The organism is Betaproteobacteria bacterium (assembly GCA_016720925.1).
Lineage (GTDB): Bacteria > Pseudomonadota > Gammaproteobacteria > Burkholderiales > Usitatibacteraceae > UKL13-2.
The window spans coordinates 230,685-288,355 of the sequence record JADKJR010000005.1 but is presented as its reverse complement, the minus strand read 5'-3'; the positions used below and the strand labels follow the sequence as shown (position 1 = coordinate 288,355).

At 56.2% G+C, this 57,671-nt stretch carries 49 protein-coding genes and 4 pseudogenes (2 of these 53 cut by a window edge); 26 read left to right on the top strand and 27 right to left on the bottom strand.

Annotation, left to right across the window (positions count from 1 at the left end):
- The 3 genes from IPP88_09420 to IPP88_09410 form a co-directional block, all read left to right on the top strand.
- Window positions 1-354, top strand: the 3' portion of a protein-coding gene (locus tag IPP88_09420) for an OB-fold domain-containing protein (GenBank protein ID MBL0122930.1). 57 nt of this gene lie to the left of the window's left edge; the window shows 354 of its 411 coding nt (coding positions 58-411); the start codon falls outside the window, past its left edge; its stop codon occupies window positions 352-354.
- 79 nt (window positions 355-433) lie between these two features.
- Window positions 434-1,627 carry a transporter gene (locus IPP88_09415; protein MBL0122929.1) on the top strand — a complete coding sequence of 398 codons (1,194 nt, stop codon included), beginning with the start codon at window positions 434-436 and terminating at the stop codon, window positions 1,625-1,627.
- Window positions 1,628-1,662: 35 nt separating this feature from the next.
- Window positions 1,663-3,597: a 4Fe-4S dicluster domain-containing protein gene (locus IPP88_09410; GenBank protein ID MBL0122928.1), complete on the top strand. Its 1,935-nt coding sequence runs from the start codon at window positions 1,663-1,665 to the stop codon at window positions 3,595-3,597.
- Here IPP88_09410 and IPP88_09405 read toward each other — a convergent pair.
- Window positions 3,590-4,525 (bottom strand): enoyl-CoA hydratase/isomerase family protein, encoded by a 936-nt coding sequence (locus IPP88_09405; protein MBL0122927.1) that lies wholly within the window; start codon window positions 4,523-4,525, stop codon window positions 3,590-3,592. The two genes, IPP88_09410 and IPP88_09405, sit on opposite strands and share 8 nt — an antisense overlap.
- An 86-nt stretch (window positions 4,526-4,611) precedes the next feature.
- Window positions 4,612-6,179 (bottom strand): annotated as a pseudogene (locus IPP88_09400) (AMP-binding protein).
- Between the two features lie 464 nt (window positions 6,180-6,643).
- Between IPP88_09400 and IPP88_09395 the strand changes: the two are divergent.
- Together IPP88_09395 and IPP88_09390 are read left to right on the top strand one after the other, a co-directional pair.
- On the top strand, window positions 6,644-8,407 hold the full coding sequence (locus tag IPP88_09395; GenBank protein ID MBL0122926.1) for an electron transfer flavoprotein-ubiquinone oxidoreductase: 1,764 nt from the start codon (window positions 6,644-6,646) through the stop codon (window positions 8,405-8,407).
- A 217-nt stretch (window positions 8,408-8,624) separates the two neighbouring features.
- Window positions 8,625-8,999, top strand: coding sequence for an aspartate 1-decarboxylase (locus IPP88_09390; GenBank protein ID MBL0122925.1), 375 nt, complete (start codon window positions 8,625-8,627; stop codon window positions 8,997-8,999).
- Window positions 9,000-9,186: 187 nt separating this feature from the next.
- Here IPP88_09390 and IPP88_09385 read toward each other — a convergent pair whose 3' ends face one another.
- Window positions 9,187-9,864 (bottom strand): hypothetical protein, encoded by a 678-nt coding sequence (locus tag IPP88_09385; protein MBL0122924.1) that lies wholly within the window; start codon window positions 9,862-9,864, stop codon window positions 9,187-9,189.
- A 266-nt stretch (window positions 9,865-10,130) separates the two neighbouring features.
- On the bottom strand, window positions 10,131-10,847 hold the full coding sequence (locus tag IPP88_09380; protein ID MBL0122923.1) for a hypothetical protein: 717 nt from the start codon (window positions 10,845-10,847) through the stop codon (window positions 10,131-10,133).
- A 1,474-nt stretch (window positions 10,848-12,321) separates the two neighbouring features.
- Here IPP88_09380 and IPP88_09375 point away from each other — a divergent pair.
- The 5 genes from IPP88_09375 to IPP88_09355 all read left to right on the top strand — a co-directional run bounded on the left by IPP88_09375 (window position 12,322) and on the right by IPP88_09355 (window position 16,647).
- Window positions 12,322-12,636, top strand: coding sequence for a hypothetical protein (locus IPP88_09375; protein ID MBL0122922.1), 315 nt, complete (start codon window positions 12,322-12,324; stop codon window positions 12,634-12,636).
- A 145-nt stretch (window positions 12,637-12,781) separates the two neighbouring features.
- Window positions 12,782-12,973, top strand: a complete 192-nt coding sequence (locus IPP88_09370) for a hypothetical protein (GenBank protein ID MBL0122921.1) — start codon at window positions 12,782-12,784, stop codon at window positions 12,971-12,973.
- On the top strand, window positions 12,973-14,211 hold the full coding sequence (locus IPP88_09365; protein ID MBL0122920.1) for a type IV secretion system DNA-binding domain-containing protein: 1,239 nt from the start codon (window positions 12,973-12,975) through the stop codon (window positions 14,209-14,211). Before IPP88_09370 ends, IPP88_09365 begins: the two co-directional genes overlap by 1 nt.
- A gap of 5 nt (window positions 14,212-14,216) precedes the next feature.
- Window positions 14,217-16,325, top strand: coding sequence for a relaxase domain-containing protein (locus IPP88_09360; GenBank protein MBL0122919.1), 2,109 nt, complete (start codon window positions 14,217-14,219; stop codon window positions 16,323-16,325).
- Window positions 16,249-16,647 carry an ATP-binding domain-containing protein gene (locus tag IPP88_09355; GenBank protein ID MBL0122918.1) on the top strand — a complete coding sequence of 133 codons (399 nt, stop codon included), beginning with the start codon at window positions 16,249-16,251 and terminating at the stop codon, window positions 16,645-16,647. The genes IPP88_09360 and IPP88_09355 overlap by 77 nt, the downstream gene beginning before the upstream one ends.
- 170 nt (window positions 16,648-16,817) lie before the next feature.
- On the opposite strand, the gene IPP88_09350 is transcribed toward IPP88_09355, so the two are convergent.
- The 9 genes and pseudogenes from IPP88_09350 to IPP88_09310 all read right to left on the bottom strand — a co-directional run bounded on the left by IPP88_09350 (window position 16,818) and on the right by IPP88_09310 (window position 28,199).
- Complete coding sequence (locus IPP88_09350; GenBank protein ID MBL0122917.1) at window positions 16,818-17,177, bottom strand: AAA family ATPase; 360 nt, start codon at window positions 17,175-17,177, stop codon at window positions 16,818-16,820.
- Window positions 17,178-17,388: 211 nt separating this feature from the next.
- The gene (locus IPP88_09345; protein ID MBL0122916.1) at window positions 17,389-17,679 is read right to left on the bottom strand and encodes a hypothetical protein; all 291 of its coding nucleotides are present in this window, start codon (window positions 17,677-17,679) and stop codon (window positions 17,389-17,391) included.
- A 115-nt stretch (window positions 17,680-17,794) separates the two neighbouring features.
- Window positions 17,795-18,745, bottom strand: a complete 951-nt coding sequence (locus IPP88_09340) for a hypothetical protein (GenBank protein ID MBL0122915.1) — start codon at window positions 18,743-18,745, stop codon at window positions 17,795-17,797.
- Entirely contained in the window at window positions 18,742-19,020 is a 279-nt protein-coding gene (locus IPP88_09335) for a hypothetical protein (protein ID MBL0122914.1), read from the bottom strand. The genes IPP88_09340 and IPP88_09335 overlap by 4 nt, the downstream gene beginning before the upstream one ends.
- Window positions 19,021-19,276: 256 nt before the next feature.
- Window positions 19,277-22,092: pseudogene (locus IPP88_09330) on the bottom strand (site-specific DNA-methyltransferase).
- A gap of 5 nt (window positions 22,093-22,097) precedes the next feature.
- Window positions 22,098-23,182: pseudogene (locus tag IPP88_09325) on the bottom strand (Fic family protein).
- A gap of 166 nt (window positions 23,183-23,348) precedes the next feature.
- Window positions 23,349-26,437: pseudogene (locus tag IPP88_09320) on the bottom strand (DEAD/DEAH box helicase family protein).
- A 403-nt stretch (window positions 26,438-26,840) separates the two neighbouring features.
- On the bottom strand, window positions 26,841-27,749 hold the full coding sequence (locus tag IPP88_09315) for a hypothetical protein (protein ID MBL0122913.1): 909 nt from the start codon (window positions 27,747-27,749) through the stop codon (window positions 26,841-26,843).
- A gap of 69 nt (window positions 27,750-27,818) precedes the next feature.
- Entirely contained in the window at window positions 27,819-28,199 is a 381-nt protein-coding gene (locus tag IPP88_09310) for a hypothetical protein (protein ID MBL0122912.1), read from the bottom strand.
- 1,121 nt (window positions 28,200-29,320) lie between these two features.
- Here IPP88_09310 and IPP88_09305 point away from each other — a divergent pair.
- The 3 genes from IPP88_09305 to IPP88_09295 all read left to right on the top strand — a co-directional run bounded on the left by IPP88_09305 (window position 29,321) and on the right by IPP88_09295 (window position 33,135).
- Entirely contained in the window at window positions 29,321-29,782 is a 462-nt protein-coding gene (locus IPP88_09305; GenBank protein ID MBL0122911.1) for a hypothetical protein, read from the top strand.
- A gap of 192 nt (window positions 29,783-29,974) precedes the next feature.
- Window positions 29,975-30,238, top strand: coding sequence for a hypothetical protein (locus IPP88_09300; GenBank protein ID MBL0122910.1), 264 nt, complete (start codon window positions 29,975-29,977; stop codon window positions 30,236-30,238).
- A gap of 2 nt (window positions 30,239-30,240) precedes the next feature.
- Complete coding sequence (locus tag IPP88_09295; protein MBL0122909.1) at window positions 30,241-33,135, top strand: hypothetical protein; 2,895 nt, start codon at window positions 30,241-30,243, stop codon at window positions 33,133-33,135.
- Window positions 33,136-33,560: 425 nt separating this feature from the next.
- On the opposite strand, the gene IPP88_09290 is transcribed toward IPP88_09295, so the two are convergent.
- The 3 genes from IPP88_09290 to IPP88_09280 all read right to left on the bottom strand — a co-directional run bounded on the left by IPP88_09290 (window position 33,561) and on the right by IPP88_09280 (window position 34,888).
- On the bottom strand, window positions 33,561-33,749 hold the full coding sequence (locus IPP88_09290; GenBank protein MBL0122908.1) for a helix-turn-helix domain-containing protein: 189 nt from the start codon (window positions 33,747-33,749) through the stop codon (window positions 33,561-33,563).
- Between the two features lie 339 nt (window positions 33,750-34,088).
- The gene (locus tag IPP88_09285; protein ID MBL0122907.1) at window positions 34,089-34,628 is read right to left on the bottom strand and encodes a hypothetical protein; all 540 of its coding nucleotides are present in this window, start codon (window positions 34,626-34,628) and stop codon (window positions 34,089-34,091) included.
- Entirely contained in the window at window positions 34,625-34,888 is a 264-nt protein-coding gene (locus tag IPP88_09280; protein ID MBL0122906.1) for a hypothetical protein, read from the bottom strand. Before IPP88_09280 ends, IPP88_09285 begins: the two co-directional genes overlap by 4 nt.
- Before the next feature lie 297 nt (window positions 34,889-35,185).
- Here IPP88_09280 and IPP88_09275 point away from each other — a divergent pair, with 297 nt between their 5' ends.
- The gene (locus IPP88_09275) at window positions 35,186-37,882 is read left to right on the top strand and encodes a bifunctional acetate--CoA ligase family protein/GNAT family N-acetyltransferase (protein MBL0122905.1); all 2,697 of its coding nucleotides are present in this window, start codon (window positions 35,186-35,188) and stop codon (window positions 37,880-37,882) included.
- A gap of 82 nt (window positions 37,883-37,964) precedes the next feature.
- Here the strand turns inward: IPP88_09275 and IPP88_09270 are convergent, their stop codons facing one another.
- From IPP88_09270 to IPP88_09250, 5 genes are all read right to left on the bottom strand, one after another.
- Window positions 37,965-38,408 carry a universal stress protein gene (locus IPP88_09270; GenBank protein MBL0122904.1) on the bottom strand — a complete coding sequence of 148 codons (444 nt, stop codon included), beginning with the start codon at window positions 38,406-38,408 and terminating at the stop codon, window positions 37,965-37,967.
- 131 nt (window positions 38,409-38,539) lie between these two features.
- Complete coding sequence (gene rpoD, locus IPP88_09265) at window positions 38,540-40,465, bottom strand: RNA polymerase sigma factor RpoD (protein MBL0122903.1); 1,926 nt, start codon at window positions 40,463-40,465, stop codon at window positions 38,540-38,542.
- Between the two features lie 249 nt (window positions 40,466-40,714).
- On the bottom strand, window positions 40,715-42,523 hold the full coding sequence (locus IPP88_09260; GenBank protein MBL0122902.1) for a DNA primase: 1,809 nt from the start codon (window positions 42,521-42,523) through the stop codon (window positions 40,715-40,717).
- 76 nt (window positions 42,524-42,599) lie between these two features.
- A complete protein-coding gene (locus tag IPP88_09255; GenBank protein MBL0122901.1) occupies window positions 42,600-43,043 on the bottom strand; it encodes a GatB/YqeY domain-containing protein in 444 nt (147 codons plus the stop codon).
- A 76-nt stretch (window positions 43,044-43,119) separates the two neighbouring features.
- Complete coding sequence (locus IPP88_09250; protein MBL0122900.1) at window positions 43,120-43,329, bottom strand: 30S ribosomal protein S21; 210 nt, start codon at window positions 43,327-43,329, stop codon at window positions 43,120-43,122.
- Between the two features lie 159 nt (window positions 43,330-43,488).
- Between IPP88_09250 and tsaD the strand changes: the two genes are divergently transcribed.
- Window positions 43,489-44,532: a tRNA (adenosine(37)-N6)-threonylcarbamoyltransferase complex transferase subunit TsaD gene (gene tsaD / locus IPP88_09245; GenBank protein MBL0122899.1), complete on the top strand. Its 1,044-nt coding sequence runs from the start codon at window positions 43,489-43,491 to the stop codon at window positions 44,530-44,532.
- 5 nt (window positions 44,533-44,537) lie between these two features.
- On the opposite strand, the gene IPP88_09240 is transcribed toward tsaD, so the two are convergent.
- From IPP88_09240 to gpmA, 5 genes are read right to left on the bottom strand one after another with little or no spacing between them, the layout of a single operon-like run.
- Window positions 44,538-45,083, bottom strand: coding sequence for a DUF4124 domain-containing protein (locus IPP88_09240; protein ID MBL0122898.1), 546 nt, complete (start codon window positions 45,081-45,083; stop codon window positions 44,538-44,540).
- Entirely contained in the window at window positions 45,064-45,852 is a 789-nt protein-coding gene (locus IPP88_09235; protein ID MBL0122897.1) for a HesA/MoeB/ThiF family protein, read from the bottom strand. Before IPP88_09235 ends, IPP88_09240 begins: the two co-directional genes overlap by 20 nt.
- Window positions 45,853-45,910: 58 nt before the next feature.
- Entirely contained in the window at window positions 45,911-47,512 is a 1,602-nt protein-coding gene (locus IPP88_09230) for a S41 family peptidase (protein ID MBL0122896.1), read from the bottom strand.
- Window positions 47,513-47,562: 50 nt separating this feature from the next.
- On the bottom strand, window positions 47,563-48,807 hold the full coding sequence (locus IPP88_09225) for a peptidoglycan DD-metalloendopeptidase family protein (GenBank protein ID MBL0122895.1): 1,245 nt from the start codon (window positions 48,805-48,807) through the stop codon (window positions 47,563-47,565).
- Window positions 48,808-48,848: 41 nt separating this feature from the next.
- The gene (gene gpmA, locus IPP88_09220; GenBank protein MBL0122894.1) at window positions 48,849-49,613 is read right to left on the bottom strand and encodes a 2,3-diphosphoglycerate-dependent phosphoglycerate mutase; all 765 of its coding nucleotides are present in this window, start codon (window positions 49,611-49,613) and stop codon (window positions 48,849-48,851) included.
- Window positions 49,614-49,800: 187 nt separating this feature from the next.
- On the opposite strand from gpmA, the gene IPP88_09215 reads away from it, so the two are divergent.
- The 11 genes from IPP88_09215 (at window position 49,801) to IPP88_09165 (ending at window position 57,347) form a co-directional block, all read left to right on the top strand.
- Window positions 49,801-50,214 (top strand): rhodanese-like domain-containing protein, encoded by a 414-nt coding sequence (locus tag IPP88_09215; GenBank protein MBL0122893.1) that lies wholly within the window; start codon window positions 49,801-49,803, stop codon window positions 50,212-50,214.
- A gap of 5 nt (window positions 50,215-50,219) precedes the next feature.
- Window positions 50,220-50,477: a glutaredoxin 3 gene (gene grxC / locus IPP88_09210; GenBank protein MBL0122892.1), complete on the top strand. Its 258-nt coding sequence runs from the start codon at window positions 50,220-50,222 to the stop codon at window positions 50,475-50,477.
- 51 nt (window positions 50,478-50,528) lie between these two features.
- Window positions 50,529-51,023: a protein-export chaperone SecB gene (gene secB, locus IPP88_09205; protein MBL0122891.1), complete on the top strand. Its 495-nt coding sequence runs from the start codon at window positions 50,529-50,531 to the stop codon at window positions 51,021-51,023.
- Window positions 51,024-51,094: 71 nt separating this feature from the next.
- Entirely contained in the window at window positions 51,095-51,583 is a 489-nt protein-coding gene (locus IPP88_09200) for a hypothetical protein (GenBank protein ID MBL0122890.1), read from the top strand.
- A gap of 15 nt (window positions 51,584-51,598) precedes the next feature.
- The gene (locus IPP88_09195) at window positions 51,599-52,582 is read left to right on the top strand and encodes an NAD(P)-dependent glycerol-3-phosphate dehydrogenase (GenBank protein MBL0122889.1); all 984 of its coding nucleotides are present in this window, start codon (window positions 51,599-51,601) and stop codon (window positions 52,580-52,582) included.
- Window positions 52,583-52,630: 48 nt separating this feature from the next.
- Window positions 52,631-53,641 (top strand): acetylglutamate kinase, encoded by a 1,011-nt coding sequence (gene argB, locus IPP88_09190; protein MBL0122888.1) that lies wholly within the window; start codon window positions 52,631-52,633, stop codon window positions 53,639-53,641.
- A 190-nt stretch (window positions 53,642-53,831) separates the two neighbouring features.
- Window positions 53,832-54,359 carry a gamma carbonic anhydrase family protein gene (locus IPP88_09185; protein ID MBL0122887.1) on the top strand — a complete coding sequence of 176 codons (528 nt, stop codon included), beginning with the start codon at window positions 53,832-53,834 and terminating at the stop codon, window positions 54,357-54,359.
- An 80-nt stretch (window positions 54,360-54,439) separates the two neighbouring features.
- Window positions 54,440-55,564, top strand: coding sequence for a VanZ family protein (locus IPP88_09180; GenBank protein MBL0122886.1), 1,125 nt, complete (start codon window positions 54,440-54,442; stop codon window positions 55,562-55,564).
- A 32-nt stretch (window positions 55,565-55,596) separates the two neighbouring features.
- Window positions 55,597-55,905: a (2Fe-2S) ferredoxin domain-containing protein gene (locus tag IPP88_09175; protein MBL0122885.1), complete on the top strand. Its 309-nt coding sequence runs from the start codon at window positions 55,597-55,599 to the stop codon at window positions 55,903-55,905.
- Window positions 55,906-55,915: 10 nt separating this feature from the next.
- Window positions 55,916-56,560, top strand: a complete 645-nt coding sequence (locus tag IPP88_09170) for an alpha/beta hydrolase (protein ID MBL0122884.1) — start codon at window positions 55,916-55,918, stop codon at window positions 56,558-56,560.
- Between the two features lie 133 nt (window positions 56,561-56,693).
- Window positions 56,694-57,347, top strand: coding sequence for a Crp/Fnr family transcriptional regulator (locus IPP88_09165; protein MBL0122883.1), 654 nt, complete (start codon window positions 56,694-56,696; stop codon window positions 57,345-57,347).
- A gap of 34 nt (window positions 57,348-57,381) precedes the next feature.
- On the opposite strand, the gene IPP88_09160 is transcribed toward IPP88_09165, so the two are convergent.
- A protein-coding gene (locus tag IPP88_09160; GenBank protein MBL0122882.1) for a thioredoxin family protein crosses the window boundary here: on the bottom strand, window positions 57,382-57,671 show its 3' portion. The gene runs 319 nt beyond the window's last position; only the last 290 of its 609 coding nucleotides appear in the window; its start codon lies off the right edge, out of view — the gene reads right to left on this strand; its stop codon occupies window positions 57,382-57,384.

Sequence of the window (57,671 nt, the reverse complement as noted above, 5' to 3'; positions counted from 1 at the left end):
TTCGTCCCGGACCAGCGCCTGCCGACTGTCCCGGGGCTGTTTACCGAGGAGGGTGGTGCCCACGTCATCGGTTCGCGCTGCAGGAGCTGCAACACGCCTTATTTTCCACGCGCGGCGGTTTGCCGCAATCCCGACTGCGCCGGTACCGATATGGCCGAATGCAATTATGGCGGCAGCGGCGTGCTTTGGAGCTACTCAACCGCCGACTTCGCGCCGCCTCCGCCGCACAAATTCGACCTGCCCTTCAAGCCTTACCTCATCGGCGTTGTGGACCTGGACAACGGCCTGCGTCTAGTTGGGCAGATCTGCGGACCAACCGAGGCATCAAGGTCGGCGCCAAGGTTGTGCTGGTGATCGAGGAGCTCTACCGCGAAGGTGAGTCCGCGCGTACTACCTGGAAGTTCAAACTGGTCTGAAGCGGAGAGGAATGATCATGCGTGAAGTAGTGGTACTGGGCGTAGGCCTCCACCGTTTTGGTAAGACCGGCGACGCGGTCGTCGGTACCAAGTCCGTTACCCAACTCTGTCGCCACGCTGTCGACGCTGCGCTCAAGGATGCCGGGGTGGCCTGGAAACAGATCGAAGCCATCGCCGCGGCCAGTTCGCGCTTCTCGGGGGGCAAGGGCTGGGGCCTGAACGGCAACGACGTCGAGGAGGATCTCGGCTCCACGGGCATTCCCGTGTACAACATGTCCGCCGGTTGCTCGGCTGGAGGCAATGCCTTCAATGTCGGCTACACCATGGTCGCCGGGGGCACCTATGACATGATGTTGGTAGTCGGCGGTGAAGTGATGCCGAAGGGGATGATCCAGACCTCCGGCATAGAAGAAGCGACCGATCCAGAATTCCTTCGTCAGCGTTGCGTCGGCATTCCTGGCCCCGCCTTCTGGGCGGCGCTGGCAAGACGGCGCATGCATGACTACGGTACTACCGAGGAGCAGTTTGCCAAGGTCACCGCCAAGGCGCGCAAATGCTCGGTTGGCAATCCCTACGCGCGTTTCCAAAGAGAAGTTAGCGTCGAGGAAGTCTTGGCTTCGCCCTACGTCAGCAATCCACTGCGTCTGTTCGAAATCTGTCCCGTATCGAACGGCGCTGCTGCCGCAATCATCTGCACCCGCGAGAAGGCGCGACAGTTCACCGGGACGCCGGTGACGGTCGCCAGCAGTGCAGTCGCCACCATGCATTTTTCGGATGCCCTGCCGCGCGGTCTGGCCGGACCGTCCCCAGCGGGCCCCAGTTTCCATACCGAAGTCAAGGCGGCGGTTAACCGCGCCTTCGAGCTCTCCGGCATTGGTCCCAGCGACATAAGCTTCACTGAACTGCAGGACAACACCTGCTACTACGAACTGGCATTCCCGGAAGAGTGGGGACTTTGCCAGCCGGGCGAGGCTGAGCGCCTGCTCGAGGCGGGCGAAACGACGCCGATCGGCCGCATGCCCATCAATCCATCGGGCGGCTTTGTGTCCTTCGGCGAGGCGACCACGGCTATGGGAGTATTCCAGATTGCCGAGCTGACCTGGCAGTTGCGTGGTCAGTCGGGCGGACGTCAGGTACCCAATGCCAAGGTCGGCTTGTGCCAGACCAACGGCTTGGGCGGCAATGCCACGGCGGCAATACTCAAGCGCTAACCTGACCCAAACACCAAGACTTGGCAACAGCGACGATGTACGCCATTCCGACGATCGCCTACATTATCCTCACTGTACTGCTGCTTGCGGCAATGGCCACCTTGATCGTCGGTCTGCGTCGCGTGGGTGCGCGCATTGGCGTCGGCTCGACGCCAATGTCGGGGCCGATCAACCGTGAAACGTTGATCAAGCGTGGCCTGCTGCTGTCACGTCTGATCAAGCGCCCGGCCTCCGGCATTGCTCATTTGCTGTTGTTTTTCGGTGCCCTGATTGAAATTGGCGGCCACGCGGTTTATGTTTTGAGCTTCGTCGGCATTCAGGTCTATCGGGGATGGTTCGGTTTCCTAGTCATGGAACTTGGACGGGAGGTGGCAGGGCTAATGATGCTCGCCGGTGCCACGTTCATGTTCCTGCGCCGCCTAGCTCCGCCCAAGCGGCTTATTGCGGTCAAGGCGCGGCCCGGCTTTACAGCCATGAACGGGTTGCTGCTCGCGATTATCGTCTGCGGTTTCCTCGCCGAAGGCTTCCGTCTCAGCGATCCCGCGGCGGCGAGCCGCGGCGAGTTTCTTGGCATCGCCGTTGCCGCTGTCATCAACTCCGTCATGCCGACTGCCGCGGTGCTGGGTAACCAGCTTGCATGGTGGCTGCACGGCTTACTCGCTTTGGTTTTCATCGCCCTAATTGCATATACGCCGATGTCGCACATAGTGCTGGGGCCGCTCAACTCCGCGCTGGCACCCCGGCGATCGGGGATTACCCTGTCAGCCATCGATTTTGAGGCCGAATTACCCGAAGGCGAGGGCTTGCGTCTGGGCGCGGCCAAACTCAGCGACCTCAGTCAGAAGAGTCTGCTCGATTTGTCCGCGTGTCTGTGGTGTGGACGCTGCCACGAGGCCTGTCCAGCGGCGCAGACCGGCAAGCCGTTATCACCGAAGAAAGTCATGCTGACCTGCGCCGAATACCTTGCGCAGGGCCGCGAACATGATGCCGGGCTGATCGACCAACTTGGAATGGTCGCCATTTTCAATTGCACTAGCTGCGCTGCCTGCGTGGAGGTATGCCCGGTCTCCAATAATCCAGCGGAGGTCATCCTAGAATTCCGTCGCCATTTCGTCATGGATCGTTCGGAAATGCCGGACACCATGGCCGCCGCCAATAAGAACCTGGAGACACGTGGCCATCCCTTCTTCGGCACTGCCACCAATCCTGACGATTGGCGGCAAGGTCTGGATGTACCCTTGTTTGATGCGGGAAAGACCGAGTACCTGTTGTGGATAGGCTGCTCGGTAATCTACGAGGAACAGGCGCAACACGCAGCTCGGGCCATGGTGCGCTTGCTAGAGGCCGCGCGGGTTTCCTACGGCATCCTTGACGGCCCGCACTGCACGGGTGACCCCGCCAAGATGATGGGCAACGAGATGCAGTTCGTTGACATGGCAAAGGCCAATATCGAGGAGTTCCGCGAACTGAAGGTGCGCAAGGTGATCACCGTCTGCGCCCATTGCTTCAATAGTTTCGACCGCTACTACCCGCAGCTCGGCGGCGATTGGGAGACCATTCCTCATGCCGTCTTCATCGATCGGATGGTGCGTGAGGGCAAGCTGCGGCCCAAGGCATCGCAGCGCAAGATCACGTTCCACGACCCCTGCTACCTGGCCCGTCACAATGATATCGTCGAACCCGGCCGAAGCGTAGTGAGTTCCCTTGGACAACTTGTCGAAATGCCGCGCAGCGGAAAGGACAGTTTCTGCTGCGGCGCCGGCGGCGGCAATTACTGGGGCGGTCAGGGCGGCTCGGCACGTATCAGCGACGTTCGCATTGAAGAGGCCCTGGCTACTGGCGCCGAGCGCGTTGCGACCGCCTGTTCGTTCTGTTTGCTGACGCTGGACTCCAGCGCCAGCAAACACAGTGAGGAACGAAAGGTCTTCGACATCGCCGAGCTGATGGTCGAGGCCATTGAGATTAGGTAATCTCGTCTATTAGACCCCAGGCTAGCGCTAGCTCGGCCTTGATGCGCGTGCCTGAAAGTGCAAGCCAAGCCGTGCGCTGGCGACCTATGCGGCGGGTTATGCTAACAGTGCCACCGGCGCCTGGGATTAATCCCATGCCAATTTCAGGCAATTGAAAGTAGGTATTGGCACTCGCTACCAAGCGCCCGGCGAAAGCCGGCAATTCTATGCCGGAACCGATGCAGGCACGATGCACGTGGAATTCCATACGCGGTGCCAGTTGCGCGAGCAATCGACTGACCGGACGGGAAAGGCGCACCAGATGAGCCTGCGCCGCATCGAAGGCCAAGCCGAACTCGCTGAGGTCGCCGCCAGTGCAGAAGCACTCGCCGTCACCGCGCACCAATGCCCTGACGATGCCCGGATCGCTGGCGAGAAGCAGTAACGCCTCGTAGAAGGAATCACGCATGGTCGCCGACCAGGCGTTGCGCCGGTGTGCATGTGTGAGCGTGATGTTTAGCTGCGAGCCAACGCGATCGAGTTTGAGTGGATCTGTATCGTTACATGGTAGCGGGGGAGGCTGTGTTTCCAGGTGGCGGCGGAAGTCGGCGCTGGCTTGGAGCATCCCAAATGCAAGCGATTCGGCGAGGAGGCCAGCGTTGATGCTGGCTGTTTCGTTATGGCGTAACAGCTGTACCAACGTTGCCGCCGCCAGTGGATGCGCCCGGATATTGCGCAGCAATGGCGGCAATTCCTTTGCGTCTTCCAACACTACGTCGAGCGCGGAGAGAAGTGTTTGTGGCAGCTCAGTGATGCAGGCGCCCAAGCCCAGTATCGGGCAAGGCAGGGTGGCGAGAGCTGCGACGAGCGTTTGCAAATCGGTATCGTCGGGCAGTTCTTGGTCCAGGTCGAGCAGCAACAGAGGATGACCGAACAGCGGCGAATACATGTCTAACTCGCCTGGCAGCGTGCTGAGCCGCGCCAACTCGGCCAATGACATCGGACTTGGTGAAGACATCTATGCCTCCTGGTGCATCAGTCATCTGTAGAGTGCTTCCTCAATTCTGTCTTCTGCACCTTGCCGGAGGCATTGAGGGGCAGCCTTTCGACGAGGGCGACGCGGCGCGGAACCTTAAAATTTGCCATGCGGGCCCTGCACCAATCAATCAAGCTATCGGCACCAAGCGCGCTGCCAGGCTTGGTGACGACAAAAGCCATCGCTACTTCACCCTGCCGTTCATCCGGGATGCCGATGACCGCGTTCATGGCCACAGCAGGATGTGAGGCGATGATGTTCTCGATCTCCGCCGGGTAGCAGTTGAAGCCACCGGTGATGAACATATCCTTGAGCCGGTCGGTAATACGCAGATTGCCCGCGCTGTCCATGACGCCGACGTCACCGGTGTGTAGCCAGCCTTCGCTGTCAATGGTCTCTGCAGTGGCTGCCGCGTTTTCAAAGTAGCCGACCATGACATTGTAGCCACGTACAACGATTTCGCCCGCTTCGCCGCGTTGCACTTCGTGGCCAGCGGGAGAAATGCAGCGTAGTTCTATATCGGGAATGGCACGCCCCGAAGTCGTAGCGACGAGTTCCGCCTCGTCGCTTGGTCGGCAGGCGGTAACTAGACCGCAACACTCGGTCAGGCCGTAGGCGGAAATCACGTTTTTGAAACCCAGTACCTCACGCATTTGCCGGATAAGTGCGACCGGTATACTGGCCGCGCCGGTAGAGGCTCTCTGGAGCGAGGATAGGTCGTAGTCGGAAAGACGCGGATGGGCGAGCAGGGACTGGAATAGGGTCGGTGGTCCAGGCAGAACGCTGATTCGCTCGGCGGAGATGCGGCGCAGGATATCCCCAGCGTCGAAGATGGCGTGCGGTAGTAGGGTGGCGCCCCGTAGCAGACATGCGAGGATGCCTGCCTTGTAGCCAAAACTGTGGAAAAAGGGATTGACTACTAGGTAGCGATCGCCCTGAATTATGCCTAGGATCTCGCAGAAGCAGTCGAAGGCGCGCAAGTTTTGCCCATGCCGGGTCATCACGCCCTTGGGCTCGCCCGTCGTGCCCGAAGTGAAAAAAATGTCCGAGATATCGTCCGGGCTCTGGGCTCTACGCGCCTCGGCGAGAACCGTATCGGTAACCTGTTTGGCGCGGGTCAGGAATTCCTGCCAAGGCGTGTGCTTGCCGCAGCCATCGCGCAGAACAACAATCATCTCGAGCGAAGGCAAGTCTTCGCCATCCAGCATGGCCGGATAGTTGGTGCCGAGAAAATCACCGATAGCGAAAAGCATCCGCGCGCCGCTCGCGCGCAGAATGTAGGCCGCCTCCGGCGGCCTTGTAGCGTATTGATGGTGACCAGAACAGCGCCCATCGACTGCGCGCCCAGCGCGGCGACGATCCACTCATGAATATTCGGCGCCCAGATGGCAATACGGTCGCCGTGGCGCATTCCGGCGGCGAGCAAAGCATTGGCGACCACATCGCAACGCCGGCTGAAGCCGGCGAAATCGATCCTAATCGGCCCCTCCTCGATGAAGGTAGCCGCGCCGAACGTCTTGGCCGCAAGGGCAACCAGTTCGGAGGTAGTCCTAGGTATCCGGTTCATGCACAGCACGTCATCTGGGAATTACGATAATGCATAAGCTAGTCGATAGCAGTCCTCCTGTCCTAGTCTCAACGGACGACATTTCCATGACGCGGTCATCGATCAACGGACGTACATTGTGATTGCCGCGACCAGCAATGTTCGCGGTAAGCTATTTTGAACGTTGACCCCGAACTCATCCTCTGCAAAGTCGCTATTGAAAGCAACGAGCTCGAAACGAAAGTATGCAAATGCTGATTTAGAACAATGCCGAGAATCGAAACCATCGGCATTTCACGACTGCCACTGATGTTTATCTTGGGCTACAGGATTCTTCAACTCTCCCGCCGTCTTCGTATGCCTGGGCATCTGCTTGTCCGTTTGGACGATGCAGACATGTTCTCGCTGAAGCAGACTTGTCCGTTAATGGCCGTGCTGCTCGGCTGGCATGTCGGGAATAGGTCAAGACCGCAAGAAGGTATTGCATGCAACGCGAATCGATGGAATACGATGTTTTGATTGTCGGCGGTGGACCGGCCGGACTGTCTGCCGCGATCCGCCTCAAGCAGCTGGCGGCCGAGAAAAAGAACGAGATCAGCGTCTGCCTAATCGAAAAGGCCTCGGAAATAGGGGGGCATATTCTCTCTGGCGCAGTCATGGATCCGAGGGCGCTGGCCGAACTGTTTTCAGATTGGCAAGCGCAGGGGGCACCACTTAAGGCGCCGGTCAGTGAGGATCGATTTCTCGTGCTAACCGAAGGCGGCGGCGTGCGGGTGCCCAACTGGCTCCTACCTAAATGCTTCCACAACGAAGGCAACTACGTCATCAGCCTTGGCAACTTATGCCGCTGGCTGGGGCAGCGGGCCGAAGCGCTCGGGGTTGAAATTTATCCGGGCTTTGCTGGTGCTGAAGTTCTGTATGACAACAGAGGCTCAGTGACGGGTGTCGCGACCGGCGACATGGGTGTGCTCAAAGACAGTAGCCACGGACCCGCCTACCAGCCAGGGATGGAATTGCACGCCAAATACACCCTGTTCGCCGAAGGCTGCCGTGGCCATCTTGGCAAGCAGATTGAGCAGAAATTCAATTTGCGTGAAGGCGCCGATCCTCAGGTTTTCGGCATCGGCATCAAGGAGCTGTGGGAAATAAAGCCGGAGAGACACCAGATTGGGCTGGTCATCCACACCGGCGGCTGGCCACTCGACTCACACACTTACGGCGGTGGCTTTCTTTATCACATGGAAGACAATCTGGTTTCGGTCGGCTTCGTCACCGGACTCGGCTATACCAATCCCTTTCTATCACCCTACGAAGAGTTCCAGCGCCTGAAGTCCAATCCGAAGATTAGCGAATTTCTCGAAGGCGGCAAGCGCATTGCCTATGGCGCCCGTGCCCTCGCCGCCGGCGGCCTGCAATCACTGCCTAAGCTGGTTTTTCCGGGCGGGGCTCTGATTGGCGACGACGCTGGGTTCCTCAACGCCGCGCGCATTAAAGGCGCGCATTGCGCAATAAAGACAGGCTCTCTGGCTGCCGAGGCCTGCTTCGACGCGGTAGTAGCGGGCCGTAGCAGCGACGCGCTCGCCGCGTATCCGGAAGCTTTCAGCAAGAGCTGGCTATATGAGGAACTCTACAGGGCGCGAAACTTTAAGCCTTGGATCGCCAAGGGCCTGCACTTGGGCGGCCTGATGTTCGGTATCGACCAGACTGTCTTCCGCGGCAAGGCTCCGTGGACTCTGCATCACAGCGCGCCCGACCACGCCAAACTTAAGAAAGCCGCCGACTGCCAGCCAATTAATTATCCCAAACCTGACGGCATACTCACCTTTGATCGCCTTTCTTCTGTCTTCATCTCGAACACCAATCACGAGGAAAACGAGCCTTGTCACCTGAGGCTTTACGATGCATCGGCGCCGATCAAGATCAATCTCGCACTCTACGACGCTCCTGAACAGCGCTACTGCCCAGCTGGTGTCTATGAAATTGTGCGCGACGAATCGGGCCAGAATCCGCACCTGCAGATCAATGCGCAGAATTGCGTGCACTGTAAGACCTGCGACATTAAGGATCCGACACAGAACATCAACTGGGTCGTGCCACAGGGCGGCGAGGGCCGAATTATCCAAATATGTAGCGTTGTGTTCCACCTCCTTGAATCGCCATGTCCCAACTGTGGCGCGTGGCAATTCAATGAAACAGATTGTTGTCGGGACGATGTGGACGCGTCCCTCAAATCAATGCCGATAGTTTGAGGTGTCGAACGACAAAACCAGACGATATGCTCTGCAATCTGACGAGTCTAAACGTTGGATTCCATGCATTAACGCCGATTGCTGAAGTTGTTAGCGAATGGATAGGAAAACAGGATCGAAGATTGCCTCTAAGTGGCGTACGCGACAAAGGGCTGGTTTGGCAAATTGCTTATGTGTATGTGCGGGAGAAAAAGAAATCAATTTTGGGGGAAAGCCAATGTTTCGTACATTTCTAAACGGCAAGATTCATCGCGCGACAGTGAGCCATTGCGAGCTTCACTATGAAGGATCATGCGCGATCGACGCGGACTTGTTGGACGCTAGTGGCATCGCGCCAAATGAGCAGATTGACATCTATAATGTAACCAATGGCCAGCGATTTACCACCTACGCTTTGCTTGCGCCGCGTGGTTCTCGGATGATTTCGGTCAACGGGGCAGCCGCGCGTTTGGCCGCTGTTGGGGATATTGTCATCATTGCGGCATACGTCCAGGTAGGAAACGATGAAGTTGATTCTCATCAGCCTAAAGTGGTCTTTGTTGATTCCTACAATGACATTGTTGAAAAACGCAAAGAGGTGCAGCCAGATTAAGTCCGTCAATTTCATTTTGATTGTTATTGGGCGAACAAGATGACCATGCTGTGCACGATTCCGGGCAACCATCTTTCAATGACTATTCAGTCGCAAAAACAGAGTCGTAGCCCGGTTTTGGTTGGGTTGCCCGACACGCGATGTGCTGGGTAACTCGGGCAGCGCAGCACCAGATGGTCGATGCGTACTATTCGTTTTCGCAACCATAATATTCACAGCCAGCGATGCGCTCGACTTTCCAGTACGCGATTTCTTCGTCGAGACTGGCTTCGTCGTAAAATTGGATTTCCCATGGAGCGGCGTCCAGCAGGTAATCAAATATGCCCTCTTGAACCATGAATTCAGCTTGGGCAGATGGCAAGTTTGGATCATTGGACATAAAGTTGTCGACGCAGTTAAACAATTCGTCATAGTCAATAACGCAACGCTCTGGCGCGATCAACTCCCAATTGCCGCCGCAAGCAACTGCAGATTGTTGATGGCTCGTTTCATCCACGGCGGTCCAGAGATTCTTGTTCTTTCTTTCCGCGATGTAACTTGCCGTATCAGCTAACGCAAACTTCCAGTCAGCGGGATTCTCGCGTGCCCAATCGAACCACTTGCACGTAAAGCCAATTTCATCCCATCGAAGGACTGTTTTGACCAGTGCGTCCTTTGAGGGCGCAAAAACCCAGTCGTATGGGTTTAGAAAGATAGGGTCGCCTTTGCCTTCGTACCCCTGACATGCAAAGTTGAATGACTTGCGATGCTCTCGCCAAAATGCATCCCATTTATCGAGCGTCGGGAGGTGTACAAAGATTGCGCCTCCGGGGAGTAAAACGCCTCTTTCAAGTGGAATGTCGATCGGTCGTTTTTCTTGGGTCATAATTTATTTGGGCGACTCTAGCTTTTGGCATGTAAGTCTATGAGTTTTTGGTGCGCAGTGAATGGCGTAATCACAGAAGCCGCTTTCTGCAAACAAGACTTGCATTTCCGTTATTGATATTGGTCAGGACAAACGTAAGTTTGTTGAACTACCAGATTCTTGTAGTGCGCATGTCTGGCAAGGCGCACCGCAAAAACTTGCTGGGCAATTTCCTGCGTGGATCGCTCACCCTTTTGGGAAGAGTAATCGGGCCAGATTCTCACGATTTATTCAACCAATTCGAGGTCAAAGTTTTCTATATATGAGTGAAGGTCGGCTGCATTCATATTCGCAACTATTTTGTCGTCCCAGCAGATATAGGCGATACATGCTTTAACAATATTCGCGCAAGTAAAGCTATCGGCTAGGCATTTGCACGCACTAACCGAAAGTTTGGCACTAAGTTGTTTTCCTGCTTTAAGTGTAATGCCTTGGGCGAGACAATCTCTGTAGTCGCTGTCCGCCGCGGAGAGCTCGAAGTGCGCCGCACGGCGAATGATATTCAATACCACGCTGAAGCAGAGGTCGTGTTTGTTGGTGCCACACAGCAAGTGGGCGACCTCGTGGAGGTAGGCTTCTTGAAGGCCGTCTTCAGTTGTCACTTTGGTTGGATCTAGCAGAATAAATTGCCAAAAAAAATCGTCGCCGACGACGGCTATGCCGGCGACGTCGGTCAATGAGCATAGGACGACTGGAAAATCGAGAAAAATTTCTTCTGTTGCTAAATTTCTTAGTTCACGAATCCGTGAAGCTGAACCATGCATTTTCTGAACTAACAAATAGTTGTAGGGTGTGCTGTCGCCAAAAGTGACTAAATCATGGTTGTGCATTGACCTCAATACGCCGTTGACGGGCACCGTCGGCCCCTCAAATTTTTTTGCCAAGTAGATGGAGCTCAGTTGCAGCGCCGCGACAAACGAGTTCTGCCTCGAGTATGGTTTCATTTTTCTTACCAATTCCTATCAATAGGTGAAAGTAGCTGTAACTCTAAAGTGAGCCACAAGGTTTGCCCTGACAGCGGAATTGGCAACGCGCTAACGGTGAAAAAAGCCGTAAGCTTAAAGTCGTAGGTTTCAATTCTTGCTTGCAGACAAGCGGCGGCTGTGGTGGTGGCATTTGCATCTTCTTGTTCTTATGACGCACCAATTCTAGCACAATATTATCGTCGTGACAAATACAGAAACCCGTCAATTTTAAATATTACTACAACTTCTCTTTATTGTCAAGGGAGTTGGCGCCAATTGCGGTTGAATATTCGGACACCGTTGACATTGAGAACACCACGGTGTTGTTGCGCGAGCCGAATTACCCAAGTGTGCGCGATTACAGGTACCCAGTATCCTTGTCAATTTTCGTTTCTGAGACAACGCTGTGTTGCGCTAACGGCTGGGCATCAGGACTCGCGCAGCACGGGAAACCATGCCGCGCAGCAACAATAGGGCCTTCGGTGTTGTTGCGCGAGACGAATTACCCAAGTGTGCGCGATTACAGGTACCCAGTATTTCTATCAATTTTCGTTTCTGAAACAATGCTGTGTTGCGCTAACGGCTCGGTATCAGGATTCGCGCAGCACGGGTAATCCATGCCGCGCAGCAACACCGTCGATCCGATTGCCCCCCGCGACTGCCCAAACCAAAGCAATCCGCAAGCGCCGCCGGGTCGCCCAGTTCCGCTACCAGTCCGCCAACGCTCGACGATTCTTTCGCGCAGAACGTCCCGTCATCGGCGTTGCCTGTGAACAATGTGATCCATTGCTTTGGCTCCGATGGCTCGGTATCTCGCCATGAACTCGGTGTAAATCTAGCCGGAATCGACGCGGCCCATCGGACCAAGTCGATTTGCCTTTGACGCATACGCCGGGCGCCCTTCCTGAATCAGAACCTCGCGTTCCGGCGACATTTGTGCGTCCCTCGACCGCTACGCATTTCTACAAAGCGCCACTTGGCGGCGAGGCCTTGGTTCGTCAGCCCAAATCGGGCTCATCCATTTTGAGACGCCAGAAGTTGCATTGCCTGTCGCCAATGGCCACCACGGCTGCCAGCGTCAATGCCAGCGATTGACACTCCTTTGACTGGTCGGATTCCGGCACGGCTATAGGTCGTTGGGCAACCCGAATTGCGGTCCGGCTATAGGTAGTTGGCCAAGGTCACATGCAGCGCCGCTATAGATAGTCGCCAAGGCAACACGAACCACAGCTTGGCCATAACTCAACCTACAAAGGATCCATGTATGAAAATTCATTCCCGAAACAATTTTTTGAATGGTGGAACGTCCACACCCCGGCACTCCATGCGCAGGCAGATGTGGAACACGGAAACCCGCGCCCGCACTCGTGTTGGCGCGGGGAACCGCCTCTCCCGGTTTGTGGCGCATCTGTGCCGCACCAAGACGCGTGGAGGTGGCATATGAAACTCGATGATGAACTGGAAGTGCCGTTGTACGCGTGCCACAAAAAAGCGACTGCAACACGACGCGACGACGGCAGGCAAAGAGCTGTCCGACTATCTTCGCGACCTGGTCGACGCGCCACAACAGGCCGCAACCGTCGTGGACGTGCTCAGTCGACTCGAGCAGTTGATGGCCGCAGTCGGGCCGCTGCTGAAGCCGCGCGACACCGATCAGGCGTCAGATCGGCTGGCTCGCCTGGAAGTCATCGTCGAAGAACTGGCCATGCAAACCTCGCCCCACGTCATGTCCCGCGTCAATCTGCGTCTCAAACAACAAACCAACTAAGAAGGAAATTTCATGAAAACCAATGATGGCATTTTGATCCAGCTCGGCATTTATTGTGACCGCGCGTTACTGTTTATCTTCATCACTGTGTGTTGTCCGCGCTGTTGTGGTTCGTACCCTGTGGTATGTCTTCCACGTCCGCACTGTGTCCACGCTTCTGAGCACCACCGTTTTGGCGCTCACCCGCGAAAACCTCTCCGCTTGGTTGTTGATGCGTTTCGCGTTCTACCTGGCCTTTTCCCTGACCTCGATCCTCTATCTGAGCCTGGCGCTGTGGTGGAAGCGTAGCGGTCAACAGCACCGCCGCGGCTCACAACTCGTCGACCGGGGCTATTGATGGGCCTTCTCTCAACGCTGATCGGCGGCTCCCAACCCGCCCACACGTCGCCGGGCATCACGCTCGGCGGCGTTGACCTGGCCGAATCCCTGGAGTCGCTCCACCTGCTGGTGGTGGGCACGACGGGGACCGGCAAGACCACACTGATGGAAGAAGCGCTGTCCACCATTGCCGAGCGCGGCGACCGGATCATTTGCGTGGATCCGAACGGCCACTTTCTGAGCCGCTTCGGCCGAGAAGAAGATATCGTGCTGAACCCGTTTGACCAGCGCTCGCCCGGCTGGTCGTTGCACAACGAGGTGCGGCGAGACTGGGATTTTGACCGGCTGGGGCGTAGCGTCATACCCGATGGCCTTGGCAGCGACGCCGCGTGGTATGGCTACGCGCAGATGCTGCTGGCGGAACTGCTGCGGGTGTTGATGCGTAACGGCGACCCGACAACCCACTCCCTGCTCTACTGGGCCACGTCAGCGCCCACCGAGAAATTGCAGGAGTTGCTGAAGGATACGGCGGCGGCCGGGTTGTTCGATCCCAACGCCGGCAAGGCACTCGCCAGCGTCCGGTTTATTCTTACCTCCCAGCTGCAACCCCACAAGTATCTGTTGCCCGGGGATTTCAGTCTGCGCCAGTGGCTGGCCGACGGACAAGGCAGCCTCTTCATCACTTGGCGGTCTGACATGCTGGCATCGCTGCAGCCCTTGGTCCGGTGCTGGTCGGATATCCTGCTCTCCCAAATCCTGAGCCTGCCCCCCAGTCAGGCACGACGCCTCTGGTTTGTCGGGGACGAGCTGGCGGCGGTGGGACGGCTGAGCAGCCTCGAGAACGCGCTGACCATGGGCCGCAAGCATGGTCTGCGCGTCATGGCCGGGCTGCAGTCGGTCAGCCAACTTGAGCGCCTGTACGGACGCGAGTCGGCCACCGTCCTGCGCAGCTGCTTTCGCAGTCTGGTCGTCTTCGGGGTGGCCCGAACCGACCCGGATACGGCCGAGGCAATGTCGCGCGCACTCGGCGACTGCGAGCTGGATCGCGAGCAATTGAGTACCACCCAGGGCATGCAGGGCACCAGCAAGAGTGCCAACCTGCATCGTGTCAAAGAGCGCCTGGTGTTGCCCTCCGAGATTGCCTCGCTGCCAAACCTCACGGCGTACCTGGCCCTGGCAGGCAACGAGCCCATCCGCAAAATCCGCATCTCACCACAGAATCTGCCGGTGATTGCTCCTGCGATGATGGAGGCTTGATCAAAATGATGAGTCTGGGCAAAGTCGTCGATGCCGCATCGGCCGCCGCCTATTACGGTGAGGTGGATGACTATTACTTCGAAGGACACGCCCCCACCCGGTGGTTGGGCGACGGCGCGGCCCGGCTTGGTTTGAACGGAGAGGTCAAGAAGAACGACTTCACGGCGCTACTCAAAGGCGAGATGCGGGACGGCACGCAGATGCGGGTGGGCGGGGATGGCAGCCGGCGCGCCGCCACGGATTTGACTTTCAGTGCGCCCAAATCGGTGTCGATGCAGGCACTCGTCGGCGGCGACGCCAGGCTCGTTGACGCGCAGAAAAGGCGTTGCGCGGACCTCAAGTATGTGGAAGAAAATGTTGCCAGTTATCGCGAACGCATCGGCGATACCGTCGTGCGCCACGCCAGCAACAATCTTATCGTGGCCACCATTCGCCACGACGTCAGCCGGTCGGTCGACCCGCAACTGCACACCCATTGCGTGGTTTTGAATGCAACTGAAACCCGCGACGGCCAGTGGCGCGCCCTTGACCAGACGCCGCTGTACCAACAGCAAAAACTTCTGGGCGCACTGTATCGCAGCGAACTCGCCATCGAGGTCCAGCGTCTCGGCTATAGCGTACGCCAGACCCATGCCGATGGCCGCTTCGAACTGGGACACATTGGCGATCAGCAGATCAAGGCCTTCAGCCAACGTAGCGCAGCGATTGAATCCAGGTTGGCGTTGGATGGCAAGACGCGCCAAGACGCCTCGGCGCATGCCAAAGAAGCCGCTGCGTTATCGACCCGCCAGGCAAAGACCGACATTAATCACGCGGAGGTTATGCGTGGCTGGCAGGAAAAAAGCCGCGCGCTGCAGGTCGACTATGCGCCGCCCGTCAAAGCGTATGCATCCGATGCAAATTCGAGGCAGGCTGCAGCGAACGACAGCGTGAAGTTCGCCATTGCCCACCTGACGGAACGGAAATCGATCGTCGACGAACATCAGGTTCTGGCGGCGGCGCTGGGCGCGGGAACGGGCCGGACCGACATAAAAAGCATTCGTCAGTCGCTTTCGGGCGAGACGTTCTCCGGAAATCTGTTGCGTTCGCGCGAGGGCCGTCTCACCACCACGGCCGCCCAGCAATCCGAACGCGAACTACTCGGTGTCGAGTGGCGCGGGCGGGGTGGCGTGGTCCCGGTCATGAACTCGCGTGATGCCGCGGCAGCGCTGCGTGGGTCGCCGCTCAATGCCGGGCAGCGGGAAGCGGTCAAGCTTATTGCCACCTCGGGCAATCGCGTCGTCGGCATCCAAGGCATCGCCGGTGGCGGAAAAACCACCATGCTCGACACGGCAAACCGGTTGGCGGCGTCACGCGGCTATCTTGTCGTCGGACTCGCACCGAGTGCAGCAGCGGTTCATCAACTGGAGAAAGTCAGAATCCGCAGCCAGACGATCGCCGCCTTTCAGCATACGACACAAACCGGCCTCAATTCAAAAACGTTGGTCATCATTGACGAAGCCGGCATGGTGGGTACCCAGGATATGCATCGTGTCCTCCATGCCGTTGAAGCGGCCGGTGCACGCGCGGTGCTGGTGGGGGATTCGCGCCAGTTGAAGGCCGTGCGGGCGGGCCAGCCGTTTGCACAATTGCAGGATAACGGCATGACCGCGGTCCACATGCAAGACATTGTGCGACAGCGCGATGCGGTCCTGAAGAATGCCGTTGAGTTGGCCGCGAAGGGAAACATCCATCAGGCCATCGCCCGGCTGGAGAAATCGATTGTTGAAATCGACCATACCCGCGACCGGCATGCGGCGATGGCGCGGGACTTTGCCGCGCTCGATCCGAAGGCACGAGCCGCTACGCTGATCGTTGCCGGGTCACGCAGTGCACGCGCGGCGCTGAATGACTGTGTGCGGCGAGAATTGGGGCTGGCCGGAACCGGGGTGACGATTGCCGTGCTGGAAGGAAAAGACTTGACCGAGGCACAGATTCGGACGACACGCAGTTATGAACAAGGCGACGTGATTCAGGCGGAGCGAAACTACCCTGCGATTGACGCAAAACGACTACTCGAAAAACATCACCAACGGCGAGACGGGTATTGTCACGGCGATCGACAAAGTTCGTGACAGCATCACGATTGAAAAGTCTTCCGGGGAAAGCGTGACCTTGTCGATTGATGAAGCACTTCATTTGGATCACGGATATGCCAGTACGGTGCATGCGGCCCAAGGCGCCACTTGTGAGCGGGTGATGTTTGATGCCGATACCCGCAGCGTGATGGCAAACGAGGCGCAGTTTTATGTGGCAATTAGCCGGGCGACTGACGAGGTAACGGTTTACACCGATGATCGGACGCTGCTGCCGGATGCGATGGATGCGGCCGATTTGAAGGAGGCGGCGCTCGATTTGAAGCCGGAACGAGAGGCAGCGGCACTCGATATGACGTAAAGCCGGGTCACTCTATAATCACTGCCTTCCAGCGGTTGGAATCCTGTTCGGCGATTCCCCTTAGACGGAATTTGGAGCGCAAACGGCGCGAATCCCGACATTTGCACTGGTTCACACCCGAAGGGGACGGCGCAGTACAAAACGCTCATTTCGGCCTTCCAAACGCGGTCTCACTTTTCAAAGTACTTTTCCATTTCAAGCACCTGCTCGATTGGAATTCCATGAGTGTTCTGCCATCTCCCCTGCATCGTGATTTCCTGAACAACGGCGCCAACGTGGTTGGCTGTATCAAGGTAAAACTGCATTTCCCACCGCTTGAGAAAAGTGTTGCTCACGACCACGTCACGGCCCGCCTCAAGTGCCGCGCGAGCATGTGATTTACACCATTCATGTGCAACCTTGATCTTGGCGCGATCATACCCACCGTTCTGCTCAAACCACATGTCTGTTTCAAAATGGTCACGACCCCAATTTTTCTGCAACGTGCTTTTGCCACTTCCGGGAATCCCGCGAATGAGGTAAAGCAACATATGGGCTCCAAAACCATTGATAAATGTAGTGCAGCCGCAATGGCGGGCACCGTTTCGTCAGCGCTGGTTGAGTCTAGCCTAGGCGACGGCCTTGATCACATCAGACACGCGGTAGGTCGCACGAACTCGATTGACGGCTCGTTCGTCCTGGACTGGCGTCAGCGTGAGAACGGGCCGCTGACACCAGTGTCCGATTTTCAACTCCAGGACTTCAACGAGGAACCAGCCTGTTGCTCGACGTTCCAATCTTACCGAGGTAATCTTGCGCTTCCAGTCGTGGCCCCCGGAAGTTCCTTCCCAGAAAAAATTGGTAGGAGGCGCCAATCGCATGCAATTTTGCGCCGACGAGCGAGACAGTTTCGTTTTCCGCGATCACGCTGATTTCGACAATGTCCTCAGCTCGATACAGGGTGTGTGCGGTCGCGGCACCATTAACGGCATCAAGCGCAGCCTGAGTCTGCGCAACTGTTTTCTGTGAAATTTTGATGGGTGTGAATGACATATGATCAGGATTTATTCGTGGTTGAGATGGCCGCATATTGCCGCAAAAGTCAGCTGGGCGATAGTACGAGAATTCGATGTTTTGACACGATTCTGATACTTGACATTTGGAGAATTCATGCTTTTTTCTTTCCCGTCGCGCTCGGCGGCGCAGCCCACCGGCGTACGTCTTTTCCATCGATCTCGAGCTTCCTTTGAAAACAGATCATAGTTAGTGTGGCAACGGTCGTAAAGCGGAGAGCCAAATCGCGCAAACAATATGTGCCGAGAAGCGGCCGCAAATACTTTGTGCGGCTCGCCACTGTTTGGTCTTTTTCCGTCCGCAGTGCCAGTAAAGCTTCAATCGCCTTCAGGTGAATCGTTTGCACGGCATGTCGTGGATCTGGAACTAGATCCAAGATAATGCCAAGCACCTCTTTGGCCTCGATCTGCGGATTTCCTTGGAGCGGGCAGGCAAAATATGCTCTAAGTTCAGAACAGACCTCTTCAAGTGGCCTGCCTCCTGCAACCACTAATGGCATCTCGTCAAATGCTGGCGCCTGTGGCAATAACTCTGACAGTTTACAAGCGCATTTTGCGATCGCCAGCATATGCAGACGACGTTGCCTGGTCGTCTTGGGAGAACTGCCAAAGGCGGCCACCATTTCTTTACAAATCATATTGAAAATTTCATTGGGCGTGACTTTGCTACTGTCAATCGCTGGATGGCTCAAAAGCGTCTTCCAGACGTCCTGCATTTTGCTTTCCGTGAGTAATCGCAGGAGCAGGGGAGGATGGTCTGCAAAGTGAAAGTGGCCTAAGCCGCGCCACATTTGGCTCCGAAATTCTGCTTCAGATGCGTCTTCGTCAATGGGCAACGGAGCCTTCATTGTGTTGTTTATGATTTCTTTCCCGCGCACTTTCTCCAACTCTTCCGCGCCGCCCGGAAGTGACAAATCCTTCCTTTTCACCCTTTCATACTGGATGTCGACAGTCTTTGCAAATGATTGCCGCTTATCCATTTCCGCTTTTACTAATTCCTCATGCCACCACACAAGGTCATTGGGCGCCCACTCTGGAAATATCATTTCTTTCCCCTCAGCCGGCTTTCGCGTTCGCTTAGGGTACCTGCGAATCTCCCGTAGAACATGGTGTCTGCACCTAAACCCGCTTCCTCAACAGCAATTTTGACGAGCTTGTCATAGTTGGTTGTAACAATTGGCAAACCGCTCGATGGCTTGAGAAGGTGATGAACTAACTTTGTGAGGCGAAGTAATCGCGTGCCGGCAAAAACTTCGGTAACAACAGAACGCTCCTTCTCACTGACGAGAGCAGCCGTCGTCGCTGCGATTGCCGCCTCCAAATTTGGGGTCGGCGACTTCTGAAGAAGCGCTGCCTCAGGACCTTTAGCCTTTACTAGAGGGCATATAGCCGCCCATTAAGCCCCTCCGCCACCAACAAGCCCCCCCGCGCGGCGCCTAAACCAGGTGGCCCGCCAAGCACCCCATTATTGGCAAACTTTCGGCGCAAGATAGGCCGGAGCCCACGACAACGACAAGACCATCACTCAAATGTTCTTGTAGGCGAGTCTTGACGTCGTGCAGATTCATGTATGTGCCCTAGACTCTGAAGACCTTCATCACCTCATCCCCCAGATGATTGATCACTTTCACCGCAATCCTCCCCGACTTCGGTTTCTCAAACGCGCGTGATGTATCGCTATTCAACGTCACCCAAGCCTCTTCGTTGATCTCGGCTTTCAGCGTGGTCTTCAGCGCGCTGTAGGGGTCGTTGGCGCCGAGGAAGTAGGCGTGGCGGACGAAGAAGCTTTCTTCGTTGTAGTCGGTGTCGATGAACCAGCAGGCGATGCCGTCGGCGCCGTCGCTGCGGACTTCGCCGGTGTTGCGGGTGGAACACGTCGACGCCGTTGACCTTGATCTTCACTTTGCCATCCGGCGTTGAGGATGGTGATGTCCGGCTCGCCGAAGATGACGAACAGGTTGCCCTTGCCGGTGTTCTTGAGGTCGTCGGCCATGTGCAGGTCGGCGTTCATGCGCGCTTTCAGCACGGGGATGCGGCCGAGCTTGCTGAATTCGGTGGCGTGGGCTTCGTAGTTGAAGGCGCAAGCGATCAGCACATCGAAATCGGCATCGCCGGCTTCGCGCGCGGCGCTCACCAGATCGGGACGCGTGACGGTGCCGAACTCGGGGCCGATGAAAATGGCGGCGCGTTTTTCTTTGCCGGACTCCGCATTGCCCTCAATGTAGCGGCCTTCCGCGCACACCAGATCGCCCGGCCAAGGGGTCAACGACGTGAGAACAATCTTGTCTTCCTTGTGCGCCTGCTGCACGCCCGCTGCCTTGAGATTCTCCAGAATCATCTGCGGGAAAGTCTGCTTCTCGCCGTAGCCCTTGCCCGGCTCCGATGCGTGGTCGATCAGTTCATCATTTTCATCGACGCCCAGCACGCGGTGCGGCGACAGGCTTTCGACCGTGAAGGGACCCGCCACGCGGACTTTCCTTTTGTCCTCGTACGGCTTGTCGTAGAGTTGTTCGAATTCGGCTTTCGCCGCGATGGAGGCGTCGATTTCTTTCTGGCGGGCGATGCGGACCCGCCACCAATCGGCATGGGTTTTCTTTACGGCATCCGGCCACTTCGGATCAGCCTCACGCGGAATCTCCCACTCCTGCCAAGTTTTCTTCACTGATTTATTCAGCGCGTGGCGCAACGGCTCCAGCTTCGCCTGCCACTTGTCCGAAATGACATCGATCTCGGTATTGTTAACAATGGACTTCAGAGTAATGTGTGGCACACGTTCGTAGACGAAGCCATGGCGAATATTCCCGCGCACAGGCTGCGAACTCGGCACAGATCGGATAACTTCAGCTTCCTTGATTTGGCCCTCTCGGGAATCGGCCAGCAGGTAGAAGGGATAACGCGCCCCCATGATTCGGGCACGTGCCAGCGCCAGCGCCACACGCGAAGTGTCAATCGTGATCCATCGACGGCCCCATTGCTCGGCGACGGTGGCGGTGGTGCCGGAGCCGCAGGTTGGGTCGAGTACTAGATCGCCGGGGTCTGTAGCCATGAGGATGCAGCGTTGAACTACTTTCTCGGAAGTCTCGACAACATATCGCTTCTCAGACGCAAAACCCGCGATACCGGTGTCCCCCCAGATATTGTCTTCCTGGAATGCCGCGAAGTCCTGGAAATAGCGGACGTAATATAGGCCTTTGTTCGTGGAACTCAGCCGAGATGCCGCCCGAAGTCTCGCCATTCCTGATTCATTAGTTTTCCACCGAACTTTTTCCGAGGGGCGCAGTGTTTGCCCTTCAAAGTCGACTGGAAACCATGAGGCGGCCCCTTCGCCTTTGTCGCGGCCAACACTTTGGCTTGTGAGATTGTCAATTCGAAACAAGCGCGCATCTTGTGGAAAGTCTTGCTGCCCAGAAAGCTCCTCAGGAGTGATGGGCCTTTCCGATAAGTCAGCCAGGCGCACACGTTTGTATGCGCTTCCTCCAATCCCGCCAATCCGCTTTAGCGTTAGCGGCTGGCGATACTTCAAGTGCTCACGCGATTTCGCATAGAAGATGAGTACGTCGTATGTGCCGGACAAAAACTCCGAAGTTGCACTCGCTGTCTTTGAGAAGACGATCTGCGAGATGAAGTTTTCCGCACCAAACACTTCGTCCAAGAGTGCGCGGAGCAGGTGGCAGTTGTCCTGGCCGATTTGGACGAATACGGAACCCGAGTCGGTGAGGAGGTCGCGAGCGACAGTGAGCCGATCCCGCAGGTAGGCGAGGTAGCTATGAATTCCATCGCGCCAAGTATCGCGAAAAGCCTTCACCTGCTCCGGCTCCCGCGTGATATGCCCAGCGTTCCCATCCTTCACATCACGACTCGTCGTACTCCACTGAAAATTCGAATTGAATTTGATGCCGTACGGCGGATCGAAATAGATGCACTGCACCTTGCCGCGCAGCCCCTCGCGCTCGGCGAGGCTCGCCATCACCTGCAATGAATCGCCGAGGATCATGCGGTTCGACCAGTTCTGGTCGTGCTGGTAGAACTCGGTCTTGTCGGCGTCTTTCGGGATGCCGTTGAAATCGGCAAACAGGTCCGGCTGCGCTTCGGTGCCTTTTTGATCGGCCTTCGTCTGCTTCAGCAAATCGTCGATCAGGACTTTGGGGTGAACCTTTTCCTGGATATACAGCGGTGGCGCGTGGACAACGAGATCGCTCCAATCCTGCTCGTCCTTGCCGCGCCAGACGAGTTGCGGGTCCAAGTCAGTATTGCGCGGGTAGCGCACTTGTTTCGGGCTCTGCTCCTCCTTTTGCAGGACTGACTGGTATTCCGCCGTCGGGATGTTCTTTCGCGTCGCGCCGTCGTGCTTGATGGAGTCGACGGTTTTGGTAGTGAGCGTATTCTTGGCCATGAATTTCAGTTTTCGCCGCGCATGGATTCGCCGGTGAGAATGGCATTCAGCGCGAGGTTGATGTAGTAGTTGGAACGCCCCACCTTTTGTTTTTCCAGAAAGCCATCGGTGGTGAGTGCCTCCAGGTATTTGGTGGCAGTCAGACGTGAGACTTTCAGGTCTGCCTCAACGAACTCGATCTTGGTATAGGGATGATTGAAGAGATTGTTGATGAGATCCTGACTGTAGAATTTATGTTTGTTGCGTATACGGTGCTTGGCGTCCAGCAATGCCGTCTTAATCGCGTGAACGGTGGTGATGGCGTCTGCCGCGGTCAACTCCACGGCCTCCAGCATGTAAAGAACCCATTCTTCCCAGACGTCGTGATCGCGCACCGCTTGCAGAAGCCGGTAGTAGTCGCCTTTGGTGCGAACGATATGGCGGCTGAGATAAAGAACCGGGATGTCTAGCAAATCCTGTTTCATGAGATACAGCACACACAGGATGCGGCCCGTGCGGCCGTTGCCGTCGTAGAACGGGTGGATGCTTTCGAACTGGTGATGGATGAGCGCCATCTTGATGAGGGGATCGGCCGGGAAGAGATCGTCATCGTTAATGAACTTTTCCAAGTCGGTCATCATGGTGATGATCGTGGCGGGATCCTGCGGCGGCTGGTAAACGGTCCTTCCGCTGCCATCTTTCAATGCGGTTCCCGGGAGTTTACGAAACCCGGCGTTGTTGCATTGCAGGGCCGCCTGCACTTCCAGCAGGTGATTAACCGTCAGCAGTCGGGTTTTATCAACGGCCTCAAACCCCACGCGGAGTGCCTGCCGATAGCGCTGGACCTCTTTTGCGGCGGCGCTGGGCATCGCGTCCGGAAAGAGACCGTCCTTGAAAAGTTCATCGTGCGTGGTGACAATGTTCTCAATCGCCGAGCTGTCCTTCGCCTCCTGCATGCCGAGGAGTTGATGAGAATCCCTTCATTCGGGATTGAGGCCGCGACACCCTTCAACTCTGCCAGCTTGCGGCTGGCGGAAGCCACCTTCTTGAGGATGGCGGGCGAGTCAAAGCGCGCGGCATCTAGAGCAGTTAGTGGGTGGATTTCGGCCATTTTGTATGCAGATCAGGGCTGACATGTATAGGAAAACGGGGTTTTCTATACATGTCTGGGCGCATATGTATAGAAAATCCACGGTAGGCCGTTTTCCTGACTTCGGGAAAATGGTCGCAAGCGATCATCGCCAAGTTCCCAGGAATGTAGGGCAACTGCGAGGCTGTCATACAAACACCGCAGCTTCTTTCTGTGGCGACGTAACTCTTTCAATCATCTTGCCGAATTCGCTCTCGATCTTCTGCTCGAAGTCGCTTTCGATCTGATACACCTCGGTGAATTCCGCAAAGGCCCAGCGGCCATGCGACCCAAGATGATTCACGCCAGGAATCCAATGGCTGTCCATGGTGAGCTTCTTGTCCTTGGCATCTTCCTGGCGATAGCCTTTTATCTCGACGATGAGATGAAGGAGATCATTTTCGCCATGGCCATCCTCCACCAGCACGATGAAGTCTGGCAGGTAACGGCGCATTTCGGAGCCGTAGCGGTAAGGCACTTCAAGGCCAAGGTTTTGGTTCTTTACGTAGGCACGCACGCGTGGGTGCGACTCCGCGACACGGCAGAATTCGCCCTCCCAGTCGCTATCCAGCACCACCCAGTTGACGTGCGACTTATTCGCGTCCGTTTTCCAGCGCAGCAGTTTTGACGTATTGAAATTGACGTGGCTGGTGGAGCCGATGGGGTTGTACGGATCGAGTACAGCTTTGATTGGGCGTTCATCGGCGAAGGCGGCCGTGATGCCGTCGGTGATGCGGTTGCACGCCATGTCCGCCAGCGCCTGATACATGAGCTGGGCGGGATAGGTCTCGCCTTTGCAGACCAGGCAGGTATCCAGCCATTGCTTGGTTACACGCTTCAGTTGGCCGAAGAGATGCAGCTTTGGTTCTTCGCCGGGGTCGCGCCACTTGGTGTAGAGCAAGCGCTGCGTAAGGTGGAATAGTAGCGTCGAAGGACGAACATCTTTCAGGTGTTTGAGGTTGAGATCAACCGATGCGCCGATGATGCCGGCGTTGCGGGTGATGGTCGGGCCGACCAGTGCGGGGGTGAGGTCCAGTTCGTGGTCTTTACCAAACTTTGCGGTCAAGCGCTCTTCGGGCAATTCAACGCGATAGCCTGCGACGCGAGGAAAACGGATTTCGAGCGCATCGCGGTCAGGGCGAACTGCTTTCACTTGCACCGTTTCGCGCGGCGGTTGCGGCGGCGCGATGACGGGTTTGGCGTTGAAATCGAATGGGATGCCGAGCACATCGGCGTATTCAACGTCAAACAGGCCCTCTTCGTTGAGGTTGTATGACTGACGCCGGAGTGCGCGGCCGATCACTTGCTCGCATAGTAGCTGCGTGCCGAACGCGCGGACGCCGAGTACGTGGGTGACGGTATTCGCATCCCAGCCTTCTGTCAGCATCGAGACGGAGACTACGCAACGAATCGCACCGCCGAGTTGTCCCTGTTTACCGACGGTATTCATGACTTCACGCAATAGGGTTACGTCGTCCAGTTCCTTGCCGCGTTGCAACTCGTCGGCAAGTTTGCCGCCGCGCTCAACGATTTCACGACGGAAGCGTTCGATCTCGTCGGCAGCCATGTTGCGAAAATTGTCGTCCAAGCCTTCGCCAGATTCGAGCTGTTCGCTGTCGATCAGCAGGGTGTTGGGACGTGGATAGGGAGTGCCGTGCGCGTCGAAATTTTGGAAGAGCTCGAGACGGCCATTTTGAAAGGTGCTCGCCCCATTTTCATTCTGGCGTTGAAAGCCCGAGACGTAGTCGTACACCAGCTTTGACGTGGACGTGTTATTGCATACGATAATGAAGCATGGTGGAACACTGATGCCCTTTTCCTGCCAGAGATTAAAGGTCTTCTCGTAATGCCCGTATAACGCTTCTAGCGCAGTCTCCAAACGTATCGGCAACGCCAGTGGATCAAGCGCATCTGCCTTGCCGCGCCCCTTCTTGGGCATGTCCTTCGAGATGTTCTTCCAGAGGTCACGGAACATCGGCATTTCTTCGCCGGGAATGTTTTCCGCAATCGGCACGCGCGGCAATTTGACAATGCCGCACTCGATCGCATCCATGAGCGAAAAATCGCTCATCGTCCACGGAAACAATGTTCCTTCCGCGTAACCGGAGCCACTGAGGAAGAACGGTGTCGCGGAAAGATCGACCACACGCGTGAGCCCCAGTTTGCGATTGACGGCTTCGAGCCCCGAGATCCACAGCCTCGCTGCTTCGCTGTTCTTCTCGGCTTCTTTGCGGTCGTCACCCTTCAGGTCCTCATCGTCATCGGCATTTGGCTTTTCGCGATAGCAGTGGTGCGCCTCGTCGTTCAGCACCATGATGTTCTTCAGGCCCATCAGGTCGGGCATCACCCGCTGAAGCATCTGCCCTTCCGTTTCCAGCGTGTTGAGTGGATCACCGCCGCGTCCTTGCAGCAGCAAGCGTCCACCTTTGGAGAGTTCGATGCGTTCGCGCAATTTGAAGGCGTGGAAGTTGGTGATGACGATCTTGGCGCGCTTCACTTCCTCCAACATGTCGTCGGGCACCAGTTCACGGCTGGCGTAATAGCTGTCCGGGTCGTTCGGTTGCAGAACGCGCAGACGATCCTTGATCGTCAGGCCGGGTGCCACAACCAAGAATCCTTTTGAAAATCTTTTGCTTTGTGGCCGGCGCGCAAAATTGATTGTCTGCCAGGCGATGATCATCGCCATGACGGTCGTCTTGCCTGCACCCGTTGCGAGTTTCAATGCCAAGCGCAGCAGTTCCGGATTCGCTTCACCATTCGCGTCGGCAATGTGCTGCAGGAAACCCTCGCCAATCTTGCCCACGTGCGGCGCCACTTCGTCAGCCAGATCAACGTTTCAATTGCTTCGACCTGGCAGAAAAACGGGCGGATGCTGCTGAATTCGTGATGTCGCCAATGCTGAAGCAACCTCGCCGTTTCTGGTGTTACCTTCCAGTCGTTCGTATTCGGCAGCGTGCGCAACTTATCGACTTCTTTCCGAACCGCCGTAATGATCGCCGTGTGATCGTAGCGCTGTTCTTGCGTTGAGAGGCCCTTGCCTTCATCAAAAATCAATGGCGCTTGCTCTGCCTTGCCATGTCGCTTCTTCGGCTTCGGTATCGGCGTGATGAAATCAGCGCGACGGCGCGCCTCAATGATTTGTTGTGTCGGCTGACCCGAATCGTCAAGCTCCCAATGGCGTGTGGGATATGCGTATGGCGAATTGAGAATCGGCTTTTCGAAGAATGCGTCGGTCATTGCGTAGCTTTGTTGGTGTTACCTGCTGGCGCGACAATGTGATTTCTTTGAAATTCTGGCACTGGTGCGCATTGCAGGCCACAAATGCTTGAAGTAGCTTGCCACTGCTAGGATTTTACGGTTTTGCGCAGAGAATCAATCGTTCTATCGTACCGCATCGCCGCTGCGTAAACCCTAACCGCCTCAAATACACCGAGAGGCTCACAATTTATTGGCGGCCAGTTTCGCATCGCCTGTTGTGCAAGCGTCCGAGTCGAGCATGCTCGGAACGGTACAAATTTCTCCAGTTCCACACCACGCGGTCCAAAGATATTCGGTGCGGATGCCCACGAATATTTAGCTGTCAAGAGATACACGCAAGAAACCTTTCGCCTGCATCTTTCGTGAGATAGAAACAAACATGTCAGCCTCCCACTGAGGCGTCAAAGAAAGTTTCAGTTCTACCGTCGAACCAGTCTGGGCCACGTTTCAGCAACCTCGCATACTCAACTAGCATTATCTGTTCAAGTCGATATAGCAATGCTAGCGGACCACGCCATTCCGCAATTATGTCGTGGCAAACGCCTGCGAGTCGTTCTGCTCCTGACAGGCGAGAAATTCCAATCTTGTGCCGCGTGAATTCTGTGAAATCGATCTGCGCGAAGTAGAAGACTCCTATTGACACGGCTATCTCAGGGAAGCGAACGAAGAATTTTTCGGAATACTTTCCATTCGTTGGCTCTTTGTAGTCGATGGCCGCTTCAACGGCCATTTTTTTCATGAGGCGTGATAGTCGGCTTGGTTTCATGCCATAGCGCCGCGCAACTTCCGCGTACGTGGCAAAGAGTTCCCCGCGGACTTTGATCGTTGCCGCACGATGAAGTCTCTCGGCACTTAGGCAAATTTCGAGTGGGTGCCCAGCCTTTTCGCGGGCGGCAAAGGTCGAGTAGCAACACGTTTTGTTTTGGTATGCTTCATCGCGTTGGTATGCTTCCCACAGCGCCATATGGCTGTCGTAAGTTTTGCCCAAAAAATGGACCTTTGGCTTTTCGGGCGTCATCACAGCGCGTTTTGCGGTCCATTGTCGCTGTCTAATTCTGTTTTCGATTAGCTCTGGCCTGTGGCAATGTGCTATGGCAAGCTTTCGAATTGACTCGTGTTCGATGCCGTCGACCAGTAGCGAAATTGCCTGTTTGGAACCCTCATTGTTTGCGCGACTCACCGGCATGCATTTATGTGCGGTGCGCACCTGTGTTAACGGCATTTCCGGTTGACCATGTCCGCTCTGCGTTTCGCTGCCTTGCGCCTTGGCGTCTACAATTTGCTTGCTCATGTGATTCTCCATTTTCGGTGCGGACGCGGCCCGCTTTGGACCGCGCCACTTGGTTTACGGTATCCGGCACTAGTTCGCCTGGTTGCCTTTGCGGCCGTCGACACGAAACACTATGCCCAGCGCTTCTTCGGCGGAATATCCATAACGAAGGCGCGCACGCGCGGCATTTAAGGAACAATTTGGCTTGATGGCCGTATGCGCGGCAGCAAAGTTGTCGTATGTTTGGCCGCCGACGGTTAACTGTTTTCCTCGCGGGCGGCGCTGCGGCTTGTCAGCTGTAGGCTTCTTGGCACGACCAAAGAAGATCTCGTGGTTGGTCGAACCGCGAACCAGGCGCTTGTACGCACGCTGATAACTAATTTTTGCCGCTAACGCCAACTCAATCAGCGAGAGATAAGGCACGCCATTGACGCAAAATGGGCCGTGACGCGTCTGCGAACTGTTGCTCATGATTTACTCCGTATTGGTAAGGTATTTGCAATCACGCGATTGCAAATACCTATAGCCGCCCGACAATCAAAGGGGCGACAGAACGGCCAAAACGAAGCAATGAGGGGAAAGGAAGTACGCCAAGGTGATGAGGGGTGGCGCACATGCGACGAGCGCGCGCGTCAGCGACTCCATGCGAACTCTTCGTAAGTTATTGTATTAACATCAAATTATCAGCCTATTCCATGCGCGTCTGGCAATGACGACTTGAGCGACTCGTCAAATTCCTTCTGCCGACCGGAGCGCAAACAGCGCGCTTTTCGCGTGCCATCGTTGACATGTTTGGATCGTCGGAGTGGAATAGACCTGCTGTGTATGAATCGCTCAGCTCAGAGTTTTGCCTTGTCGAACACAGGCAAAACAGCATTAGTCCAAGACTCAGTCTGGACGGGCAATCATTGTGTGTTTTCGCCAAGAGAAATGGCTCGCGAATGCAGCTCCTTCGGTGGTGACGTTGTTTCAGTTCCCGCGCAGCGCAGAACGAAAAAACTCACTCGTACTCCGGCAATTGGCAGCAGTGTTCATGTGCAGTTACACATCAAAAGAAATGCGCAAATTGCGCATTCACGAGACTTTCGCGAAGTGATTTGCGCATGGAGCTTCGGGAACGACGGTAGCCCTTCGCGGGTTTAACAAGCCTTGCCCGCTAAAGTAGAATTTAGTAGACCCGCGACGCCTCGTGATTTTGTGGCGCACCAGTTGTAGCGATGGCGTCTATTCGAAGGGCAAGATTACGAACCTATAAAGTCCCCTCACGGCAAAATTGCAACAGAACGTGAGTGATCGCAGATCAACCATTTCCAGTCGTTCGCCGCCGGGGTTGAATCAGCCGATGTCCGGCTTGCATTGATATTCTTTCTGACGAACTGCCAGCGTTTCTGTAAAGACGCCTTGTTGCGCACCCTTTTCGAGATTGCCTCGCCAACGCCGTCGGTATGATTTATTGCTATTCGTTCACAAGTTTAGTGATTTGCACTAATATAGAGAACATTTGCAAATACTTAAGTTCGACGCTTCGTAGGGCACTTTTGCTCGCCTTCCACGCATGGAAGTTTACGAGTGGCTATAGGACAGGATATTCAATGAATCTAAAATTCCTGACGGTCTTACTCGCAACAGTAAGCACGTTCGCATCCGCCTACTGCGCTAGTGACGGAAAGTCGGCCCAATCAGTCGCCGTGTCGGTCTCGGGTAAACAGATTGCCCGCTGGGAAACTAAGGAGGCAGATATCCACCGCGTGAAGCTGCCGGCTGGGTTTGAAGTGGGTATTCAGATAGACCCAGCCGCAGCGGAAGTCTACCGAAAAATGCTCGACAGATTCCCGTCCAGTCCCGCTATTGACGAGATGGTGCGCATCCAGATTTATGACATGTCAGGCGCTGAGCCCAAGCTTCTGAGCAACACGTGGGGCGGGGCGAACTCCAAGCAAGGCTTCGGTCCACGAGGTGGTGCGAATGGAATTCCGGAGTTGATCGACCAGATAGAACTTTGGTTTCACAAGCCAGTCTGCGTTACGCGTGAATCGCCGCAAAGTTCGCAATAGTGATCCGCGAGATCCGGCCAACTATTGACCTTCATCGGCAACATTAAGTTCTCAAATGTGAATCTGGAAATCCCACGGGCCAGTCGACGGCCAACACCAATCTTCGCCGTTGAGAGGCGCGTGGAAAACTAGCAAAAAGCAAGAACATGAAAGGTCGCCTTGAATGACTAAACGCACTGTATCCGGCGTGAAGTGAAATCCGTCATGCCGCTGATCGGCGGAGTAATACTTTTTATTCTGAGCGTATTGGCATACGCCGCGCCACAATTGGTGACGCCACGGTTGGGGCCCGGCATTAAAGGTGAGGCTTACACAGCCAGCCTGACGATCGGCTCGGTTCACCCGCTGTCTAGCGCGGGCGTCACCGGCTTGCCTGCGGGATTGACAGCCAGCCACAACGGCAACGGCGGCATAGCGATTAGTGGGATACCGACAATCGCGGTACCTTTGCATTGAGCGTGACCGCCACCGACACGGTCGCCGGGACACTTGCGGCAGGTGTCAATCTGAGCATCCATCTGCTGGCGGGCAACGTTACCGCGATTTCCGCGGGTAACGGTCACAGTTGTGCGGTCGTCAACGGCGGGGCGCAATGCTGGGGCAAAAATGACAATGGCCAGCTCGGTAACAACAGTATTACGCCAAGCTTGGTACCGGTACCAACGATTAAAGCCGGCAGCAATGTGACAGCAATCTCCACGGGAAATAACCACAGTTGTGCGATCGTGGATGGAGGCGTGCAATGCTGGGGTTACAACCTTTACGGACAACTGGGGAATAACACCAACCTGCAAAGCCTCATTCCCGTTCAAGCTATTGCGTCTGGAAGTGGGGTCACGGCCGTGTCCGCTGGCGACGGTAACAGTTGTGCAGTGGCGTACGGCGGTTTGCGGTGTTGGGGGATTAATGCGGGCCTATTCTTCGACAACGTGGCCAATGTTGATGGGCATACCCCAGTGCAAGTGATTGCCGTTGGCAGCAATGTCACGGCGGTGTCGTCGGGTCTTGGCGACCCCTGCGCAGTTGTCAACGGAGGAATTCGCTGTGCCCGCACGTCAGGCTTCGTGATTCCGGCAGGAAGCAATGCGCTTGCCGTCTCCGTGGGTTCAGAACATATTTGTGCCGCTGTCAATGGGGGCGTGAAGTGCTGGGGCTCCAATCAGTGGGGCCAGCTTGGCGTGAATTTCGATTGGTCATACCGCGATCCACCGGTGCAAACAATTCCTGCCGGCAGTAATGTCACGGGTGTGGCAGCGGGCTTCCAATCCAGTTGCGCTATCGTAGACGGCGGCGTCAAGTGCTGGGGGCGCGCTGACAATGGAGCGCTGGGAAACAACAGTTTGCTTAACAGCAACTTACCAGTAATCGCCATCCCGTCCGGCGGGAACGTTGCCGCAATGACGTCAGGCGGTGGAACGACATGTGTTCTGATCAATGGCTCGGTGCAATGCTGGGGCAGCAATGCGAGCGGGCAATTCGGCAATGGCTCTGCAACGAATAGTGCCGTTCCCATGCCTGCAATTGCCGCAGGCAACAATATCACGTCGGTGGGCGCCGGCTGGACGCACAGTTGCGCCGCCGTCGCCGGTGGCGTGAAGTGCTGGGGAAGGAACAGCAGCTACAACCAGATGAATGGCGATGGCCTGCTGGGCAACAACGGTACCTCACAAAGCAGCGTGCCAGTGACAACGATTGCCGACGGAAGCAATGTTACAGGGGCATCGACCGGCGAGATGCATAGCTGCGCAGTTGTTGATGGCGGAATTCAGTGTTGGGGTGACGGCAGGTTGGGACAACTTGGCATCGACCACACGTCGCGCACCCTAGTGCCGGTCCAGTCTATCGCCGCTGGCAGCGGCGCCACCTCGGTGTCAGCTGGCGGTGGCAGTTGTGCAGTAGTTAGTGGCGGACTTTGGTGCTGGGGTGGCATCCTTTTTCTTGGAAACAACAGCAGTTCGGAAAGCCTCTTGCCCGTGCAAACGATCGTTGCGGGCAGCAATGTCACTGCAGTATCCGTCGGACGTGTGCACGTGTGCGCAGTGATCAACGATGGCTTGCAGTGCTGGGGCGAGAATTACAGCGGGCACCTTGGCAATGGCGGAACGGTGCAGAGTCTTACACCCGTGCAGACGATTCCCGTCGGCAGTAACATTTCGGCGACCTCAGCGGGTTTTGACCACAGTTGCGCGGTGGTCAACGGCGGAGTCCGGTGCTGGGGATACAACGGCTCTGGCCAACTCGGCGACAACAGTACGACGACAAGCTTGGTGCCCGTGCACGCGGCCGCGCTCACCGGCAATGTGAGTGACGTATCGGCGGGTGGCTCCCACACGTGCGCCATCGTCAATGGCGGAGTGCAGTGCTGGGGACAGAATGACTATGGTCAGCTCGGCAATGGCACCTATTTGTCGAGTCTCGTACCCGTTCAGGCCATTCCCGCCGGCAGCAATGTCACGGCAATTTCTGCTGGCTTTATCCATAGTTGCGCGGTGGTCAGTGGCGGCGTCTTGTGCTGGGGAGATAACACCTATGGACAACTTGCGGATAGTTACAGTGGCCCGACGTTACGGCACGATCGCGCACTCATTCTCGAAATACCTGCGATTCAGACCGTGACCTTTGCGCCGGAGTCACCCGTTGCTGTCGGCACCTCGCCCATCACGTTGACCGCCACCGCCTCCAGCGGTCTGACGACCTTCACATATTTCACGGCTAGTCCCGCGAGTATCTGTACGGTCAGCGGCAATCAACTCACCATTGTTGGATTTGGCATCTGCGAAGTCACGGCAATGCAGGCTGGCGATGCCAACTACGCTAGCGCTTCCGCCAATGCCAGCGTAGCCATCGGTAACGTGTTTTCGCGTAAGACGCATGGCACGGCGGGAACCTTTGATCTGCCAATCAACACCGCGCTCGTCTCTCCCACCGTCACGGTGGAGTCGCGTGCAATTGGCAATGGGCACACGATCGTATTTCAGTTTATCGATATCGTGACAACGCCGGGAACCGTTAGCGTGACACCAATGGGCATGGCGACAGCCACAGCGCTGAACAATGAAGTCCTGGTTACGCTCACCAATCTCCCCGACAACCAGCGTGTCACGGTGACACTCGTCAATGTGAATGGCTCGCTCAATCCGCCGCCTGTATCACTGGGTTTGCTGGTGGGTGACGTCAACGATTCAGGGTCGGTCGATGCGAGTGACGTCAACCGTGTCAAAGACCGGTCAGGTCAGTCTGTGTCTTGGGCGAATTTCAAGTATGACCTGAACGCCTCTGGCGTAATCGGTGCGGCCGACATTGCGGCAGTTAAGGCGAGGAAGGGGTTGACGCTGCCGACATCAGTGCAGTGACAGCCCCATTTGAAACGACCGCCCGCCGCTCTATTTCTTGCGAATGTCATGAGCGCCATGGCACAGCGTATCTGTCGTCGTTAGTAGTACCCGCCATAAGGCAACGGCCGGCGCAAAATACGCCCTTGGCGTTTCCTTGGCTCCCATCAGAAATCCTTGTATGAAATATTTCATCTTCATTCCTCCCGTAATTTCGTTATACCAAAAGTTGAAATTGCTGACATTACGCTTGAACTATTGGGACATCGCAATGTGGAATCCGCGTTCTCAGTGCGGGACGCTCTGCCTTGTTCCAAAATGCATCTGATCCAAAATAATCTCTTAGGCGCCAAGTGGTGGCGTGCGTTCATTTAATTTCAAATAAATCACGAACGCAGCGCCACCCAGACGAGTAAAGATCGCCAGTTCCAGACGACCACATCAGATTACAGCTGCGCCCCGGGCTTCAAACTATTCTCAATCCAATTCAAAACATCCACGACACGCCAACGCGGCAGGTCGCCGATCTTGGCTGGTTTAATAAACGTCTTCGCCTTAACCATCCTTTCAATTTTCCGTTTCGAGACACAAAGCAGTTTTGCGACTTCTTCTTTTGTCATAACAACCTTTTCCATAATTTACTCCGATATCAAAACGGGAATCCCGTGACATCTATAGCCGGACAGGCGTTAGTATTTGATATTTATAGAATAAATCTCGTTTTGGTGATCTTTTACGGTTACGGCGAGTCTTTTTCTTGGTTGGCTGACGGATCATTATTGTGCGCCATGTCGAGGGCGGCTTTTACGTCACGGACGCGAGCATGGTTGTATCTTTCCAACATGGCTAACGTGCGGTGTTGGGTGACCACTTGCACTTGATCAATTCGTAAACCTTTCTCGAAAAGACGCGACGTCCCTCATGCCGACAAAGTTGAAACCACAAGTGCAGGCCGAGCTTCTTGCTGACCTTATTCAAAAGCGTGGAAATATAGTCTGGCGAGCGATGAAAACCTTGTCCTTGCCCGGCACTTTTACAATCGTCGCGAGCAGGGAAAGTGCCACTTGCGTCAGCGGAATCGACGTCACGATTCCGTGCTTACCCAGGATCCCCGTCAAGACACCATTTTCGCGATCCACCTGCTGCCAGGTAATACTGAGAAGCCGCGTGCGGCGAATCGTCGTTTCGATTCCGAAGCGAATGATGGTTGCGACATCCTCTGGGACAGCCGCACAGAGCTTTTCAAGCTCATCCACCTCTATGCGTTTGTCGCGCGGCACTGGCAGTGGCGGTCGGCTCACATCGAGGACCGGATTGCGCAGACCATCCATGCCCCATTCGGTTCGCGCCTTTTCAAAAACCTGGCTAAAGACGGTCATATCCAAGCGAATGGTATTTGCCCCGATCTTCGATTGCAGGCGCGCTTCCCTAAAATTGCGAACGTCCTTGCTGGTGACCTCCGCAAGGGTCTTCTTCGTGAATGGCTCACGCTGAAGGCGCTTGATACGATTCATTTCAACCTCGGCCATTTTTTCCGGGCGGCGAATTCAGCGCTGTAGCCGGACATCGCCTGGTGTAGCGTCATCCGATGCGCCTCGGTCTTCGGCGAGTACTCGCCGCGCGCCAGGGCCGCGCTGGTTTGCAGTACCCAGTCAACGGACTCCCGCTCGGAACCAAAGGTTTTGGATTTGGATACGCCGTCGCGGCTGACGCGCGCTTCGAAGCGGGTACCCCGTTTGCCCGCGATGGGGCGGATGTTTGATTTAGTTTTCATGGACTCTATAGCCAGAGTCCAACGGCGGCCCACTGCGACACAAAACGACCTTAATACCGCATGGGCGTATTTGGGGAAGTTTTGGGGAAATGCGAGGTTTTCACTTGCGTGAAAACCTCAAACCCCGCGCCAGTATTCGATCTCGCGGAATCGCTTGCGAGTTTCAAAGAGGATTATGAGTCCTCTGCTCTAACCAACTGAGCTAACGGCCCGGTGTGACGTTGCAGCAGGCAAGATTATAGCGAAGTAACCATCGCGCAATCGGGCTATCATGGCCGCAAAACAACAAGTACCGCCATGTCCAACCACTACCTCACTCCGCTGTTGGCGCCGAAATCCGTGGCAATCATCGGCGCTTCCGAGCGTGAGGGCGCTTTGGGGCGTTTCGTGTTCGAAAACATGCGGCGCGGGCCTTTCAAGGGCGCTCTATTCGCTGTAAACCCTCGACATACGCTGGTGTTCGGCGAGAAGTGCTATGCCACACTCGCGGAATTGCCAGAGGTGCCGGACCTGATCGTGATCGCAACGCCGGCCCGAACAGTGGCGGACCTGATACGTGGCGCAGGCGTTGTGGGCGTTCGACACGCCGTGGTGTTGTCAGCGGGATTCAGCGAGATCGGTGACGAAGGGCGCATTCGCTCGACAAAGGTGAAGGCGGAGTTGGCGCGCTACGGGATTCGCATGGTCGGGCCGAATTGCCTGGGGGTGATTCGCCCTTCGATTGGACTGAATGCCACGTTCGCCAATGCGCCGGCGCGAGCGGGTTCACTGGCGCTGGTATCGCAATCAGGCGCGGTGTGCACGGCAATTCTGGATTGGGCCGCGAGTATCGAAATCGGTTTTTCCAGCGTAATTTCCACGGGCGGCGCGCTTGATCTGGATTTCGGTGAACTGCTTGATTTTCTTGTGCACGATGTCGAGACCAAAAGCATTTTGCTCTACGTCGAAGGTATTCGCGACGCGCGCGGATTTCTCTCCGCCCTGCGCGCGGCCTCCCGTGTGAAGCCTGTCGTCGTTTTCAAGGCAGGCCGTCATGCCGCCGGCACGCAGGCGGTCACCAGCCACACGGGCGCATTGGCCGGCAGTGACGCGGTATTCGATGCGGCGCTCGCGCGCGCCGGGGTCGTGCGCGTCAGGAGTTCGTTACAACTTTTTGCGGCGGCGCGCATTTTGTCCGCGGCCAAACGTCCGCTCGGACCGCGTTTGGCGATCATCACCAACGGTGGCGGGCCGGGCGTGGTCGCGGCGGATTGCGTCACGGATAACGAGCTTGAGCTTGCCAAGCTTTCGGTCGACACGATCCGGAAGCTTGACGCCGTTTTACCCCCGCATTGGTCGAAATCCAATCCTGTCGATATCATCGGCGATGCCACACCTGCGCGGTTTTCCGCCGCCGCCGATGCAATACTCGATGACGCGAATGTGGATGCGGTACTGACCTTGTTTTGCCCGCAAAGTATCACCCGGCCGGAGGATGCGGCGGCGGCCACTATCAACGCCGCATCGCGTCACGCGAAACCGATGTTCACTGCCTGGCTGGGCGGCGCGTCGGTACAGTCGGCCCGGGCGTTACTGGATAGCGCGAATATCGCCAACTTCCTGACGCCCGAAAATGCGGTTGAAGCGTTTTCATATCTCACCCGATTTCGCAAGCATCAGGCGATGTTGCTGGAATCGGTCTCCGCGTTTTCTTCCATGAGTTTTCATGAAGTCTCACAGGCGGTTGCGAAGGCAAAGAGTATTCGCGAGGGCGCGTTGAAAGAGAAGCGAACGACGCTGAGCGAAGCGGAAGCCAAGGCGCTTCTCGCTGCGTTTCGATTACCGGTCAATGAAGGCCGCCTCGCCGCGACGCGTGAAGAAGCCATCGCGGCGGCGAAAGAGATGGGCTATCCGGTCGCGATGAAAATTCACTCACCGGATATCACCCACAAGTCCGATGCCGGCGGCGTACGATTGAATCTGGTGAATGGACGTCAGCTCGGCAACGCTTTCGACGACATGCTCGAGCAGGTCAGCGCGGCGCGGCCAGAGTCCCGGATTCTTGGCGTCAATATCCAACCGATGCTCAAGTTTCCGAACCAGCATGAGGTGTTGGTTGGTATCAAGCGTGATGTCGTGTTTGGACCGGTGATTGCGTTTGGCGCCGGCGGCACGGCGGTAGAAGAGATAAACGATATTGCGCTGGCGCTGCCACCGCTCAATCCCATGCTGGGTGAAGCGCTGATCCAGGCGACGCGCATGCGGAGCCTGCTTGATGGCTATCGCGATGTACCGGCGGTTGATCGCGTGGCATTGATCGACATTTTGCTGGGCGCTTCGATGATGGCGTGCCTGTTGCCGTGGATCGAGGAAATGGACCTGAACCCGGTGTTGACACATCCGCTTGGCGCGGCGATCGTCGATGCGCGTGTGGTCATCAATGCCAAGGCGCCACTGACGGATTTGCGCTACCGGCACATGGCCATTTTTCCCTACCCGATTGAGCTTGAGCACGAAATCCGCCTGAAAGATGGTGCCGCACTGTTACTGCGACCGATTCGTCCGGACGATGCCAATCGAGAACGTGCATTCGTTGCGGGTCTGTCGGACGAGTCGCGTTATTCACGATTCCAGCATGCGATTTCCGAGCTGTCGGCCGAGATGATCGCGCGTTTCACGCAACTGGACTATGGCCGCGAGATGGCGCTGGTTGCCATTGACGTCGGCTCCGACGAGATCGTCGGCGTGAGCCGGTATTTTCCCAATCCGGATCACGTCAGCGTGGAGTTCGCGGTTGCCATCGCCGATGCCTGGCAGGGGCGCGGTTTGGGCATGGCGCTCATGAAGTCTCTGGTTCGCTGCGCGCGCGAAGCCGGCTTCGAGGCGATGCAAGGCTCGGTCTTGGCGGGCAACGTGGGCATGCTGCGCTTGGTTGATCAGCTCGGCTTCGTCGCCGTGGAAAGCGATGACCCCAACAGCAACAATCGCGTTGCGTTACGCCTCGTCGGCACCTGAACCGACGATCGAATCGAGGTCGGCGGCAAAAAGACAAATGGGTGGCGCGTAGCGATATGTATCCCGCTTGCGTGCCGGTCCGTCAACGGCACACGAGGACAGGGATGCTCGAGTGAGTCAGTACCTTGGTGGTTTCGCTGCCCAGCAACAGCGCGGACAAGCCGCGGCGCCCGTGCGATGCCATGACAATGAGATCGCATTTGCGTTTTTTTGCTGCTGCAATGATGCCATCGTAGGTCAGTCCGCTTCGGACGAACAGTAGCTGTACCGAAAACTCCTTGGCTTTGGCGCGCTTTTCTGCCGCCGCCAGAATCTTGTCGGCACGGTCTTTCATTACCTTGTCCCATGCATCACCTGTTATCGGTTCCAGCACGTATCCATCGCCCGCGGGCGTTACCGGATAAGGCGGAATGACGGTCAGCACGGTCAGTGTGGCGCCTATTTCCTTTGCAAATGCGATGGCTTTGTCGACCGCTTTCATTGACAATTTTGAGCCATCGGTCGGTACCAGAATGTTCTTGAACATGAATTCACCTCGCCAATTGGTAATTCCAGAATAGGCCTCGCCGTCAGGCGTATCTTGACGCCAATCAAACGACATGAAAAAAACGGCCGGTAATACCGGCCGTTTTCGTGGCAACAAGACAAATTTCGCGATCAGCTATCGGTCTCAAGAAAGCTCTTGAGCTTCTCCGAACGCGAAGGATGACGCAACTTGCGCAACGCCTTGGCTTCAATCTGGCGAATGCGTTCGCGTGTGACATCAAACTGTTTGCCGACTTCCTCAAGGGTGTGATCGGTGTTCATTTCGATGCCGAAGCGCATACGCAGCACTTTTGCCTCGCGTGGCGTCAACGAATCCAGCACATCCTTGGTCACATCGCGCAGCGAGGTGTATTGAGCGGAATCATCAGGTGCCAGTGTCTGCATATCCTCGATGAAATCGCCCAGATGCGAATCGTCGTCGTCGCCGATCGGCGTCTCCATTGAAATCGGCTCTTTGCTGATTTTTAGGATCTTGCGGATCTTGTCTTCCGGCATCTCCATCTTCTTTGCCAAGGTTGCCGGGTCGGGCTCAAGCCCTGTTTCCTGGAGGATTTGACGAGAAATGCGGTTCATCTTGTTGATGGTCTCGATCATGTGCACCGGGATTCGAATGGTGCGCGCCTGATCGGCAATGGACCGAGTGATCGCCTGACGGATCCACCAAGTGGCGTACGTCGAGAATTTGTAGCCGCGGCGATATTCGAATTTATCCACCGCTTTCATCAGGCCGATATTGCCTTCCTGTATCAGGTCGAGGAACTGCAATCCACGATTGGTGTATTTCTTGGCAATCGAGATCACGAGGCGCAAGTTGGCCTCGATCATTTCGCGCTTGGCGCGACGTGCCTTGGCTTCGCCGGTACTCATCTGGCGCGCAATTTCCTTCAATTCCTTGACCGGAATGCCAACTTCCTTTTGCAGGCTGATCAGCGCTTCCTGCCTTTCGACAATCGACGGTTTGAATTTTGCCAAGGCAGCGCCATAGCCCTTGCCATGGGCAATTTCATCGGCGATCCACTTCACATTGGTTTCGTTGCCCGGAAAGGATTTGATGAAGTGCGGGCGCGGCATCCCGGAATTTTTGACGCACAACTCCTGAATATGGCGTTCGCTGCGGCGAATGGTATCGACCAGTCCGCGCAGGCCGTTGCAAAGGCTTTCAACCTGCTTGGCTGAGAAACGGATCTGCATAAGTTCGGCGGAAATTTCTTCCTGCAAATCCTTGTAGGCGCGCGAGCGATGCCCCTTGTCGGCCAGCGCCTTGCGCATCTTCTTGTGCAGTTTGCGGATCGAGTTGAAGCGAGCCAGCGAATCCTGTTTCAGTTGCTCCAGATTCGCGGCGGCGATTGAGCCGTCTTCGTCCTCTTCTTCTTCTTCGATTTCCTCGTCTTCGAGATCCTCGTCTGACAATTCCGCTTCGGATACCTGGTCCTCATTCGGATCCACCAGACCATCGATGACTTCGTCAATACGCAACTCGTCGCGCTCGACCTTGTCGGCCAATGCAAGAATTTCCTCGATTGTCGTCGGACAGGACGAAATCGCATAGATCATGTGCTTCAAGCCGTCTTCGATACGCTTGGCGATTTCAATCTCGCCCTCGCGTGTCAACAATTCCACCGATCCCATTTCGCGCATGTACATACGGACGGGGTCAGTGGTACGGCCAAACTCGGAATCGACGGATGAGAGCGCTTGCGCGGCTTCCTCTTCGGCGTCGTCATCGTCGGCAGCAGCGGGAGCCGCCTCGTTGAGCAGCAACGTTTCGGCATCGGGTGCGACGTCGTAAACCTGGATGCCCATGTCATTGAAGGTCGAGGTGATCGACTCAATTTGTTCGGCGTCCACCACGTCGGGGAGGTGGTCATTGATTTCGGCATATGTCAGAAATCCCCGTTCCTTGCCGAGCATGATCAGGCTCTTCAGGCGGGTTTTTTGCGCTTCAACGTCAACAGGAACCTTCGCATCGCGAGCGGCTTTGAAGCTGGTGACTGGGGACTCGTCGCTGTCGCGAGCGGTTTTGGGTTTGCGGGCCATGTCGTTTGATCCGTCGCTTGAATGAGCGGCTAGTGAGGAAAATTGCAGATTCTGAAAGGGGTACCCCGAACAATGCTTGCGCGCGAAAAATGCTCACCGCGCGTTGTTGTTGAACAGGGAACCGTACATTTTAACCGAATCCGGCTTTTTTCGAAAGCCGTTCAGGTACTTGGGGCCGGAAGACCGGTAATTCAAGGGGGCGGACACCCGGTGGTGGCCTGTTACCGGCCTGCGCTTGGCTAAGCGAAGTTAACTCAACCCCATGTCTCGCGCACGACGCAGGGTTTCGCTTTTTTTCTGTGCGGCAATCGCTTCATCGCGAAGGCGCGCCAAGGCCTCGTCAAACTCTGCGTCAAGATCAAAATCCGGGTGCGCGGTTTCCATGTCCGTGAGCAAAGGGTGACACGCGGCTCGCTCCAGTTCACTCTCATCCGCGGAACCGCGAAAATGCTCGATAACCTGCGCCTGGGTTACCTCGAAATCATGATCGCGCACAAAGGCGGCGACACGCGACGCAACACCAACCACGGATGGATCATCATCGGCAACCGTAATGTCAAAGCGGCCGGCCAACCCGGGCTTCAGAAGAATTCTGGCAATGATCTGCGCAGCCAGCCCGGCGGGAGAGGATTTGCGCCGCGGAACCGGGGCGCCCGGCTCGGGGCCGCGAAATCTGTTGCGTGAGAATCCGCGTTCACCCTTTGGCCGATCTGGCGCGTTGCCGGACTGTTTTGATGTCGCTTCCCGATGCTCGGCGGTGGATTGCGGGGCATTGGCCGATGCAATTGGAATCAAACGTTGTATTTCAACCAAGCCTAGTCCGATCAGGTCCGCCAGTTTTCGTTGCAGCATCATTGCCATTGCCGGAGCGGTGATTTGCGAAATGAGTGGTTTGACGTAGGTGAGGAAACGGGAGCGGCCTTCTTCATTGTCGAGATCGACTTGCGACGAAAGCTCATCGAACAGGTACGCAGATAGCGGCTTGGCAATCTTCAGTTCCGCAAGGAACGCCTCTTTGCCCAAGCGTCGAACAAAGGTATCCGGGTCGTCCTCGGCGGGAAGAAACAGGAAACGCACGTCCTTGCCATCCGCGAGCACAGGCAATGACTGTTCCAATGCCCGCCACGCGGCCTTGCGACCTGCCTTGTCGCCGTCAAAACTGAACACGAGGTTATCCGCCATCCGCAACAACTTTTGCACGTGGGTCGGCGTCGTCGCCGTGCCCAAGGTCGCCACGGCGTTTTCGACGCCAGCCTGGGCAAGGGCCACGACATCCATGTAGCCCTCAACGATAATCGCGGTTTGGGAATCCCGAATCGCCCGCCGCGCCTGAAACAGTCCATACAGTTCACGACCCTTTTCAAACAGCGGCGTCTCCGGCGAATTCAGATATTTCGGTTCACCCTGCCCGATGACACGACCGCCGAATCCAATGACATTTCCGCGCGCGTCCAGAATCGGAAACATGACGCGATCACGAAAGCGGTCGTACCGCTTGCCCTCATCGTTATCGATAACGAGGCCGCATTCATTCAATGCCGAGGCGGTGTAATCCTCGACGGCTCCTTTCAGTCCCTGCCAATCGTCTGGTGAATAGCCAAGGCCAAATTTGGCGGCAATTTCTCCCGAAACGCCGCGACTTTTAAAGTAATCGATGGCTTTCGGGGTACGTTTCAACTCGCGACGGTAGAAGTTCATCGCTGCGAGCATCACTTCGCCGAGACTCGCCGCTTCCTTGGCGCGCTCAAGGGATTCTTCCCGATTTGCCTCCACAGGCAAAGTCATGCCGACGTTTTCCGAAAGCTCCTGAACGGCATCGCGAAAGCCCATCCCGGAGTACTCCATCAGGAACGATATGGCGGTGCCATGCACGCCGCATCCGAAGCAGTGATAGAACTGTTTGGTGGGTGACACCGAAAAGCTCGGGGTTTTTTCGTTGTGAAACGGGCAGCAGGCAGAATAGTTCTGACCGGCCTTCTTGAGCTTCACGTGTTTGTCTATCACGTCGACAATATCGACGCGGGCGAGCAATTGTTGGATAAAATCCTGCGGAATCATGGCCTATTGATTATACGGCTCACGCAAAAACAAAGCCCCGCAGCGCGGGGCCCGTTGCAACGCGAAAGCACGGCAATCATCCAAGCCGCGCTTTAACCAACCCGGAAAGCCGGCCCATGTCCGCGCGTCCGGCGACTTTAGGCCGTAACGCATTCATGACCTTGCCCATATCCTTGGCGGATGTTGCGCCGGTTTCGGCAATTACGCCGGTCAGAATGGCATCCACGTCGGCATCCGATAGCTGTGCTGGCATGTAAGCCGACAAGACGTTGACTTCGAATTCTTCCCTGGCGACGAGATCTAGGCGATTGCCTGCCGTGTATTGTTCAATCGAATCCTTGCGTTGTTTCAGCATTTTCTCGATGATCGCCAGCACCAGATCATCGGTCAGCTCAATGCGTTCATCGACCTCTTTCTGTTTGAGCGCCGCTTGCAGCAAACGAATTGCCCCCAGTTTTTCAGATTCGCGCGCTTTCATTGCAGCCTTCATGTCTTCCGTGATTTTTTCGCGCAATGTCATTTGATATCTCCAGAAAGGAAAAAAGGCAGGGGACGTTTGTCACCTGCCTTGAAATAATTCTAAACGTCCGGGCTGATTAGTACAGCTTCGGCGGCAGCATTTGGCTGCGCAGCCGCTTGAAACGGCGCTTCACGGCGGCGGCATGCTTGCGCTTGCGCTCAGCGGTAGGCTTTTCATAGAACTCACGGGCACGAAGCTCCGTCAGCAGACCGGTCTTTTCAATGGCACGCTTGAAGCGGCGCAACGCCACATCGAACGGCTCATTTTCTTTCAATCGAACTAACATTCAAATTACCTTTCTAGTTATGCCCAGCCAATCCCTGAGGAATTGTGGGTCTGAAGTTGTAAAACTGCCCTCCGCAGGACGGAGAGCCCAATATAATAACGACTTAGGCACTTTTTGCCAAGTGCGTCGATCTTCGCTTCGCCTACTCTAGTGCCCTCAATGCTGATCCTCGGTCTGGAAACATCGTGTGATGAAACCGGCGTCGCGCTCTACGATAGTGACGCGGGCCTATTGGCGCATCAGTTGTACTCCCAAGTCGAGATGCACGCCGCGTATGGCGGAGTCGTACCAGAGTTAGCGTCGCGCGATCATATCCAGCGGTTAATCCCGCTAATTCAAATTGCGCTTAATGAGAGCGGGCGCTCACTTAATGACATTGGTGCGATCGCTGTCACACAGGGTCCAGGGTTGGGTGGGGCACTGTTGGTTGGCGCCAGTTTGGCCGCCGGACTGGGGGCGGCGCTACAAAGGCCGGTGATACACGTTCACCATCTAGAGGGCCATCTTTTGTCACCTTTGTTGACCAAACCGCGGCCGGATTTTCCGTTCGTCGCACTGTTGGTATCAGGCGGGCACACCCAATTGATGGCGGTGGAAGGTGTCGGCAGGTATCGCTTGCTTGGAGAAACCGTCGACGATGCGGCCGGCGAGGCGTTCGACAAAACCGCCTCGTTGCTGGGGCTGAGCTATCCCGGTGGGCCTGCCTTGAGCAAACTGGCCGAGTCAGGGGATGCAGGCCGATACAAATTGCCACGTCCGATGCTTACCAGCGGCGACCTTGATTTCAGCTTCAGTGGACTTAAGACCGCGGTATTGACACTGAAAGCAAAACTCGCGAAGAGTGCCAACCTTGATGATCGATGCCGCGCTGATATCGCCGCTGGATTCCAAGCGGCCGCAGTCGATGTCCTGGTGGCAAAATCTCTTTCCGCATTGAAATCAACTGGCATGTCGCGGCTGGTCGTCTCCGGCGGAGTAGGTGCGAATCGGCGCTTGCGGGAGCATCTAAGTCGGCAGGCCGCGCAGCGAGGGGCAACGGTGTTTTATCCTCCGCTCGACTTGTGTACGGATAATGGCGCGATGATTGCGTTTGCCGCGGCGCTGCACATTCAGGCGGATCCGGGATTACTTGGCCGCCAACCTTCCTCGTTTAATATCAGACCGCGCTGGGCGCTATCGGAAGTTGAGCTCTCGAGTTCTTAAGCTTTTCAGGGGGAGCGCCGATAGTCTCGCTCGGCGGTCTCAACTTTATCCTCTGCCTTCTTTACGGCCTCTTCCAGCACAGAAATTCTAGCGTAATACGCCGGTTTGCGACTGACGGCATTGGCACCCGTTGCCGCACCGTTCTGCCCACGGCCGACAACGATCTGCACCTCGTCCTGCAATGGCGCACGCCCTTCTTCCAACGTGGCTTTGGCCGCCTCGAGTTCAACCTTGGCGGCATCAAGCGCTTCCCGTAGCGCGTTGCGCTGAATCTCGCGCTCACTGTCGCGGGATTTCATCTCGGGCGACTTCTGCAATACACCTTGCGGCGCATTTTTTGGCGCATCCATGATGTTTGCGGACGGGTCGCTATTCACTAACTGCGCAGTCTCGCCTTTCTTGGGCGCCTTGTCGGAATAGGTAACTTTTCCGTCCTTATCGGTATATTTCCACAAAGCCTGCGCATGTCCCTGTGTGGCAACTGCCAGTAATATGGCGCCAATCACAGCCATTGCTGCAGGCATCAGGCGCTCACGTCGTTGCATATTCATGCTCCTTGCTGGACGCGGTCTGTGCGGGCGAACAAACCACGCATTCCACATCACGTTTGAAATTTACGGATTGCCAGGTCATCGTGCGCGCGTCGAGCATGAGTAACCGGCCCATTAACGATTCTCCAATGTTTGCTACGAGGCGAATTGCTTCTGCTGCCTGCATCGTGCCGATGATGCCGACCAACGGCGCGAAGACACCCATGGTGGCACAACGTTCGTGTTCTGCATTCGTTTGATCCGGGAAAAGGCAATGGTAACAAGGGCTATTTTCCATGCGCAGATCGAAGCTGGTGATTTGTCCATCGAATCGAATGGCTGCACCTGAAACCAGCGGCTTTCGGTGCCGAACGCAGGCTTGATTGATGGCATGTCGTGTCGCAAAGTTATCCGAGCAGTCAAGCACCACATGCGCCCCCGCCACGTGCTGTTCCAGCGTGTTGCCAGTCAGCCTTTCCGGAATCACTTCGACAGCGATTTCCGAGTTAATTGCCTTGATGCCAGCTGCCGCAGACTTGGCCTTATTCTGACCGATCGTCTCCTCACGATGGATGATCTGGCGCTGCAAATTGGTGAGGTCCACGATGTCGCCATCGGCGATGCTGATATGCGCTACGCCTGCCGATGCGAGATATAGCAGCGCTGCCGAGCCCAAGCCACCAGCACCAATGACCAGCGCGCGGGATTCCGCCAGCTTCTGCTGCCCTTCCACGCCGAACTCGTTTAGCAGGATATGTCGGCTGTACCGCAGGAGGTCATTGTCGTTCAAAGGCACCACCTCACCTCGTGTCCCCACAGAAGGCGGCGACAGCAGCGCCACGGCATGATCACTTCTTGGGTTCGATTGCCTTTGGCACGGCCTTCGTCACCGCATTGCCTGCGTTGGCGACGAGTGCACGCGGACTCGACGCAACTGGCAGCCCCTTCAATTGATTGAGTGCCTGCTGAAGGACAAAGTCGATTGGCTTTCCATCGCTGCCATTTAGCGCGGTGTATTCAACCGGCTTCTGTTCAGCCTCTGGGGCCGAAGATTTTGAGCCCTTTATAACAGCGGCATTGACACTCGCGCCGGCTGTTTTGCCGTCCGCGCCAGGAAGGCCGCTGATTGGCATGTTCTTCAGGTTCTTGTCCGGCGGAACAATGTCCGGTGGCATGTTTAGCTTTTCCAACTTTGTTTTCAACGCGTCAGCTGCTTTCTTTTCGTCGTCACCCACCAAGTGACGCTCAAGATCGGCTTCTCGCATGGACATACGCTGCGACCCATCATCCACGGCAACGTCTGGCGCAATACCCTTGGCCTGTATTGAACGGCCATTGGGCGTGTAGTACCGCGCCGTCGTCAGCTTGATTGCACTATTGTTCCCCAGAGGCAGAATCGTCTGGACTGAGCCTTTGCCGAAAGTTTGCGAACCCATCACGCTCGCGCGCTTGTGATCCTGCAGCGCACCCGCAACGATTTCCGACGCTGACGCCGTACCGTTGTTCACGAGCACGATCAGCGGTACATTCTTGATGGACAATGGCAGCTTTGCAAGATAGTCCTCGCGACTCGCATTACGCAGATAATTTTCCTTGCGCGCATGCAGTCGCATCTTTGCGTCCTCAACACGACCGTCGGTGTACACCACTAGTGCGTCCTTTGGCAGGAAAGCGGCGGACACCGCAACGGCGGCATTGAGCAATCCACCCGGATCGTTGCGCAAATCAAGTATCAGACCCTTGAGGCTGCCACCATTTTGTTTGTACACATCATTGACTGCGCGGACCAGTTTTTCACCGGTTGCCTCTTCAAATTGGGTAAGGCGAATTACTGCATATCCGGGGTCCAGAGTGCGCGAACGTACGCTCTGAATTTCAATCTTGGCTCGCTTGACGTTGAACACCAATTCCTTGGCTTCGCCGCGACGCAGGATTGTCAGGACGGCTTCGGTTCCAGCCTCGCCGCGCATGCGCTTGACCGCCTCCGTCAATGAAAGCCCTCGCAAACTGGTCTCATCGACTTTAATGATGAAGTCACCGGATTTGATTCCCGCCCGATATGCAGGGGTATCATCAATGGGTGAAATGACCTTGACAAAACCATCTTCCACGCCCACTTCGATACCAAGGCCACCGAACGTGCCGGTAGTGGTGGTTTGCATTTCTTTGTAGGCGTCTGCATCAAGAAACGCCGAATGCGGATCCAGGCCCGTCAACATGCCGTTGATGGCTTCCTTGATCAGCCGCTTGTCGTCCACCGCTTCAACGTAGTCGCTCTTGATGCGTCCGAACACCTCCGACAGCATGCGAACTTCCTCGATAGGCAGGTTTAGCGTCGTGCTTTGCCGCTCGGCCACGGCCGAAAAATTGAGGCTGAGCAGCACCCCGGCAATACCACCCATGCCGACCAGTCCCGCCGCTTTCATACGATTGCTCAACGTGTTGCTCATCCTGACCTCAATGGTTTACATGCTTGCCAACGAAAAACGCACGGCACCGCCTATTTTCCGACCCACCTCATCGGGTCAAATGGCTTGCCTTCATGGCGTAATTCAAAATATACACCCGATTCCAAAGCGCCGCCCGAAGAGCCGACGGACGCGACGGTTTCACCGCTTTGCGTCGCATCACCGACATTTTTCAGCAGGCTTTCGTTGTTGCCATACAAACTCATGTAGCCACTGCCGTGATCGACAATCAGCAAATTGCCAAATCCCCGCAGCCAATCCGCGTACACCACCTGCCCATCGGCGACGGCATGCACGGCATGCCCGTTATCAGCCTTGATGAACAGACCTTTCCATGTTACGCCGCCATCCTCCCTTGGGCTGCCAAAGCGTCCCCGAAGTTCCCCTCGCACCGGCAACTTTAATTTGCCCTTCAATGTCTGAAAGGCGCGCCCTGCGAATGAGCCATCGGCCACGTTTTCAACGGCCTCACCTTTGCGCGGAATGCCGCCCGGCTTGCCGTCGTTCCGTCGTTCCTCGCGATTCCTGGCAATAGCTTTGGCCAGTTGTTCGATCAACTTGCCCAAGCGATCTTCATCCCGTTTAAGGCGCCCGATCTCGCGGCGTCCCTTGGATATGTCTGCCTTGATACGTACAAACATCTTTTGCCTTGCCAGGCGTTCAGCCTGCAGTGTGCCGCGGGCCTTCCGCTGTTCGTTTGCGTTGGCCGCCAGATCTTGCTGCTTCTGACGGGTCGCAAGCTCAAGCTCTGCCAGGCTGGCGGCGCTTTTTCTCAGCCGGCCGATCAGCACCGCACGCATTTTTGAGACATAGCCGAAATAGTGCATCTGCCGCTCGACCTCCGAGACATCCTTGCCCTCAAGCAGAAGGCGAAGTCCGTCGGTGTTGCCATGCATGTACTGGTGACGAACCATGCGATCAAGCAACTCCTGTTGCTGTGCCGCATCCGCGCGTATGCCCTCGATGCGCCGATTCAGGTCTGCCAGGCTTTGCGAAATCTGTGCTTGCTCGAGGCCCAACGCCACCAGATTTCGATTTACCTCGCTGATTGCTTTTTCCGAGGTTTTTAGTGCGTCCGCCGCTTCGGAACGCGATTCTTCGCTTTTGACGAGATCGCTTTGGAGCTTTTGGATGCGTTCACGCAGTTGTCGCAGTTCCTGCTGCTTGTCTGCTTGCGCGACGCCGGATACAAAGGCGAGCGCAAACGCAAGGGTCGCCCCGATCTTCCGGATCGAAACATTGCCCTGCTGCACGTCGATTGGTTTGATATCAGCCATTCCGGCGGCGGGAAATATTCATCCCGACATGCCGATGACGCTCAAGTTTTGCCTGCCACACCTGACGCGCGCCCCTGGGCGGCCACGGCCGCCTGTGCTTTCGCAACTTCTGCCTGATCTCCCAGGTAGTAACTGCGCATCGGTTTGAGTTCGTCGGTCAGCTCATACACGAGCGGCACCGCCGTCGGAATATTGAGTCCCACAATTTGTTCGTCCGAAACATGATCGAGGTGCTTGATGAGTGCGCGCAGACTGTTCCCATGCGCCGCGACGATGACATTCCGGCCGGCGCGAATCTGCGGCGCAATTTCCATTTGCCAATAGGGCACGACGCGGTTAACCGTATCCTTGAGGCATTCGGTCAATGGTAATTCTTCCGGCAGCAGCGATGCATATCGCAAGTCTTTTGAGGGATGGCGGTCGTCGTCAGTGGACAAGGCCGGAGGTGGAACATCGTAGCTTCGCCGCCAGGCAAGAACTTGTTGTTCACCAAACTTGGCGGCGGTTTCGGCTTTGTTGAGGCCCTGCAGGGCTCCATAGTGCCGCTCGTTGAGACGCCAATGCTTGACCACCGGGATCCAGCGCCGGTCGAGCTCCTCCTGTGCGATCCATAGCGTGCGGATGGCGCGAGTCAACAGAGAGGTGTAGGCCAGATCAAAGTCCAGCCGTTCCTGTTTGAGCAGCCGCCCTGCATGGATGGCCTCTTGAATACCTTTTTCAGTCAAATCAATATCTGTCCAGCCGGTGAAGCGGTTGTCCAGATTCCAGGCGCTTTCGCCGTGGCGCATCAAAACGAGTTTTTTCATGGGATAAGTGCTTAGGGGTTGATTTCAAGGAATTTATCCCGCATTTCTTCGCTGGGTGGAAATTGCGGAAAAACGGGGATTTTGCGACAACTTGTTGGTAAAATATCAGGTTTTCGACGAACGCTTTATGCGGCGCCATTTCCTGCGCCGCCGTTCACAATCTTCGCCACTTTCAGAATTGCGGTTCATGTACGAATTCATTTCACAAAATATCATGCTGGTGCTGCTATTCATCCTGAGTGGCGTGATGCTGGTCTGGCCGACAATCGGCAAAATGATGGGCGGCTCACGGGAAATCGGTACATTGGAAGCAACGCGCCTCATGAACACCGGCAATGCGCTGGTACTTGATGTTCGGGACAATAGTGAGTTTAACGGGGGACGCATCCCCAAATCGAAGAATATTCCGCTCGCGGAAATCGATAAGCGCCTGGACGAGATCAACAAGTTCAAAGACAAGCCGGTAATTGTTACCTGCCGAACCACCAATCGCTCGGGTTCGGCGGCGCGCCTCCTGAAGCAGCGCGGATTTGCGGACGTCTATCAACTTGCCGGTGGCTTCGGTGCATGGCAGCAGGCCAGCCTGCCGGTCGAAAAATAACTACCATGGCCAAAGTCACCATGTACTCGACAGGGGTGTGCCCGTACTGCCAGATGGCCGAGCGATTGCTTGCATCGAAAGGCGTGACGGACATCGAGAAAATTCGCATTGACCTCGATCCGGTGAAGCGCGATGAAATGATGGAGAAGACCGGCCGCCGTACCGTGCCACAGATTTACATTGGCGAAAAACATGTGGGCGGTTTTGATGACCTGTCAGCGCTGGACCGGGCAGGCGGCCTCGTCCCTTTGTTGGCCGCATAGTTTCTTGAATCACCCGTTACCAGTTAGAAGAAAACTTACCAAGGAAAAGAGATGACTGACGCAACCGAACAGAACCAGCCCGTTTATTCCATCGAAAAAATATACGTTAAAGACCTGTCGCTGGAAATTCCCAATGCGCCGCAGATTTTCCTGGAGCGTGAAGCGCCGAACGTCGATGTGCAACTTCACCATACTTCGATGAAAGTCGATGAAGGCGTGTTCCAGACCGAACTGACGCTGACGGTTACCGCAAAGATAGGCGAAAAAACCATGTTCCTGGTCGAAGCCAATCAGGCCGGCATTTTCGCGATTCGCAATGTGCCGGATTCCGACCTTGATCCGATTCTCGGAATTGGCAATCCGAACATCCTGTACCCGTATGTTCGTGAGACGGTGTCTGATGCCATCGTACGCGCCGGTTTCCCGCCCGTATTGCTGAACCCGGTGAATTTTGAAGCGCTCTATCAGGCGCAAAAACAGCACGAGGCGCAGCAAGCCGCCGGAGCCCCGGCGACGCCTGCCGTTGCGCCTGCCGTTACGCACTAGGTTGACAAATTCGGCCCGCGTATCAGGCTGATTCGCTGCAATTGATGCACAATATCGTCATGAGCACATTCATGACAATTCGAAGCGCCGCCACATGCTTGGCGGCGTTTTGTTTGGTACCAACGGAGATGTTTGCCCAGGCGCCCGTCATGCCGCCGCCAGTGGCAGCCACGGCTGCCGCGCTCTATATCGCCATTGGGGACAAGCCTGCGATCCTCTATGACGGTCTCTCCAATAAAGCCGACAAGATATTCGTGCTGTCGCGCCACTATCCGCTGGAAGTACTCGTCAAACTGGATAAATGGACCAAGGTCCGCGATGCGGACGGCGCCATTGGCTGGGTGGAAAATGGGGCGCTCGGCGACAGGCGCTACGTGCAGGTCACGGCAAAATCCGCCGAAATTCGCGCGAAACCTTCCCTCGCTGCGTTAGTGGTATTTGAAGCGCAACGCAGCGTTCTGCTGGAATTGACCGGCCCCGCTGCCGATGGCTGGATACCCGTCCGTCATCGCGATGGCCAGAGTGGGTTTGTGCGCAGCGTTCAAGTCTGGGGCGGCTGACGTGGTGCGCGTGCGGTGAAGATTGCTGTGCTGGGGGCTGGCGCGTGGGGTACGGCATTGGCCATTTCATTTTCCGGCCGGCATGCCGTATCGCTTTGGGGCCGTGATCCCGCGCAGTTGGAGGTGCTCGCGCGTGAACGCCGCAATCGCCGCTATCTCCCCGATGTGGCGCTACCCGAAACTCTGAATATCGTCCCACAATTGGCGGCGGCGTTATCGGGCGTGGATCTCGTCCTGATTGTCACTCCCACGGGTAGCCTGACAGAAGTATTGACTCTCGCGAAACCCGCCCATGCACCGATTCTGTGGGCATGCAAGGGTTTTGACAGGGCGAGCGGAAAACTTCCCCATGAGATCGTCGCCGAACTGATGCCGCCGGGTACCCTGTATGGCGCGCTAAGCGGCCCAAGTTTCGCGTTGGAAGTCGCCCGGGGCCTGCCGTGTGCGCTGACGCTGGCCGCGAATGATTTCGCCTTTGCGCAAAGCATGGCAGCAGAACTGAATGGCCCGGCGTTGCGAATTTACTCGAGCGATGACCTGATAGGTGTTGAACTGGGCGGTGCGCTCAAGAATGTGATGGCGATTGCGGCCGGCATTTGTGACGGGATGAAACTTGGGACGAATGCGCGCGCCGCGCTTATCACGCGCGGACTTGCCGAGATGGTGCGACTCGGTGTGGCAATGGGCGGCAAGGCGGAAACCTTCATGGGGCTGACCGGGCTGGGCGACCTTGTACTCACGGCGACCGGCGATCTTTCACGCAATCGCACGGTGGGCATCAAACTCGCGGAAGGCAAGACGCTCGATGTCATTCTCGCCGAACTCGGCCATGTCGCCGAGGGCGTGAACTCCGCGCAGACCGCGCTGAAGCTTGCGGTGTCGCATCAAGTCGACATGCCGATCACCGCTGCCGTGAATGCGGTATTGTTTGAAAACGCCAACCCGCGCGAAACCGTCAAGCGCCTGCTATCGCGTGAAGCCCGTACCGAAGTTCGCTAGATTCATTAAGAAAAACTTCTCCACATTTTCCCAAGGAGCCTCCACATCATGCCCAAAAAATCCGTTGCCAAATCGGCGGCCAAAACCCCCAAGGAATCGAAGCCTCCCGCTGCGGCCAGGAAGGCCGTCGCGCACGCGGCCGCGGCGATCGCGCATCCGCGGTTGTCGGCCGCACAGAAAGCTGACGTACTGGTCGAGGCGCTGCCGTATATCCAGCGTTTCTGGGATAAAAACATCGTCATCAAGTACGGTGGCAACGCGATGACGGAGACATCGTTGCAGGAAGATTTCGCCGAAGACATCACGCTCCTGAAACTGATTGGCATGAACCCGGTCGTGGTACACGGCGGCGGGCCGCAGATCAACCGTATCCTCGAGAAAATCGGCAAGCAGGGACAATTCATTCAGGGAATGCGTGTCACTGACGACGAAACGCTCGACGTCGTGGAAATGGTGCTGGGTGGACTGGTCAATCAGGAAATCGTTACCCTCATCAACAAGGCGGGCGGCAAGGCGGTCGGCCTGACGGGCAAGGACGGCAACTTCATCCACGCCCGCAAGATGACCATTCCATCGAAGGAAGACAAGCGCAAGAAAATTGACCTTGGCCTTGTTGGCGAGGTCGTGAAGATCGATACCGGCATCATCGACCTGCTCGATACCGAAGATTTCATTCCGGTTATTGCCCCGCTCGGCGTTGACGAGAAGGGGACGGCATACAACATCAATGCCGATATTGTCGCGGGCAAAATAGCGATCGCATTGCAGGCCGAAAAACTCATCCTGCTTACCAACACCGCGGGTGTGCTGGACAAAAAAGGCAAGATCCTCACCGGCCTGACGGCGGCCAAGGTGGCCGAACTCATTGCGGATGGCACCATTTCCGGCGGAATGTTGCCGAAAGTGGATTGCGCGCTCGATGCCGTGAAGAATGGCGTGAAGACGGCACATATCATCGATGGTCGTGTACCACATGCATTGCTGCTGGAGGTGCTGACCAGCGAAGGTGTTGGCACGTTGATTCGCGGCGCAAGTGCGAATCGCGGGCAGGGCCGGTAGCAGAAATATTCAATAAAAGGTGAAACTCTAGCATCGGCGGGCTTTACAGGCGATAAATGCCTGAAGAGGCGCGCCAGTGCTTGCGTTTACATATTCCTATTTTTGATATGCCAGGTGAGATGTCAATTCTCTGGCTAAGGCTAGCGCGGTCCGCAACGAAGTACCAGATTCGTTATTGTTTGAGGAAAACATGATTTATTCTCTTGGCGCCTTCACGCCGCAACTCCAGGGCAACAATTACATCGCCGCCAATGCGGCGGTGGTGGGAAACGTGGTGCTGGGCAAAAATACCAGCGTCTGGTGGAGCGTGGTAATTCGCGGTGATAACGACCGCATCACACTGGGTGAAAACGTCAACATCCAGGATGGTTCGGTATTGCACTCGGATGAAGGCGTACCGCTGCTGCTGGAAAATGACGTGAGCGTCGGCCATTTGGCGATGTTGCATGGCTGTACGGTGAAAGAAGGCTCGCTCATCGGCATCAAAGCCGTCGTGCTGAATCGCGCCGTCATTGGCCGCGAATGCCTGATCGGCGCGAATTCCCTGGTTCCCGAAGGCAAAGTGATCCCCGATCGTTCATTGGTGCTCGGTTCGCCGGGCCGGGTCATCCGCCAGCTTCAGGACGATGAAGTAAAAATGATCCGCTGGATATCGCAACATTACGTCGCGAACGCCGAGCGCTATCTGCGCGAGCTGAAACCAGCAGACGCTTGGTGATCGCTTGACCACGGCTTAATCACGGCATAGCCACCGCTAAACTTCCGCCCGGCAACCGAGAATTGGGCGACAATTTCAACATGTCGTCACCGATCATTGGCAATGTATCCGCCACAGAACCCTCGATAGCCAACGCCGGGAACCGGGTCGGCCGCGGAGCGTTGGCCGTATACACGATGGCCATCATCTATGCCAGCCTGAATCCCTTTTTCGGCTGGCGAACACCAGAGTCGTTCGGCCTGTTTGTATGGCCACGTTACCTGAACGGGTTCGACGTGGCGCTGAATGTACTTGCCTATCTGCCCTTTGGCGGCATGCTCGCGGCGATGCAAATGCGTACACCGCGCTGGCGTGACCGAACCGATGAACCCCTCAGGGTCCTGGCATGGACCGTCCTTGCGGGGTTTGTGTTATCGGCCACGATGGAGAGCCTGCAGACGATGTTGCCCGTACGCGTGGCATCACCGCTGGATCTCATCGCCAATGCCGCCGGTACATTTATGGGTGCCAGCATTCTGGTCAGCCGATGGGGGCGGGCGCAATTGGCCAGGGTCTTGCGCTGGCGGTATCGTCACTTTGCGCGAGGTGACGCATGCAGTTGGGGCCTGCTGCTGCTCGGGGCGTGGTTTTTTGCACAATTGAATCCGGTCATCCCATTTTTTGAAGCAGGTCACATTGCAAATCCATTCGACGTGGCAACCGCGCAGACGCCATATGATCCACTGATACTGTTGCCACAGGCCGTGGGGATTACCCTGAATGTATGTGGATTTGCGCTCTTCCTGTCGTTATGGCTTCAGCCCGGCAAACGCGTGATCCTGAACGTGGTGCTGATTCTTGCGCTGGGCTTGTTTACCAAGGTGTCCACCGCATCGTTGATGTTGAAAGCGCCGCAAATGGTAGGTTGGCTGGCGCCGGCCACGGTGATCGGACTCAGTGGTGGATTGTTACTTTTCGCCTATTTTTCACGCCTGGGCTATCGATGGCGGGCTTTTTGCGCGACGCTATTCATTTTCGCCGGCGGACTGATGGCGAAGATGACGAGCATTTACGGTGCCTTCGATGAAACAATGCGATTGCTCAACTGGCCGCATGGACACTTGATCAGTTTTGCCAGCCTGACGCGCTGGATCCACGAAATCTGGCCACTCCTTGCATTTCTGCTGGCGGCATGGATTTTCGTGAAACACCGCGAATCCCAATAGATAATGTTGACTTCCCCTTTTTGGAAACGATGATGGGCTACTACAAGCACCACGTATTTTTTTGTGTGAATCAGCGCAAAGACGGAAGCCAATGCTGCAATCAGCACGACGCGGAAGGTGTGCGCGGATATGCAAAAGATTGCATCAAGAAACTGAAGATGAATGGACAAGGAAAGGTGCGTATCAATTCATCCGGCTGTCTCGATCGATGTTCGGAGGGGCCGGTAATAGTGGTGTATCCCGATGATGTCTGGTACACCTATGTCGACAAGACTGATATCGACGAGATCGTCTCCGAACACTTGCAGAATGGCCGCATAGTTGAACGGCTGAAAATATAATCTCTCGATAATGACACGTCCCGTGCACGTTTCAAAATCCCTGATTGCCGGCAGCGCAGGCACCATCGAAGTCGCAGCAAATATTCCGGAGGCGGCCAGATTGTGTGCCGTCGCGGTGGTCGCCCATCCGCATCCCCTGTTTGGGGGCACCATGGACAACAAGGTTGTCACCAGCATGGCACGCGCATGCACGGACGCCGGTGCGGCGACATGGCGGTTCAATTTTCGCGGTGTCGGCAGGACTGAGGGTACGCATGATGAGGGGCGTGGCGAGACTGACGACATGCTGATGGTCATCCGGCATGCGTGCGCGCTCAATCCCGGGCTGCCTTTGTGGCTCTCCGGGTTTTCCTTTGGCGGCGCGATAACGCTCGCCGCCAGCGCGGGAGTCAAGGCGGTGGAGATGATCCTCGTGGCACCGTCGCTCAAGCGCATTACCCAGTGGCAAGACCCGCCCGCGAGCGGCACCATACCAGAAAGTACGTTGATTATTCATGGCGAACAGGACGACACCGTTCCACTGATCGACTCACTCGACTGGGCGCGTCCGCGTAATATCCCTGTCGTGGTGGTGCCTGGTGCGGATCATTTTTTTCATCAGCGACTGCATATCATCAAACAAATCGCGGCACGCTGGCTGCCCGGCACAAAATGACGGCGTGACCAGGCAATAGTGTGAGCAAGTTCACAGTTTGGCCCGCTTGCCTGCTTCATACTAAATGTCGTAATTCCCGCTTGTTGTCGAACAAGTCCGTCGAACATTCCGTCGAACGAATCCTCAAGGCCCCGTGCTAAACGTCATTCCCCTGTTCAGCAATCTCACGCCCGCGCAACTTGACCGCATTGGCGCGCACATGACCATGCGTACGGTCGAGAAGGGAGAAATAATACTTCGCCAGGATGAAGTTGCCGAAACCATTTTTATCATCCTCGCCGGCCAGGTAAAGGTCTACCTGACCGATATGCCGGATACGGACCGGGAAGTCATTGTGAGCACCCTTGGAGCAGGCGAATTCTTCGGCGAGATTTCGATGTTCGATATGCGGCCGCGTACCGCCAACGTGGAAGCGCTGGAGCGCACGCATTTGCATACCCTGTCCTACGAGAGTTTTGCGAAAGCCATTGAACAATCGCCTGACGTTGCGCGCAAGGTAATGGCCAGCATGGCTGCGCGTCTGCGGCATGCTGACCGCCAGATCGGGACGCTCGCGCTGATGAATATCTCCAGCCGTGTCTCACGCACGTTGCTGGAGTTGGCCATCATGTCCCACGGTCATCGCGTCGTGGGCAAACAATTCACGCAGAAGGATCTGGCCGGCATGATTGGTGCCTCACGAGAAATGGTCAACCGTACCTTGAAGTCGCTAACCGAACAGGGTTACATCGCGGTACAGCGCAAGTCCATCACGATCCTGAATGAGAATCTTCCGGTGGGGTATTAGTGTCGGATGCAATACCGTCCCTTGCTTCGCCATGTCAGCGGTACTTGACACTGCATCCGTATGGCTGGGTCGTTGCCGTTGAAACTGGTTTTCCGGCTTTCGATTCGTCCACGGCGGCAACCAGGTAATTCCGCGCGGTTTTAATGTCGTCGATACTCGTGGAGCGTTTGTCGTCGATGGCGCCTGCGTAGACCAGCATGCCCGCCGGATTGATCACATACATGTGCGGCGTGGTCTTGGCGGCGTACTCCATTCCGGTCTTGCCGTCGGCGTCAATCAGGTAGGCATCGGGTGAGGCTTTTTTTTCAGCCAGATAGCGCTTGA

What these genes read in the sequence shown, in the direction of transcription:
- IPP88_09415 (MBL0122929.1), top strand. Translation starts at nt 434, where the DNA reads ATGCGTGAAGTAGTGGTACTGGGCGTAGGCCTCCACCGTTTTGGTAAG.
- IPP88_09410 (MBL0122928.1), top strand. Translation starts at nt 1,663, where the DNA reads ATGTACGCCATTCCGACGATCGCCTACATTATCCTCACTGTACTGCTG.
- IPP88_09405 (MBL0122927.1), bottom strand. Translation starts at nt 4,525, where the DNA reads ATGTATTCGCCGCTGTTCGGTCATCCTCTGTTGCTGCTCGACCTGGAC.
- IPP88_09395 (MBL0122926.1), top strand. Translation starts at nt 6,644, where the DNA reads ATGCAACGCGAATCGATGGAATACGATGTTTTGATTGTCGGCGGTGGA.
- IPP88_09390 (MBL0122925.1), top strand. Translation starts at nt 8,625, where the DNA reads ATGTTTCGTACATTTCTAAACGGCAAGATTCATCGCGCGACAGTGAGC.
- IPP88_09385 (MBL0122924.1), bottom strand. Translation starts at nt 9,864, where the DNA reads ATGACCCAAGAAAAACGACCGATCGACATTCCACTTGAAAGAGGCGTT.
- IPP88_09380 (MBL0122923.1), bottom strand. Translation starts at nt 10,847, where the DNA reads ATGAAACCATACTCGAGGCAGAACTCGTTTGTCGCGGCGCTGCAACTG.
- IPP88_09375 (MBL0122922.1), top strand. Translation starts at nt 12,322, where the DNA reads ATGAACTGGAAGTGCCGTTGTACGCGTGCCACAAAAAAGCGACTGCAA.
- IPP88_09365 (MBL0122920.1), top strand. Translation starts at nt 12,973, where the DNA reads ATGGGCCTTCTCTCAACGCTGATCGGCGGCTCCCAACCCGCCCACACG.
- IPP88_09360 (MBL0122919.1), top strand. Translation starts at nt 14,217, where the DNA reads ATGATGAGTCTGGGCAAAGTCGTCGATGCCGCATCGGCCGCCGCCTAT.
- IPP88_09350 (MBL0122917.1), bottom strand. Translation starts at nt 17,177, where the DNA reads ATGTTGCTTTACCTCATTCGCGGGATTCCCGGAAGTGGCAAAAGCACG.
- IPP88_09345 (MBL0122916.1), bottom strand. Translation starts at nt 17,679, where the DNA reads ATGTCATTCACACCCATCAAAATTTCACAGAAAACAGTTGCGCAGACT.
- IPP88_09340 (MBL0122915.1), bottom strand. Translation starts at nt 18,745, where the DNA reads ATGATATTTCCAGAGTGGGCGCCCAATGACCTTGTGTGGTGGCATGAG.
- IPP88_09315 (MBL0122913.1), bottom strand. Translation starts at nt 27,749, where the DNA reads ATGAGCAAGCAAATTGTAGACGCCAAGGCGCAAGGCAGCGAAACGCAG.
- IPP88_09310 (MBL0122912.1), bottom strand. Translation starts at nt 28,199, where the DNA reads ATGAGCAACAGTTCGCAGACGCGTCACGGCCCATTTTGCGTCAATGGC.
- IPP88_09305 (MBL0122911.1), top strand. Translation starts at nt 29,321, where the DNA reads ATGAATCTAAAATTCCTGACGGTCTTACTCGCAACAGTAAGCACGTTC.
- IPP88_09290 (MBL0122908.1), bottom strand. Translation starts at nt 33,749, where the DNA reads ATGGAAAAGGTTGTTATGACAAAAGAAGAAGTCGCAAAACTGCTTTGT.
- IPP88_09285 (MBL0122907.1), bottom strand. Translation starts at nt 34,628, where the DNA reads ATGAATCGTATCAAGCGCCTTCAGCGTGAGCCATTCACGAAGAAGACC.
- IPP88_09280 (MBL0122906.1), bottom strand. Translation starts at nt 34,888, where the DNA reads ATGAAAACTAAATCAAACATCCGCCCCATCGCGGGCAAACGGGGTACC.
- IPP88_09275 (MBL0122905.1), top strand. Translation starts at nt 35,186, where the DNA reads ATGTCCAACCACTACCTCACTCCGCTGTTGGCGCCGAAATCCGTGGCA.
- IPP88_09270 (MBL0122904.1), bottom strand. Translation starts at nt 38,408, where the DNA reads ATGTTCAAGAACATTCTGGTACCGACCGATGGCTCAAAATTGTCAATG.
- rpoD (MBL0122903.1), bottom strand. Translation starts at nt 40,465, where the DNA reads ATGGCCCGCAAACCCAAAACCGCTCGCGACAGCGACGAGTCCCCAGTC.
- IPP88_09260 (MBL0122902.1), bottom strand. Translation starts at nt 42,523, where the DNA reads ATGATTCCGCAGGATTTTATCCAACAATTGCTCGCCCGCGTCGATATT.
- IPP88_09255 (MBL0122901.1), bottom strand. Translation starts at nt 43,043, where the DNA reads ATGACATTGCGCGAAAAAATCACGGAAGACATGAAGGCTGCAATGAAA.
- IPP88_09250 (MBL0122900.1), bottom strand. Translation starts at nt 43,329, where the DNA reads ATGTTAGTTCGATTGAAAGAAAATGAGCCGTTCGATGTGGCGTTGCGC.
- tsaD (MBL0122899.1), top strand. Translation starts at nt 43,489, where the DNA reads ATGCTGATCCTCGGTCTGGAAACATCGTGTGATGAAACCGGCGTCGCG.
- IPP88_09240 (MBL0122898.1), bottom strand. Translation starts at nt 45,083, where the DNA reads ATGAATATGCAACGACGTGAGCGCCTGATGCCTGCAGCAATGGCTGTG.
- IPP88_09230 (MBL0122896.1), bottom strand. Translation starts at nt 47,512, where the DNA reads ATGAGCAACACGTTGAGCAATCGTATGAAAGCGGCGGGACTGGTCGGC.
- IPP88_09225 (MBL0122895.1), bottom strand. Translation starts at nt 48,807, where the DNA reads ATGGCTGATATCAAACCAATCGACGTGCAGCAGGGCAATGTTTCGATC.
- gpmA (MBL0122894.1), bottom strand. Translation starts at nt 49,613, where the DNA reads ATGAAAAAACTCGTTTTGATGCGCCACGGCGAAAGCGCCTGGAATCTG.
- IPP88_09215 (MBL0122893.1), top strand. Translation starts at nt 49,801, where the DNA reads ATGTACGAATTCATTTCACAAAATATCATGCTGGTGCTGCTATTCATC.
- grxC (MBL0122892.1), top strand. Translation starts at nt 50,220, where the DNA reads ATGGCCAAAGTCACCATGTACTCGACAGGGGTGTGCCCGTACTGCCAG.
- secB (MBL0122891.1), top strand. Translation starts at nt 50,529, where the DNA reads ATGACTGACGCAACCGAACAGAACCAGCCCGTTTATTCCATCGAAAAA.
- IPP88_09200 (MBL0122890.1), top strand. Translation starts at nt 51,095, where the DNA reads ATGACAATTCGAAGCGCCGCCACATGCTTGGCGGCGTTTTGTTTGGTA.
- argB (MBL0122888.1), top strand. Translation starts at nt 52,631, where the DNA reads ATGCCCAAAAAATCCGTTGCCAAATCGGCGGCCAAAACCCCCAAGGAA.
- IPP88_09185 (MBL0122887.1), top strand. Translation starts at nt 53,832, where the DNA reads ATGATTTATTCTCTTGGCGCCTTCACGCCGCAACTCCAGGGCAACAAT.
- IPP88_09180 (MBL0122886.1), top strand. Translation starts at nt 54,440, where the DNA reads ATGTCGTCACCGATCATTGGCAATGTATCCGCCACAGAACCCTCGATA.
- IPP88_09175 (MBL0122885.1), top strand. Translation starts at nt 55,597, where the DNA reads ATGGGCTACTACAAGCACCACGTATTTTTTTGTGTGAATCAGCGCAAA.
- IPP88_09170 (MBL0122884.1), top strand. Translation starts at nt 55,916, where the DNA reads ATGACACGTCCCGTGCACGTTTCAAAATCCCTGATTGCCGGCAGCGCA.